Raw genomic sequence first — 41,569 nt, 5'->3', positions numbered from 1 at the left:
AGCAGATCACCGAATCTCTTCGGATCTTCCGTTGGGCAACTGTTCCAGCCTAACCATGCTCCCAGGCGATGTCAATCGTTACCCTGGTCACTTGATCTTGGCTTGCCAGGCGCTCTCCGGCTCTTGCGTCCGTGTCGCTCTGACTTCCACTAAGTTACGCGCCGGATAACGCAACGTCAAATCGCCTGGATACCAGCGGATCCCCGCAGGTCAGTGCCTCGCCGGGCGCTGCGGAACCGGCCTGAATCACACGAATGTGATTCAGGCCTCCGCGTGCGGATCAGGCTATCCGACGCACGCCTGCCATGTTCTTCTTTCCGCGACGCAGCACCAGCCACTGACCGTGCAGGTAGTCGGAGTCCGACGGGGTCCAGTCGATATCGGCTACGCGCTCGTTGTTCACCGACGCGCCGCCCTCGTTCACCGCGCGCCGAGCCGCTCCCCTGCTCTCGCACAGCCCGGAGGCCACCAGCAGGTCGACGATTGTGTTGGGCTCGCCCGGGGCGACCTCGGCGACCTTGCCGTCGATCGCGGTCTCACGCAGCGCCGCACCGAGGGTCGACTCGGGCAGCTCGCGCAGGTCACCGCGACCGAAGAGGGCCTGACTCGCCAGTTCGACCGCGCGGGTCTCGGCTTCGCCGTGCACCAGATTCGTCATCTCGGCGGCCAGCCGCTTCTGGGCTTCGCGGGCGAAGGGACGTTCGGCGGTGGCCAGTTCCAGTTCGTCGAGTTCTTCGCGGCTCAGGAAGGTGAACCAGCGCAGGTACCGGACGACATCGGCGTCGGCGGTGTTCACGAAGTACTGGTACCAGGCGTAGGGGCTGGTGAGTTCGGGGTCGAGCCAGAGGCTGCCGCCGCCGGTCGACTTGCCGAACTTCTTGCCGTCGGCCGAGGTCACCAGGGGGACGGTGAGCGCGTGCACGTGCGCGCCGTCGACGCGCCGGTTCAGTTCGACGCCCGCGATGATGTTGCCCCACTGATCGGACCCACCGACCTGCAGTGTGCAGCCGTATTCGCGCCGCAGCTGCAGGTAGTCGTTGGCCTGCAGCAGCATGTAGCTGAACTCGGTGTAGGAGATGCCGTCGCCTTCGAGCCGCCGCTTGACGGTGTCGCGGGCGAGCATGACGTTCACCGAGAAGTGTTTGCCGATATCGCGCAGGAAGTCGACGGTCGACAGCGGTCCGGTCCAGTCCATGTTGTTCGCGATCACCGCGCCGGTCGGCGAATCGTCGAGATCGACGAAACGCTCGAGCTGGCCGCGGATGCGCTGCGCCCATTCGGCGACGGTGTCGGTGGAGTTCATGGTGCGCTCGCCGACGTCGCGCGGGTCACCGATGAGGCCGGTCGCGCCGCCCGCCAGCACGACCGGGCGGTGGCCCGCGCGCTGGAAGCGCTTGAGCGCGAGCAACGGGACCAGGTGGCCCGCGTGCAGGCTGGCGGCGGTGGGGTCGAAGCCGGCATACAGCGTCAACGGCTGCGCGGCAGCGGCTGCGCGCAACTCGTCGAGGTCGGTGGACTGCGCGATCAGGCCGCGCCAGGTCAGTTCGTCGAAGATGTCGCCGGTCACGAGGATCTATCTTTGCGCATCCGGTCTGCCGGGCGCACCCCGGTTATGTCCTCATGCCCGGGCGCGGGCGATCCATGCGGCGAGCTCCGCTTCGACCTCGTCGCGCTCGAGTTCGTTGAGGACCTCGTGGCGGGCGCCGGGGTAGACGCGGTAGGTGATGTCGGTCAGGCCCGCGTCGCGGTAGCGCTGGACCAGCAAGTCACTCAGCCGCAGGCCCGCGTTGAGCGGGTCCTGGTCGCCGACCATCACGTAGACGGGCAGATCGGTGCGCACCTCCGGCTTCGCGAGCCGCGTGGTCGCGACGGCGGCCAGTTCGCCCAGGTTCGCCGCGTCGATCGCGAAACCGCACCAGGGATCGGCGACGTAGGCGTCGACCTGGGCTTCGTCGCGGCTGATCCAGTCGGCGTCGGTGCGGGTGGGTTGGAATCGTGCGTTGAAGAAGCCGGTCAGGTCACCGTTGGCGGCGGCGATCTCGGCGAACAATCCGTCGACGGCGGTCGACCCGGACAGCACGATGTCGTCGACGAGGTCGGCGTGGTCGAGGATGTACTGCTGCACGGCGAAGGATCCGAGGCTGTGGCCGAAGAGGGTCACCGGCAGGCCGGGGTGGCGCTCGCGCAGGATCTGGGTGAGCGCGACCAAGTCGGCGACGAGCAGGTTCCAGCCGTCGGGGCCGAGCTCGCCGGGAACCTCACCCATGCTCAGGCCGTGGCCTCGATGGTCGTCGGCGTAGACGGCGTAACCGAGCGCGGACAACCGCTCGGCGAGATGGCCGTAGCGCTCGGAGTGCTCACCCATGCCGTGCGCGATCTGCACGATGCCCTGCGGTTCGGTGTCCGACGGCAGCCAGCTGCGCACATGGATCTCGGTACCGTCGGTGCTGGAAAAACTGAACACGGGCGCTCCTGGGGTGCGATCTCGAACCGGTCCCTGATCGTCGCACTTGCGTGGCGCGCGCCACAGTGGCTTCACAGACGAGATCGGCGCCGACACTTTGTCTCCCGCGACCGAACCCACCGTTCGGTCGCGGGAGACATGCCACGAACACGCCGAGATCACCGGACTCGATGTCCGGTGATCGTCAGCGTGCCGGGCCTTGGCTCATCGCGTCGCAGCGGTGCGGGTGGCGCGGCGCTCGTAGGCGATCCAGGCGAAGATCGCGGCGAGCGCCAGCGGGAAGATCGCCATGTTGGGCAGGTCGGCGAGGAAGGCCTGGGTGGCGGCGGCGAGCACGGTGAGCACCGACAGACCGGCCGCGGCCGACGCGGCGACCCGCGGCACCATCAGACCGATTCCGCCCGCGACCTCCGCGACGCCGATGAAGATCAGCAACCCCATCGGGATGGTCAGGTTCTCCGGCGGGTTCTGCATGAGGATGTGCGGGATCACCAGCTTCGGGCCGCCCGAGGCGATGATGAAGAACAGGCCGAGCACGATCTGCAGGGTCCACAGGACGCGGTTGCGGATCTTGCCGGGGCGGGTGGCGGGGACGGTGGCGTTCGGGGAAAGCGTGGCGGTGGTCATCTTCTCGTCCTTCTGGTCGGTCGCGCTCGGTGGGTAGCGCGTTCAACTGATAGGACGGACTGTCGACACAGAACTCATCGCTGTCGGCGAAAAGATTTCGAAATCCCTGCTAGATCGCGGGTTTGGTGGCGCGTGGACTGCGCCGGTAGGTCGACACGGCCGACGAGCCGGGCAACCAGAAGCGCCAGGGCACCTCTGCGGCCAGGCTCACCCCCACGCGCGGACCCGAGGCGATCTCGTCGACCGGCACCGGGGGCTTCAGCTCGAGCCGCACCTGCGAGAACGGGTCGAACAGCTCGGTTCCGTAGTCGGACAGGCTGATTCCCAGCGAACTGCCAACATTGCCCGGTCCTCGCGCGAGGTCGGCGTCGGTGCGGGCGGCGGGCCTGCGTTCCCGGGCGGTCTCGGCCCCCTCGACCACTTCCCCGGCCCGGACGAGCACCGCGCACGCGACACCGTCGAAGCCCGCGGTCACGTTGACGCACAGGTGAATTCCGTACGAGCGGTACACGTAGAGCCGCCCGGCGGGGCCGAACATCACCGCGTTGCGGGCGGTCGGTCCCGGCCAGGAGTGCGCCGCCGGATCCGGCCACGGGCCGGTCGCGTCGCTCCCGTAGGCCTCGACTTCCACGATGCGCATCGCCACCGGCCCCGACCTCAACACCGATCCGAGTACCCGGCACGCCGCGGCGGCCGGGTCGACAGCGAGTTCCTGAGCAGACACAACGCCCATTCTCACCCGCAACGATCCGCGCGGGCGCCACACCCCGTCAGCCGAGCAGGTCGCGGCCCTGGTTCAGGCCCGCCAGTTTGGTCGGGTTGACCTGGAAGCGCAGGTTCTGGATCCGGCCGTCGACCAGATCGAAGGTGAAGGCGGCGCCCGGCGTTCCCGCGAAGGTGATCAGTGCGCCGAGTTCACCGTTGATGTCGGTGGCGGCGAGTTCGGCGCCGGTCGACGACGGTTTGGCGAGCACGCCGAGGATCCAGCGCGCGACATGATCGGGGCCGTGCAGGGGGCGGCGAGCGGCGGTGACGATGCCGCCACCGTCGGACCAGCAGGTCACATCGGGGGCGAGCAGGTTCATCAAGGCGTTGAGGTCGCCCCCGGAACAGGCGGCCATGAACTGTTCGGTGACGCGGGTGCGAGCGGCCTTGTCGGCGTCGAAGCGGGGACGTCGTGCTCGGACGTGGCTCTTCGCGCGGTGCGCGATCTGGCGGATGCCCGCCTCGGAGCGGTCGAGTGTTTCGGCGATCTCGGCGTGGGAGTAGCCGAACACCTCGCGCAGCAGGAAGACCGCCCGTTCCACCGGGGTCAGTGTTTCCAGCACGACGAGCATGGCGGTGGAGACGGTGTCGGCCAATGCGGTGTCCTCGGCGATATCGGGTCTGGTGAGCACCGGCTCGGGCAGCCACGGGCCGACGTACTTCTCGCGGACGGCGCGAGCGCTGGTGAGCCGGTTGAGTGCGAGATTGGTGACGGTGCGGACCAGGTAGGCGCGGGGGTTGGCCACCGCCGACCGGTCGGTCTCGTGCCACTTCAGCCAGGCGTCCTGCAGGACGTCCTCGGCATCGGTGACAGTGCCGAGCATGCGGTAGGCGGTGGCGAACAGCAGCCTGCGATGGTCGGCGAAGGGGTCGTGCTCCTGCATGTGCTCAACCTTGACGGATGAGAGCGCGGGTCGCCGCGCCGCCCTTGGACAGTTGCACATCGACCGGCACCCGCTTGGTCGCCTTCATCGCGGGCACCGGGCTGCTGCTGACCAATTCCTTGTAGGTCCGGGCGGCCCAGCCGGTGAGGTGGAACCGGCCCGGTGTGTCGTCGGCGCGGGTGAATTGGATGACGGCGGCGCGGCGGCCGAGGCTGACGGGCTGATGGAAGTAGCCGAAACGGAAGGGGCGCACAGTCTTTCCACGCAGTTCGGTGGCGAGCGCGTCGGCCGCATAGGTGGCAGACGGCAGGCCGCTCTGGCAGGTGCCGTGGATTCGGCCCCACGGCTGACGGATCGCGGCGGCGTCACCGATGGCACGAATCGTGGGGTGCGACAACGACTTCAGCGTGGGTCCGACGACAATCAGACCGCGTTCGTCGGTCTCGATCCCGGACTCGGCGGCCAGGGGTGACACGCGTACGCCGCTGGTCCACAGGGTCAGATCGGTGGCGATCCGTCGGCCGTCGGCGAGGACGACGGAATCGGCGGTCACCTCGGTCACCCGCTGACCGATCTCCCGCACGATACCGAGGCGGTCGAGCACGGTGTTCAGATAGGCGCGGGCGCTGGTGCCCATCATCGCGCCGAGTTCGCCGGAGCTGACGAGGGTGACGCGCACGCCCGGGTGGCTTTCGGCGATCTCGGCGGCTGCCTCGATCCCGGTGAGACCACCGCCGCACACCGTGACGGTGCGGCAGGCGGCCACCCGGCGCGCGAAGTCGTGCGCGCGCCGGGGGTCGTTCAGGGTCCAGGCGTGGTCGGCGACGCCGGGGACCACGGAGGTGTCGGTGCTGCTGCCGAGTGCGTAGATCATGTCGTCGTAGGTGATGTCGCCGAATCCGTCGACGTACACGTGGCGCGCGGCCGGATCGATGGCGGTGGCGAACCCCTGGACGAAGCGGATTCCGGTGCCGTCGAGGATCGTCGGGATGTCGTGGTGCGCCAACTTCTGACCGGCCGCGATCTGGTGCATCCGGAGCCGTTCGGTGAACCGGGCCGACGGATTCACCAGAGTGATGTGCACGTTCGTCTTCCTGGTGCGGCGGGCCAAGCGGACGGCCGCGAGCAAGCCGGTGTAACCGGCGCCGAGGACGACGATGCGGTGCGTGGTGGTGGTCATGTCCTGCTCCTTCTCGGTGAGGTCGTGCATGGGACAAGACAGGGCCGTCGAACGTGACAACCCGCTGAAGTGATCTGCATCACAGGGTGTGAAGTCAGGGTCCGAATGGGTGACGCTCCCGATGTGACGGCGGGTTGGGCAGACCTGGCGTCGTGGCATGCGAACTCTCCGTCGGATCGTCCTCGGCATCTGCGCACTCGCGGTCGCTTTCGTCACAGTGATCGCGAGCGTGGTGACGTGGACGTGGTCGTCGGCCGACGTATCGACGGTCGGCACAACAGAGTTCACGCGTCCGTTGCACATTCCGCCCCTGGCCGACAGCAGCATCGACGCCGACGGGACCAGGGTCTTCTCACTCGATATGCGCGCGGGGACAACCGAATTCGAAGCCGGTCGAGCCACCGAGACATGGGGATTCAACGGCAGCTATCTCGGGCCGACATTGCGCGCGAACCGGGGCGAGAAGGTCCGGGTGCGGGTCCGCAACGCGTTGCCCGAGGCGTCGACCGTGCACTGGCACGGAATGCACCTGCCCGCCGAGATGGACGGTGGGCCGCATCAGATGGTCGAACCGGGCGACATCTGGTCGCCGGAATGGACAGTGGCACAACCGGCTTCGACCCTCTGGTACCACCCACATCCGCACGGTGAGACCGAAGACCACGTGCGACGCGGACTCGCGGGCATGTTCCTCGTCGACGACGGACCCGCACCCGCCCTGCCGAGCACCTACGGCGTCGACGACCTGCCGGTGATCGTGCAGGACGTGCGGTTACGCGACAACCGGCTCGACGGCGCGCACGAGATCTTCCGCAATTCCGGCTTCCTCGGCGATCGGACGATGGTCAACGGCACCCTGAACCCGTATCACGAGGTGGGCGACGAGCTCGTCCGGTTGCGACTGCTCAACGCCTCGACCGCGCGGGTCTACACCTTCGCCTTCGACGACATCCGCCCGTTCGCGCTGGTCGGCACCGACGGCGGGCTACTCGAACGGCCCGCGACTCTGGATCGGGTGCGGCTGTCGCCTGGCGAACGCGCCGAGATCGTGGTGCGGATGCGGCCGGGTGAGCGCACAGTACTGCGCAGTGGTCGGCTGGATGTGGGCATGGACTTCTGGGGAAACCGCTTCTCCGGTGGTGACGACAGTTTCGACGTGCTCGAGTTGCGGGCGGCCGAGACCCTGAGGACCTCGGAGGGCGTACCGGAATACCTTGCCGCGCAAACTCTTCCGAACCCCGAGGATTCGGTGGCCGAACGGCGGTTCGAGCTCGCCGGTATGGCGATCAACGGGAACGCGATGGCCATGGACCGGATCGACACCGTCGTCACCCGGGGTGCTACGGAGACGTGGGTGGTGGTCAATGTCGACGGTCAACCTCACAACTTCCACGTTCACGACGTGCGATTTCGGATCACCGCGTACAACGGCGGCCTGCCACCGCCCGAACTGAGCGGCGCCAAGGACACGGTGTTCCTGCCGCCGAACACGACGGCGCGGTTGGTACTGCGTTTCGACGGGCCCGCCGATCCGGACACGCCGTACATGTACCACTGCCACCTGCTGTGGCACGAGGACCAGGGAATGATGGGCCAGTTCGTGGTTGTCGAGCCCGGTCAGGCCGCCGCGACACTCCCGGGTCACGAGCACTGACCCTTGCCGTGCCGCCGGTGCGGAGTTAAATTCATCAGGTAGTGAATTCAACGCTTGATGAATTGAGGCGACCATGTCGCGCACCGCATCATCACCCGCCGTGGAAGTGGTAGGACTGACCGTCCGCCGAGGGAAACGCACCGTGCTCCACGGACTGGATCTCCGGATCGAGCCGGGAACCATCACCGGGCTGCTCGGGCCGTCCGGATGCGGCAAGACCACCCTGATGCGCAGCATCGTCGGCACCCAGCTGGTGGAATCGGGCACAGTCACCGTCCTGGGCGAAGCCGCGGGGAGCGGCGGATTGCGACACCGGGTCGGGTATGTCACCCAGGCGCCGAGCATCTACGCCGATATCAGCGTCCGCGACAACGTCGCCTATTACGCCGCGCTCTACGGGAGCGGCCGGGACGACACCGAATCCGCCCTCGCCGCAGTCGGTTTGACCGATCACGCCGACCAGCTGGGTGACCAACTCTCCGGTGGGCAGAAGACGCGGGCCTCCTTGGCGTGCGCGCTCGTCGGTAGGCCCGAGCTGCTGATCCTCGACGAACCGACCGTCGGCCTCGATCCGGTGCTGCGGGTGGAGCTGTGGCAGCGCTTCCGCGAACTGGCCGCGGCGGGAACGACCTTGCTCGTCTCGAGTCACGTGATGGACGAGGCCGAACACTGCGACCGGTTGTTGCTGATGCGCGACGGCGAGCTGGTCGCCCAGCTCAGCCCGGCCGAACTGCGTGCACGCACCGGCGAGCAGAACCTGGAAGCCGCCTTCCTCACCCTGATCACGAAGGAGGCGCGGGCATGAGCACTCCCTACACCGCGACCACCGGCCGAATTCTGCGTCAGCTGCGCAACGACCACCGCACCGTCGCCATGATCCTCGTCGTACCAGCCGTGCTGATGACGTTGCTGTACTTCATCTACCAGGACGCACCTCGAGCACCACCCGCCCCGCTGACCCTGTTCGACCGGGTCGGGATCACCATGCTCGGCATCCTGCCGTTTATCGTGATGTTCCTGATCACCGCCATCGCCATGCAGCGCGAACGCACCTCGGGCACCCTCGAACGACTGCTCACCACTCCCCTGCGCAAACTGGATCTGCTCGCCGGATACGGCACCGCGTTCTCGCTGGCCGCCGCCGCGCAGGCCGCCGTGGCATGCGTCGTCGCGTTCTGGTTGCTCGGTCTGGAGGCAGCGGGCAACCCAGGGTGGGTGATGCTGATCGCCGTGGTCGACGCGGTCTGCGGCGTGGCGCTCGGCCTGCTCGCCAGCGCGTTCGCCCGCACCGAGTTCCAGGCGGTGCAGTTCATGCCGGTGATCGTCGCGCCGCAGATCTTCCTGTGCGGCTTGCTCGTTCCGCGCGATCGGCTGCCCGGCTGGTTGGCGGCGATCAGCGATGTGCTGCCGTTGAGCTACGCGGTCGACGCGCTCCAGGAGGTGTCGGCCAATGCCGAACCCACCGCGGCGATGTGGCGTGACATCGCCGTCGTCGCCGGGTTCGCGGTTGTGGCACTGTGTCTCGGGGCGGCGACTTTGCGTAGACGCACGCCGTGAGGAGCGCGGCGCGGAGCGGGTCCGCGCGTCAGCGGGCGGAGGAGTCAGGGATGAGCGCGAAGAGATCGCCCGGCACACGATCGGGACGCCGCCCGGGCAACGTCGACACCCGGGCGGCGATTCTGGACGCCGCCAGGGCACGCTTCGCCGAAGCGGGGTTCGACAAGACCTCGATTCGCGCGGTGGCTGCCGACGCGCAGGTCGACCCCGCCTTGGTGCACCATTATTTCGGCACCAAGCAGCAGCTGTTCGCGGCGGTCGTCGAATTCCCGGTCGACCCTGAACCCGTACTGTCCATCATCGATTCGGCGCCGCTGGACGAGCTCGGTTCGGCCATCGTGCGCGCGGTGATCGGGGTGTGGGACTCGCCTGCCGGTCCGGGCATTGTCGCCATGGGGCGCAGCGTGCTCACCGGCGACGCGGACCTGGCCCGCACCTTCTTCCTGAAGGTGGTGCTGGAGCGGGTGCGGGCCCGGATCGCACGCCCCGACGACGACGGTCACGCCCGGGTGTCACTGGCCGTGGCCCAGATGCTTGGCGTCTTCGTCGCGCGCAAGGTGATCTGTGTGGAGCCGCTCGCGTCGATGCCACTAGACGCCGTCGTCGCGGCGGTCGGGCCGAGTATGCAGCGGTACCTGACCGGGCAGATCGATGCGAGTCCGACGACCTGAGCAATCGATCTCGGGCAGACTGCTCAGGATTCGGCGACGAAGAATTCGTGCTCGGCGTCGGTGACGTCGCGGGCCTCGTCGATCAGCAGCACCGGGATGCCGTTGTCGATCGGGTAAGCACGGCGCAGGCGAGGGTTGTAGAGCACGCTGGCACCGGCTTCGGTGCGCACCAGCTGCAGCGGGCCCTTGTCCTGGGGGCAGGCCAGCAGGCCGAGCAGGGTTGCGTCGATGGTGGATTCGTGCGCCATGGTGCCTAACCTACCGCGCCCGCCGGAACGAGATGTAGCGGTGTCCGAAGAAACTGAGCACCGCGACCAGACCCATCACCAACACCGCCGCCGGTTCGGCCGGAAACCCGAACGCCTTCACCGCGAGTTCGGCGAACACCACGTTCAGTACGAGCCCACCCGCGTTCACGCCACAGAAGGCGACGAAGTCACGCAGGAGCCTGCCGCTGACCCGGAACACCAGGGTCCGGTGCAGGACGAACGCCACCACCGTGCTCACCGCGTACGCGGCGACGACGGACAGGCCTGGGCGGTCGTCGCCGAGTACCCGCAACCAGCACACGACGAGCACCATGCCCAGCAGGGTGTTGAACCCGCCGACGATCGCGAAGGCCAGCTCCTGCCGTTTGACGATCCGCAGCAGCGGACCGGGCGTGGCGAGCACGCCGTCGGCGGGGACCGCCTCGGTGGTCATCGCAGTGCGTCCGCGAGCTCGGCGTCGCCGTCGGGGATGGACTCCTCAGCGGGTGCGTCCTGTTCGGGTTCACGCCCCCGCACGTACAGCCACTGGAAGAACGCGAGCCCGAGCAGGCCGAGGGCGATCGCCGCGCCGCCGATCTTCCAGCCCGGCGGACGCCAGGTCAGTTCGAGTTCGGCATCGGTGCTTCCGGCGGGGATGTCGACGGCGACGAAGCTCTTGGCGACCACTTTGAACGGGATGTCCTTGCCGTCGAGACTCACCCGGTAGCCCGGCCAGCCGAGCCGCGCGAACACCACGCGGCCACCGTTGTCCGAACTCACCCGCACCTTGCTGGTGGTGTCGCTCTCGGAGGTGGAGACGGCGGTCGCGTTCTCGACGGCGGAGATGCGGCCGTTGCGGGTGGAGATCAGCCCGTCCTCGCGTTCGAGCACCGCGATGTACTTCTCGTGACCGGGGTAGTCGACCCACTTCCAGCCCGTCGGGGCCGGTTGGGTGGCGGCGTCCGGGTAAAGGGCGCGGTGCAGGACGACCCGGTCGACGTTCATCAGGTCGACCACGGTCTTGCCGGTCGACGGCTCGACGGCGAACGCGCGCCGGTAGGCGTCGGGGCAGACGCTGGTGTCCCAGCGCATGCAGAGCATGTCGCCGAACCAGTAGTGCCCGTTCGGGGTGTAGCCGCTGACGTAGGTGCGTTCGATGTCCTTGGCGTAGTTGCCGAACACCAGCGAACCGTAGGCGCCGTCGAGGGTGCGCTCCCCCGGCGGGATCAACGCGCGGTCACCGAGTTGCAAGGTGGTTCCCGCGAACTCAGGGAACGCGGCGCGGGCGGCCGCCCGGTCGCTCGGCAGATTCCAGCTCATGGGTGTCGGCTGGGCGCGTTCGACCTGGATATAGGCGATGGGGAACACCGCGATGATCCCGAGGGCAACCGCGGCGGTCGTGCTCTTCCGCACCGCCAGCCACACCACGGCCGCACCGAGCGCCGCGAGCGCGAGCGCGGCGATCACGTGGGCGATCCAGTTGTGCGGGTCGGCCGAGAACGACCGAATCCACAGCAGTCCGATCAGCACAGCCGCCGCGATGCCTCGCGCCCGCCAGTCCTTGAAGGTCGCGAACCGGCCGAGCAGCACACAGACCAGCAGCAACAGACCGAGCGCGACCATCGGCAGCACCCGGGCGGGCCAGCGCAGCGGACCGATCGTGCCGGGACCGGCGGTCCACATCAGGGCGGCGAGGGCGAACACCGCGATGCCGGTGAGCTCGCGCCAGGCGCCGCGCGCCCGATTCCAGTCGACGAACGCCAGTGCCGGGATCAGGAACCAGGCGATGTAGACCACCGGCATCGGCTGCACGTAACCCCACCACGAGGTGAACGCGGGCAGCGTCGATGGCAGGCTCGCGTTCAGCGACTCCGACCACGGCACGGTGAGGAACTGGTCGTTGTTGATCTGGGCGGTGCCGCGCCAGGTGACCTTCGCCGACAGCATGCTCGGCAGGTAGGTGGCCAGCCCGGCCAGCGCGGCGAGGCCAGAGACGAACAGCAGCCGCAGCGTCGGTCGCCAGGTCCGCTGGTAGACGAGTTCACCGATGGCGACCGCGCCGATCATCAGCCCGGCCTCGACCGCCGGGAAGATGTACTGCACCGAAATCGCCAGGTACAGATACACGAAAACGGGAATCGGGCCGCCGTTTCCGCGCGCGTAGCGCACACCGGACGCCCACGCGTGCACCATCCACGCGGTGCCGGTGAACGCCGTCATCCAGCTGGCCTCGTCGAAGAACAGCAGCCAGCCCGTGAACGGGATCGACACACCGGCCAGCGCCGCCCACTGCACGCGGGAGCCGTAGACCAGGCAGATACGGTAGACACCGAGCCCGAGGATGATCGCGAAGATCAGCTTCACCACGGTCGCGTAGAGCACAAGGTTGTCCACCGAGGGCGCGATCAGATCGATCAGCAGCTGCGGCGGATTCAGCAGGCCCGCTTCCTCGATGGCGTAATTTCCCGCCATCCAGTGCTCGGGAACCATCACCGGCAGATCGCCGTCGCGCAGCCGGTTTCCGAGCATCACCCACAGCGGCACGTACTGCGATTCGGTGTCGTCGGTGTAGAAGTGCCGGACGTTGGCGAGTAGCACCGCGCCATAGCCCGCGATCACGCCGAGGGCGGTGATCAAGCCCCAGATGTAGACCGAACGTCGGGACGGGTTTCTACTTTCCACCACGAGCACCAGACCCTACAGGCATCCCCGCGTGACAGCGCCTCGCACAGCCCGATCCGGCACCGCCGACCCGTCACCGTGCGGTGTTAGAGTGCCCACACCCCTCGCCTGCCAAGACACCGAAAGTCGACCCATGCCGCTTCCCACCGCACATTCGTCCCGGTCCGGCGCTGTGCCACGCGCGGGCGCCGCCGAGCGCAACGGCTCGCATCCGGTGCATTCGGTGTCGGTGGTCGTCCCCGTCTACCGGGGTGAGGACACGATTGCCGCGCTGGTCGCCGAGCTGGACGGGCTCACCGGGCCGAGCACGACCCCGTCGGGTGCGCGGTTCGCGGTGGAGGAGATCATCCTCGTCCACGACAACGGGCCGGATCGCTCCGATGTGGTGCTGCAGGAACTGGAAGGCTCCTACCCGCAGGTGCGTGCGGTGTGGTTGAGCCGCAACTTCGGCCAGGACGCGGCGACCATCGCTGGCATGGCGGCCGCGCGCGGCGACTGGATCGTCACGATGGACGAGGACGGCCAGCACGACCCGGCCTTCATCGCCGACTTCCTCGACGCGGCCCTGGCCTCGCGCGCGGATCTCGTCTACTCCAAACCGTCCAACACCCGCCCACACGGATTCCTGCGCAATCTCACCTCGCGCGGCGCAAAGATCGTCCTGGCCACGGTGTTCGCCTTCCCCGATTCCACCCGGTTCGAGAGCTTCCGGCTGATCCGAGGTGACATCGGCCGTCAGCTCGCCGAGGTCGCCGCCAACGGCGTATACCTGGACGTGGCGCTCACCTGGGTGGTCGGCAACACGGTCTCGGTGCCGGTGGTGTTGCGCGCCGAAGGTCGCGAAGAGTCCGGCTACAACTACCGTCGGCTGTTCTCGCTGTTCTGGAAGATGGTGTTGTGCAGCGGAACTCGCGGTCTGCGACTGGTGAGCATGCTGGGCGTGAGCCTGGCGCTCGCCGGTGTCGCGATGGCCGCGTTCATCGTGGTCCAGGCGCTCACCCAGGACAATCACGACCCCGAGGGGTGGGCATCGATCATCGTGGTGCTGCTGCTGTGCTCGGGCGCCACCCTGTTCTCGCTCGGCCTGATCGCGGAGTATCTCGGTGTGGCCCTGCACATCCTGGTCGGTAAGCCGCTGTACCTGACCGTACAGACCCCGACACCGCGCCCGGATACGATGCATGCGCCGGTCTCCAACCATCGAGTCGACGTCGCGGTACCGGCAGCCGTGACGGACAAGGACCTCCGCGAGTGAACGACCGCATCATCTTCAGCAGGCCGTTCCGTGCCGCCGCCGAGCGCGCCAACCTGTCGGCCGTCCTCGATTCCGATCACAGCCACGGCGACGGCCAGTTCACCCGGTCGGCCACCGCCAAGATCAAGGCGATCACCGGCGCCGACCACGCGCTGCTCACCACGTCGTGCACCCACGCGCTCGAGCTCGGGGCGCTGCTGCTCGAACTCGGTCCCGACGACGAAGTGATCGTGCCGAGTTTCGCGTTCACCTCGGCCGCCACCGCGATGGCGCTGCGCGGGTCGACCTGCGTGTTCGTCGACATCGACGACGCGACCGGCAATATCGACCCGGCCGCGGCCGCCGAGGCGATCACCGAGCGAACCAAGGCGATCGTGGTGATGCACTACGGCGGTGTCGCCGCCGACATGGAACCGCTGCTGGCGCTCGCCGCCCAGCACGGTGTCGCGATCATCGAGGACAACGCGCACGGACTCGGCGGCACCTGGCGCGGTCGGCAGCTCGGCACCATCGGGACCCTGGGCACGCAGAGTTTCCACGACACCAAGAACGTGCACTGCGGTGAGGGCGGCGCGCTGCTGCTCTCGGACGAGATCCTGATGGGTCGCGCCGAGATCATGCGCGAGAAGGGCACCGACCGGGCACGGTTCCTGCGCGGCCAGGTCGACAAGTACTCCTGGCAGGACATCGGTTCCAGCTACCTGCCGAGCGAACTCAACGCGGCGGTCCTCGACGCGCAGCTGGCCGAGTTCGACACCATCCAGGCCAACCGTCACCGGGTGTGGGACACCTACGCGGCCGCGCTGCCCGACTGGGCCACCGCCAACGGCGTGCGCCCGATGACGGTCCCCGCCGACCGGGGCCACACCGCGCACCTGTTCTACCTGCGGATGCCGACCGAGGACAGCCGCGACGGGATCATCACCCACCTCGCCGAGCGCGGGATCGTCGCCCCGTTCCACTACATTCCGCTCGATTCGAGTCCGGCCGGTCTCAAGTACGGGCGGACCCCGGTGCCGTGCACGCGGTCGGCGCGATTCTCGGCGACCATCGTGCGCTTGCCGCTGTGGCCGATGCTCAGCGAGGCGCAACTCGGTCGCGTGATCGACGCCGTGACGGAGTACCGCGTCTAGGTTCGTAGCGCGACGAAGGCCACCCGGTGTCGCCGGGCGGCCTTCGTCGTCTCAGTTGCCGCCGAACAGCGCCGCCGCGCCCGCGTCGGTCAGTACTTCGTAGGCGTCGGTCTCCCGGTTGTAGATCCAGGTTCCCGGACCGGCCTTCGGGTACCCGGCGGCCTGGATCGCCGACGCCGACGGCCGGAAGCTCGCGCTGCGCGGGATCTCGTCGACCAGGTAGACCAGGTCGGGCCGCTGACCGCGGTCGAGTGCGCGCATCGCCTCGGTGACATCGCTCGGTTCGATGCGGAACCCGTCACGCACGCTCAGCGCGGCGGCCGCCAGCGTTCCCGACGGCGTCGGCAGGCCGAAGGCCACCTCGAGGTCCACCGGAGTGATGTCGTTGAGCACGTCCACGATCGGCTGCGTGAACACCGGTCCCCTGACGGTGCGGATCACGGTGTCGCGGCGGTCGACGAGCCAGTAGTCGCCGTCGCCGTCGCGGCGGAACAGATTCTCCGTCGGCCACCAGGCGTCGCCCGCGCGGAACACCCCGCGCAGTCCACCGTCGGAGATGTCGCCGCCGTCGACGGCCTTGCCGAGCAGCAGGCCGGGCTCGTTGTCGGCGCAGCGCCGGGCGAAACCGTCGTCGCCGACCAGGATCTGCTCGCTGACCGGGTCGTAGGCCACCAGTTCCACCGTCGCGGTACCGGGCACCGGCCTGCCCTTGGCGCCGATCTTGGCGCCGGTGACATTGGCGAGCACCACGTCACCGTCGATGGAGGCGTAGAACTCGAGCACCCGCGCCGGAGCGAACTGCTCGGTGGTCCTGCGCCACAGGCCCTTGGGCATGCCGGAGCCGATGAACAATCGAATCGGGTGGTTGTACCCGGCCGGGAAGACCTGCGCGTCGAGCAGATCGCGCAGCATGGTCCAGGTGTAGGTGACCACGGTGACGCCGTAACGGTGCACCTCCTCGGCGAACCGGCCCGGGTCCATGTCCACCGGCCTGGCCAGCGCGATGCGGCTGCCACCGGCGATGGCGCCGCCGAGGCTCACCAGCAGCCCGGACGAATGGTGCAGCGGCGCGAGGCAGTACACGGTGTCGCGGCGGTCGAGGTCGGCCGCGCTCGCGGTGCCGAATGCCGACAACGCCCAGCGGTGGTTGGTGATGTACTTCGCCTCGAGCCGGTCGCCGGTGCCGAGGACGAGCACGAAGGCCAGTTCGCGGGCGAGGCCGGGGTTGGGTCGGTACCACGCGGGCACGCGCACCGCGTCGGGGTCGATCTGTTCGAGGTCGATCACCCGATCGCTCGTCGGTACGGCCAGCCGCCGCTGGTCCCCGCCACCGAGCACCAGCACCCGAGCATGGGTCTCGGCGGCGGCGCGCAGGTTCTCCGGATCGGTGACGAGCGTCTTGACGCCGGTGAGTTCGATGGCCCGATCGAGTTCGGCGCCCGGGGCGAGCAGCACCGCGACGGCACCGAGGCGCGACAGCGCGGCCACCGAGGCGAGCGCGCTCGGACGGGTCTCCATCACGACGCCCACCCGCATGGCGGGCCGGATGCCGACCGAGATCAGGCCGCGCACCACATTGTCGACCCGCTGTTCGACCGCCGCGTTGGTGTGCACGCGGTCGTCGAACAGGACAAGGTCCTTCTGCGGGGCGCGCCTGGCGTGTTCGCTGAGCAGCTTGCCGAGGGAGATGCGGGTGTGCGGCTGGATCATGCCGAGGCGGGTCAGGCGCGGCAGGGCGCGCGCCGCCTCGCCCGCCATCTCGATGGAACCGCGAATCGTGTTGCCCGCGATGCCTTCGAGCACTTTGCCGACCCCGGCGCCCGCCTCGGCCAGACTGGCGGCGGTGTGGACCATCCGGGTGGCGGCCGTGCGCGGCGCGTTGCCCGGCACGTGTTCCCGCATCGGGACGATGGTTTCGGGCAGCGGGCCGTGACCGTCCATCCAGGAGATCCAGTCGCGCACCATCGGCCAGGTGTGATTGGTCGCGGTCGATCCGGCGACCAGGCCGAAGTGACCCGCGACGAGGCTGGCCTCGTACACCTCGGCATGCGGCGCGGCCCGCACGATGCCGCGCACGGCGGCCGGTTGGCCGATGTCGTCGACCTCGCCGACGAAGGCGAGGATGGGGCACTTCAGTTCGGCGAGCGACACGGGATGATCGCGGATGACGAAGCCGCCGAGCATCATCCGGTTGTGCGCGACGAACTGCTTGAGCAGGTCGGCCACCGCGGGCCCCGAGTAGCCGACCCAGCCCTCGCTGTTGAGGAAGCGGCGCTGGCGTTCCTTGGGCAGCAACGCTTCCCGGTCGTGCAGTTGCAGCAGGAAGTCGATGCGCGACTTCGCCGTCTTCACCGGGTCGAGCATCTGGAAACCGACGCGCACCATCGACTCGGTGATCGGCAGGCGATGCATCACGTGGTCGGCCAGGAAGTCGGCGACCTCGGAGACCAGGCCGTAGGGCAGCCCGAACGGCATGCCGGCCACGATGTCGACGGGACTGCCGAAGGTGACGATGGAGGCCACGCCCTTGCCGTAGCGGTACGCGGTGGTCTGGTAGGCGAACATGCCGCCCTGGGAGTAGCCCATCAGGTGCACCTGCGCGCCGGTCGCCTCGCACACGGTGTCGATGGCGGAGTTCACGGCGAGCACGTGGTCGGCCAGGTCACGTTCCCAGCCGCCCTCCTCGGTGGCGGGCGAGCCGAAATCGATGACCCAGCAGTCGATTCCGCCCGCGTTCAGGATTCCGACCGCACCCCCGGCCGCGTTCACGTCCCAGATGTCGGCGTTCACCATGAGCGGGGGAACCAGCAGCGCCACCGGGCGGCCCGGCGTCGTGTCGTCGGGGAAGTAGTGCCGCAGGCGGTACATACGCCGCCGTTCGACCACCTCGAAGGGCGAGGACTCGACATCGTGCGCCAATCCGCCGAAGCGGATCACCTCCAGCCCGTTCTGCGCGGTAGCCAGCAACCGCTGCACCGAACCGACCACACCTTTTGGACTGATATTCACCGTTCCCACCTGACCTGCCGACTGTGACGCATCTCACACACCCCAATGTGCTCATATGAGCTAACCACACCGGACCTCCATTATGTGTCGGCTGTGACAGGGCGCATGTTGCGGCGTTTCGCGTCACACCCCGGCCGGTCGGCGATGCCTTTCACCTCCGCCGGATTCCGGTCTGAAACGAGCATGCTGCGGATCGGGAAGTCCAGGCGCGCGGTCGACGGTTCCCGGACATCACAGTGTCCGCAATCGCCTACCGCACAAGGGATCCCGGTCACGATGCCATTTTCCGCGATCCGCGCGCAGGTTCGGCTCCGAACATATAACATCGGTGTCGGCCGGAACGCTCTGCCGCACATCGGTTTTCGTGCAACACGTTTCACACGCGCGGTTCACCCGCGCAGGACCATTCGCATTCGCTTCACCCACGCCCCAACCCGTCGTCTCGCGTCGTCGCGCGCCGCCGGGTCGATCGGCCGTACCCGAATCCACTCGAGGTGAGGATGCTATGACCATCGAAATGCCGCTGCCCACAGACAACTCCGTACGTAAGAGCCTGTCCACCACCGCAGCCCAGAAGCTCACCCACACCACCAAATCCGAGCCGCAGATGCAGGGCATCAGTTCGCGCTGGCTCTCGCGCGCACTGCCATGGGTGCAGGTGGCGGGCGGTATCTACCGGGTCAACCGCAGGCTCACCCACACCGTCGGCAACGGGGAGGTCGAATTCGTCGTCGACGGCGCCCGGGCCAGGGTGATCCCGCAGGAATTGCGCGAACTGCCGCCGCTGCGCGATATCGACGACGACGAGTTGTTGCGCCCCCTCGCCGACAGTTTCGTCCAATACGATCTCGATCCGGGAACCGTGCTCGCGGAATTCGGTAATCCGATGGATCAGGTCATTCTCGTGGTCCACGGAAAACTCGCCAGGATCGGTTCCGGCGAATACGGCGAGGCGACCAAACTCGGCCTGCTCTCCGGCGGTGACTACTACGGCGAGGAAATGCTCACCGACCCGTCCGCGATCTGGCCGGACACCGTGAAAACGGTCACCAAGACCACCGTCCTCTGCCTGCCGAAGCAGGAATTCGAGCAGTTCCTCGAATCGACTCCCGGCCTGGCCCGAATCCGGGCGGATACGGGGTCCGCGGCGGCGAGGAACCAGAATTCCAAAGGCGAGGCCGATATCGAGATCGCCTCGGGACATTCCGGGGAGCCCTTGCTCGAGGGCACCTTCGTCGACTACGACGCCAGTCCGCGGGAGTACGAACTGAGCCTGGCCCAGAGCGTGCTGCGGATCCACACCAGGGTCGCCGACCTGTTCAACGACCCGATGAACCAGGTCGACCAGCAGCTGCGACTCACCGTCGAGGCGCTCTACGAGCGTCGCGAACACGACCTGGTGAACAATCCCGACTTCGGTCTGCTGCACAACTGCGACCTCAAACAGCGCATCACCACCGAGGCGGGCGCGCCGAGCCCCGACGACATGGACGAATTGCTGAGCATGCGTCGCGGGACCAAATTCTTCCTCGCCCACCCGAAGGCGATCGCCGCGTTCGGTCGCGAATGTTCGCGCCGCGGCCTGTACCCCGACCCGGTCGAATTCCAGGGGCATCGAGTTCCGGGCTGGCGGGGTGTGCCGATCCTGCCGTGCGGCAAGATCCCGATCAGCGAAACCCAGACCACCTCGATCATGGCGATGCGTATCGGCGAGAAGGACCAGGGTGTGGTGGGTCTGCACCAGACCGGCATCCCCGACGAGTACGAGCCGAGCCTCAACGTGCGGTTCAAGCAGATCGACGACCAGTCGATCATGTCGTACCTGGTGAGCTGCTACTACTCGGCGGCTGTGCTCGTGCCCGACGCGCTCGGTGTGCTCGACGACGTCCTCGTCGCGCGCCGGGCCGACTGAACGGTCGAGCCATGTCGCTGCTCAGCAGAGCCGCCGCCCCACCGACGGGCGGCGACCTCGCCGCGACGGTCGTCGCCCTCTTACACGGCGCGACCGCACCGGCCGATGTCTTCGCCGACGCGGCGATCTCCCGGTCAGCTGTCCACCGGCCGGGTCACGGTGCGGCGCTCGTCGGCTCGGTCCCCCGACTCGGAACGCCCGCCTCGGCGGCGCGGACCAGTTCGCCCGGGACTCCGACCGCTGTCGCACACCGTCTGCGCGGCCCCAGCGGGCTCGGCACGTCGGGCCTGCGGGTGTCGCTGCTCGCGGACCGAGGTACCGATCAGCCCGCGAGCACGGGCCGTCAGGACATCCCGGTGCTCTACTGTCCCCCACCGGTCCGCGACGATCCCGCCCTCGCCGACGCCGTCAACGTCGGCCTGCTCGCCTGGGCCGCCGAGATCGGCCTGTACGAGGGCCGCCTCGACGAACTCGGCAAAGCCGACTTCGGCAGGCTCATCATGCTGGCCCACCCCGACTGCGACGACCCCGACCTGCTCCTCGCCGCGGCGCAATGCGCCGTCTCCGAATGGTCGGTCGACGACTACTACTGCGAGGAGGACGCCCCTGGCGACACCGCACCCGACGGCACTCCATCCAGCGCGGCCGCCGAACTCGGGCCACGGCTCGAACTCGCGGCAGCCGCCATGGACCCGGTGCACCTGCCCGCGCGCTACGCACCACGGCTCGAAGAGGCCATGCAGGCCGACCCCATCCTGCGTGCCTTCCGCACGTCGTTCGCGCACCTGGCGGGGTACGCGAGCGACGCCCAGCTGGCCAGGCTCCGCACCGAGATCGCGGGTTGGTTCATCGCGCTCGGCGCGGAAGCAGGCTGGCGGGCGGCGGGGCGGATGCCGCCGGTGTGGGAGTACCTGACCAACCGGCAACCGCACAGTTTCCTGCCGTGTATGGCGCCGATCGACGCGGTCGGGCGCTACGAGCTCGGCGCACCCGAGTACACCGACCCGGCCGTCCGGCGGGTCGTCACCACCGCGGCGCTGGCCGCCCAGATGGTCAACGACCTGTATTCCATGGCGCGCGAGGACCTTTCGAACGGTCGAGAGTTCAACCTGCCGACCGTCCTCGCCGCCGAGGAGGGGTGCAGCCGGGCCGATGCCGTGCTGCGCACCGCCGAGGTCCACGACGAGCTCATGCACCGCTTCGAACGCGAAGCCGCACCACTGGCCGCCGCGGGCTCACCGCAACTGCGCCGCTTCCTGACGGGCCTGTGGGCCTGGATGGGCGGCAACCGCGCCTGGCACGCCGACAGCCGCCGCTACCACGACACCGCACCACGAGAGGACGACCGATGACCATCGCGAACGCCCACACCGACACCACCGTCCTGCGCACCACCTATCAGCGGTCGGTCGCCGCGTACTGGAACAACAACCCCAACGACGACCGCGTCAACACCAAGCTCGGTGAGGTGGACGGCCTCTACCACCACCACTACGGCATCGGTGCGCCCGACTTGTCGGTGCTCGAGGGTCCCGAGGAGACCCGCCAGGAGCGCATCGTGCGCGAACTGCACCGCCTCGAGACCGCCCAGGCCGATCTGCTCCTCGACAACCTCGGCGCCATCGCCCCCACCGACCGCCTCCTCGACGGCGGTTCCGGTCGCGGCGGAACCAGCTTCATGGCGGCCGAACGCTTCGGTTGCTCGGTCGACGGTGTGAGCATCTCCGAGTACCAGGTCGGGTTCGCCAACGACCAGGCCGTGGAACGCGGCGTCACCGACCGCGTGCGCTTCCACTTCCGCAACATGCTCGACACCGGATTCGACGACGAGTCGATCCGCGCGATCTGGACCAACGAGACGACCATGTACGTCGACCTGTTCCCACTGTTCGCGGAGTTCTCCCGACTGTTGGCTCCGGGCGGCCGCTATGTCTGCATCACCGGCTGCTCCAACGACGTCATCGGCGGTCGGTCCGCGTCGGTGAGCTGGATCGACGCCCACTACGGCTGCATGATCCATCCGCGCAGCGAGTACTTCCGCGCGCTGTCGGAGAACGGCTTGGTGCCGACCACGGTCATCGATCTGACCCCGGACACGATCCCGTACTGGGACCTGCGGACGCACTCCGAGCTCGCGACCGGGGTGGAGCAGCCGTTCCTCACGGCATACCGGGAGGGAAGCTTCCAGTACCTGCTGATCGTGGCGGACAAGGTCGCCTCCTGATCTGCGCTCCCTGACCTGAGGTGTTCGCAGGATGCCCGGCAGTGGCCATCGGCCGCCGGGCATCCCTCTCTTCCCTGCGCTCTTGTCCTTCCTCTCCCAGCTCAGCCACATACCAGATAGATGCGTATATCTACATTTGACGATGTAGGTTACTTCCTTGGCTAACTCACAGGCTCACCACAGTCACAGACCAGGCCGCCGGAGCATTCTCGACAGGGACGTTTCCGCAGATGGTGAGTGAGGTAGTGATGGTCGAGCTCGAAGTCGACGACGACACGGTGACGGTCCACGTACTCGGTGGGCATCGGCTGCTCGCCCTGCGTCAGCAGGTCGTCATCGACCGTGCCGCCATCACCGAGATCGCCACCGCCGAGGTGGACCTGCGCCCACCGTGGGTGCGCGCACCCGGCACCTTCATTCCCGGCGTGATCGCCGCGGGTGTCTACCGAGGCAAGGGCCGAAAAGAGTTCTGGGACACCACCTTCAGTGGGAACGCGGTCCGCATCGACCTGAACGGTCCCGACTTCACCCGCTTGGTCGTCGACGTCGACGACCTCGGCGCGGTGCTCGACACCCTGACCGGCCAGCTGGTCGACGCCTGACCTATCCCGACCCGAACGATGCCAACAGCCCCGCATAGGGCTTTGCCGGTGGTCGCGCGAACTCGCCCCGCCCCGACTTCCGCAACCCGAGCGTGACGAGAGATTGCACGGTCAGGGTCGCCGCGGCGACACCGTCGATCACCGGCACGCCGATCTCGGCACGGATGTCCGCACACAGATCCGCCATTCCGGCACATCCGAGTACGACGGCGTCCGAACCGTCGGCCCGCACCGCCGCCCGGCACGCCTCGGTGACGACCCTGCGCGCCTCCGGGTCGGCGCCGAGGGCGAGCACAGGCACCCGGCACGCATGGATGCCGAGGCAGAAGCGTTGCAGCCCATAACGTTCCGTCAGGTCCACCGCCCGACCGATGGTGCGTTCGAGGGTGGTCACGACGCTGAATCCACGTCCGAGATGACTCGCCGTTCGCATACCCGCTTCCGCGATCCCGATCACCGGGCCCGTGGCGAGTTCACGGGCGGCGTCCAGGCCCGGGTCACCGAAGCAGGCGATGACATAACCGTCCACGCCATCGGCCTCACCCTCCCTGATCGCGGCCAACAGCCCGGGAATACTCATCGCCTCGTCGTAATGACTTTCGATCGAGGCCGGGCCCGTCGCGGAGGTGACCGCGTCGAGCAGTGTGCCCGCGCCGACGACAGCCCGGGCACACTGCTCGATCGTGTCGGTCATCGCCCGGGTGGTGTTCGGATTGACGACCCGGATACGCATCAGGCGAGGACCTCCGATGCCTCCGCCCGCCTGGCCGCGGTGAGCAGATAGTAGGTGGCGAAGCCGAGGCCGCAGCCGATGAACCAGCTGTATTTGGCCGCGGTGTGCATGCCGGGCAGCCCGTTGGCCAGCACCGGGAACACCGCGACTCCCGCGCCAACGGCCGTGGCGACGATCGCGGCGGGGTGGTAGCCCTTGCGGTAGTAGTAGGTTCCCTTTTCCGACAGGGTGAAGAGGTCGTCGACGATCACCTTCTGCTTCCGCACGAGGTAGTAATCGCAGATCAGCACACCGAACAGCGGTCCGATGAAGGCGCCGAGCACTTCGAGCGTGTAGTGGATGACCTCGGGGTTGTTGTACAGATTCCACGGCGTGATCAGGATCGAGCCGACAGCGGCGATCATGCCGCCCGCTCGCCAACTGATCCGTTGCGGGCTCACGTTGGAGAAGTCGAACGCCGGGGAGATGAAGTTCGCGACGATATTGATACCGATGGTGGCGATCGTGAAGGTGAGCGCACCGAGCACGATCGCGAAGGTGGAGTCGATCCGGGCGACGGTGGCGACGGGGTCGGTGATGAGCTCGCCGTACACGGGCACCGTCAGCGAGGCCGTGACCACGACGAGCAGGGAGAAGAGCAGAAAGTTCACCGGCAGACCGAGCAGATTGCCGGTCTTCACGGCCGGAAAGCTCTTGCCGTAGCGGGAGAAATCACCGAAATTGAGCATCGGGCCCGAGAAGTAGGAGACGACGAGGGCGATCGCCCCGAGCATCACCGGGATCGACGCCCAGCCGGTGTAGGTCACCGCACCCAGGTTCAGGTCGATAGCGCTCCAACCGGCGCGGGCGATCAGATAACCGCAGAGCACGAACATCACCACGTACACGGCGGGTCCGCAGAAATCGATGAATCGGCGAATGGACTCCATGCCGCGCCAGAACACACACGCCTGCACCACCCACAGCAGCAGAAAGCTGCCCCAGCCGAGCGCCGACAAGCCGAGAAAGCCGTAGTCGGCCGTGATCGCGTACGGCGCCAGCCCCGGAAACAGTTTCACCAGAACGACGTCCAGCGCGGCGGAGGCGAGGAAGGTCTGGATCCCGTACCACGCCACCGCGATCAGACCACGGATGATCGCCGGGATGTTCGCACCGAGCACACCGAACGCACTGCGGCAGATCACCGGGTACGGAACGCCGGTCACCTGACTCGGTTTGGCGACCAGATTGCAGAAGAAATAGACGATGACGATACCGATGAGCAGGGCCAGCAGAACCTGCCAGCTGGCCAGTCCCAACGCGAAAAGACTTCCCGCGGTGACGTATCCGCCGACGCTGTGCACATCGGACATCCAGAACGCGAAGATGTTGTAGGTGCCCCACGTCTGCTTGCGCAGCGGTGCGAGATCGGCGTTGGTCAGTCGTGGATCGTAGGCGGGCGGTGCGTCGACGGGCGCGCCGGTCGGCGCGGAGACGGTATCGGTCATGGTCGTTCCCATCCGAAGGGTTCAGCTGCTGCGATGACCGTAGGTTTGCGCAGTTGCCCTGCGGTTTCCCGAGAATTTCGCCGCTATTGCGCCGAAGATATATTCTCCGGCGCCAGCAGGCCGGTGTCGGTGGGCAGGGTCGCGATCACCGCTTCCAGCCGTCGGTGGTGCTCCTCGGCGGCGGTGAGCAGTCGATCGACGTCGCGGGCGAGGAAGGCGTCGAGCATCGCGACATGGTCGGTGTGCAGCAGTTCCCGGTCGGCGCGGTCGATGTGCACCATGGATCGCACGGGTTCGGTGACGTTCCAGGCGGATTCGAGCATCTGCAACAGTCGGAACATGCGGGACGGGCGGGTCAGTGCGACGTGGAAACAGCGGGATTGGCGCTGGTAGGTCTCGGGGTCGTCGTCGAGGATGGCCCGCTCGAGCAGATCGTTCACGGCCAGCAGTTCGGCACGTTCGGCGTCGTCGGCCGCGCGGGCCGCCGCGGCGAGCGACGCCGATTCCAGGGTGTCGCGCACGATGTACATCTCGCGCAGCTCCCGCGCCGTGAGCTGGGCGACCTGATATCCGTGCTGCGGGCGATGGGTCACCAGCCCTTCCCCGATCAGCGTTTTCAGGGCTTCGCGCACCGGGATGTGACTCACGCCGAAGAGCACGGCCACCTCGCGCAGCGGGATCACGGTGCACGGCGGGACGGCGCCGTCGAGGATCACCCGGCGCAATTCACCCAGGATCACCTGGGGCCGACCGGGTTCGTCCACCACCAACCTCGCGAGCAGCGCCGATCGTCGTCTGGAGGACATGCGTGCACGCTATGACCCTTGTATTGCGCCCGCACTGCGGGATGTGACAGTCAGGAAACGATCACCGTACCGACCGGTCCCGTGGGTGATTTGGCATGCTCGGGTGATGGGAGTTTCGACAACGCAGTCGGTGGATCGCCGTTTCGTCCGTCTGGTCACCGTGTTCGACCAGTTGTTCCGCAAGCCTGCGCACGGCGGTGGTGCGCTGTGCGTGTATTTGCACGGCGAACCGGTGGTCGATGTGTGGGCCGGGTACGCGCGCCCTGGCGTGCCGTGGACGGCGGATTCGGTGGCGCTGGCCTTCTCCACCGGAAAAGGTGTGGCGTCCACGGTGATTCACCAGCTCGCGGAGCGGGGTGAGCTCGACTACGACACACCGGTGGCCGAGTACTGGCCCGAGTTCGCGGCGGCGGGCAAGGAGCGGATCACGGTCCGCGATGTGTTGACTCATCGGGCCGGACTGCACCGCCTGCGCGGTCTGCTCGACGGCCCGATCGAGACCTTCCTCGATGACAAGGCGGTCACCTCCGCTCTCGCCGCGGCCACCCCTGACCCGCGCCATCTCGTCACCAGCGGATACCACGGGATCAGCTACGGGCACTTGGCCGCCGAGTTGGTGCACCGTGTCACCGGCCGCGAATTCGTCGACGTCGTTCGCACCGAACTCGCGGAACCCCTTGACGCGGAGGAACTCTGGTTCCGTGTGCCCGCCGGGGAACGCCACCGCATCGCCACCACCTTCCCCCGGCTCACCGCGGCGGGCATGGACTGGGAACGCGGCTCGGACTTGCTCACCCGCACCCGGTTCGCGGCGGCGGCCGAAACCACCCCGCGTGGTTTCGCGGACCTCATCGTCGATCCCCGCGTGCACGACGCGGTGATGCCGGGCGTGAACGGCGTCTTCTCCGCCCGTGCGCTGGCGCGGGTCTACGGCGCTCTCGCCAACGGTGGCGAACTCGGTGGTGTCCGTGTCCTGTCCCCCGACACGATCCGCCGCGCCGCCACCCGGCAGGTCTTCACTCCCGACTATGTCCTCGCCTTCCGCATCCCGTGGGCGCTCGGCTATCACGGCGTCCCTATGAAACCGTCCCGCGCCGAACCCATCTCGGCCTTCGGCCACTTCGGCCTCGGCGGCTCCGGCGCCTTCGCCGACCCCGAGACCGGCCTGTCGCTCGCCTTCGTCACCAACCGCCTGGGCGGCAAACTCACTCCCCTCGGCGACGCCCGCCTGACCCGCCTGGGCACCATCGCCCACAACATTGCCAAGGCCGCGCTCCACACCTGATCTGGTCATTCGATCACCACTCTCTGGTGGCACGATGGGGCGATGGAGAGCGTTGAGTTCGGGCAGGTGGCGGCCGCGGCGCGCGTGGTGGGGGCGGTGGTGCGGCGGACGCCGGTGGTCGGGTCGCGGGTGCTGTCGGAGCGGGCGGGGGTGCCGGTGTGGCTGAAATGTGAGAACTTGCAGCGGACGGGGTCGTTCAAGCCACGCGGTGCCTACTACCGGATCGCGAATCTGTCGGAAGCGGAGCGGGCGCGCGGGGTCGTGGCGGCGAGCGCGGGCAACCACGCGCAGGGGGTGGCATGGTCGGCGGCCGAATTGGGGATCACCTCGACCGTGTTCATGCCGATCGGGGCGTCGTTGCCGAAGCTCGTCGCCACCCGGGCCTACGGTGCCGAAGTGCATCAGGTCGGTGAGACGATCGACGAGGTGTTGGTGGCGGCGAAGCAATTCGCGGAACGGACCGGGGCGACGCTGATCCATCCGTTCGATCACCCCGACATCGTCGCCGGGCAGGCGAGCGTCGCACTGGAGATTCTCGAGCAGGTGCCGGATGTGCGGACCGTGGTGGTACCGACCGGTGGTGGCGGGCTGCTCGCCGGAGTGGCGATCGCGCTGAATCACCGTACGCCGCAGGTCGGGGTGGTCGGTGTGCAGGCCGCGGACGCGGCGGCGTGGCCGGATTCGCTGCGGGCGGGCACACCGGTCCGGGCGTCCCGGATGTCGACGATGGCGGACGGTATCGCGGTGGGGATGCCGGGTGCGGTGCCGTTCGATCACGTGTCGAAGCTGGTGTCGCGGATCGTGACCGTCGACGAGGAATCGCTGTCCAAGGCCTTGCTGCTGTGTCTGGAACGGGCCAAGCTCATCGTCGAACCGGCGGGCGCGGCGGGGGTCGCCGCGCTGCTCGGCACCGAATTACGTGACCTGCCAGGACCGATCGTGGTGATCCTGTCCGGCGGGAACATCGACCCGCTGCTGCTCACCCGCGTGATAAACCACGGACTGAGCGCGGCCGGGCGTTATCTGGCGATGCGGGTGACGATCTCGGACCGCCCGGGAGCGTTGTCGGCCCTGCTCGGGGTCGTCGGACGGGCCGGGGCCAGCGTGGTCGACGTCGTTCACTCGCGCACCGGGACGTGGCTGGCGGTCGACGAGGTCGAGGTGTCGCTCACCGTGGAGATGCGAGGGCCCGCACATCGCGACGATGTGCTGGACGCGCTGCGCGAGGCGGGGTTTCGGGTCCGCGCCGAGTTGTGAGGCGAGATCCTCCCCCATCATCCGGCGCACTCAGTGTGCGCCACCGAGTTCCAACGCGAGCACACCGAGGATGACCAACCCGATCCCACCGACCTGTACCAGCGTGAGCCGCTCCCCCAGGAACAGCACACCGATCAGCGCGATGGCGGCCACCCCTACGGCGGACCAGATCCCGTAGGCGACGCCGATACCCATCCCACGCTTCAACACCTGGGCCAGGAAAAAGAAGGCCGCACCGTATCCGATCACGACCACGGCCGACGGCACCGGTTTGGTGAACCCCTCCGACAGTTTCAGCGAAACGGTCGCCGTGACTTCGGAGGCGATGGCCAGCGCCAGCAAGAGCAGGGTCATGGCCGCAGAATAACGAGGTTCAGCGCAACCAGGTGCGGGCTTCGTCGGCGTTCGCCCGGACCTCGTCGAGTTGTTCGGCGACGCGCACACCCGAGGTGCCACCGCGCGCGTTGCGGGAGGCGATCGAGCCCGGAACCGTGAGTACTTCACGAACCCCGGCGGTCAGCGAGGGGTCGACGGCCGCGAATTCCTCGTCGGTGAGCTCGTCGAGCCCGACACCGCGCGCCTCGGCGGCGCGCACGCACGCACCGGCCGCTTCGTGCGCGACCCGGAACGGAACCCCTTGGCGCACCATCCATTCGGCGATGTCGGTGGCCAGGGTGAACCCGGCGGGAGCGAGTTCGGCCATGCGGTCGGTGTGGAAGGTGAGGGTGCCGACGAGGCCAGCGATGGCGGGCAGCAGAAGTTCGAGCTGGGCGACCGAGTCGAACAGCGGTTCCTTGTCTTCCTGCAGATCCCGGTTGTACGCCAGCGGTTGGGCTTTCAGGGTGGCGAGCAGACCGGTCAGGTTGCCGATCAGGCGGCCCGCCTTGCCCCGGGTCAGTTCCGAGACGTCGGGGTTCTTCTTCTGCGGCATGATCGACGACCCCGTCGACCACGCGTCGGCGAGGGTGACGTAACCGAATTCCGGTGTGCTCCAGAGGATGATCTCCTCGGCCATGCGGCTCAGGTCGACACCGATCATGGCGAGCACGAACGCGGCTTCCGCGGCGAAGTCACGCGAGGAGGTGGCGTCGATCGAGTTGGCGGCCGAGGCGGTGAAATTCAGTTCGGCGGCGATCTGCTCGGGATCGAGGCCGAGCGAGGAACCGGCGAGCGCGCCCGAACCGTAGGGCGAGATCGCGGCGCGCTTGTCGAAATCGCGCAGACGTTCCAGATCACGCAGCAGCGGGTGGGCGTGCGCGAGCAGGTGGTGGGCGAGCAGCACCGGCTGGGCGGCCTGCAGGTGGGTCTTGCCCGGCATCACGGCGTCCGGGTGCGCGGCGGCCTGGGCGACCAGGGCATCGACCACGTCGAGCACACCGGCCGCGACGCGACGCACACCGTCACGCAGCCACATCCGGAACAGGGTGGCGACCTGATCGTTGCGCGAGCGGCCCGCCCGCAGGCGACCGCCGAGCTCGGTACCGACCCGTTCGATGAGGCCGCGCTCGAGCGCGCCGTGCACGTCCTCGTCGGACTCGGCGGGACCGAACGCGCCCGAGGCCACGTCGGCGGCGAGGGCGTCGAGCCCGACGAGCATGCCGGACAGGTCGGTCTCCGACAGCAGACCCGCCTTGTGCAACACGCGGGCGTGCGCCTTCGACGCGCGGATGTCATAGGGAGCCAGCGCCCAGTCGAAGTGGGTCGACTTGCTCAGCGCCGCCATCGCCTCTGCCGGGCCGGACGCGAATCGCCCACCCCAGAGGGCACCTTCGTTGGTTCCGACGTGGGTCATCCTGGGCCCTCCTGCAGAGTCGGTAGCGATTGCGGTGACGGGGTCGAGCCTAGGTCGCCACCTGATTTCGCGAGAACATGGGTAACTCGCCGGGTACGCCCGGAACAGGTGTGACACCTCAGGCGAGTCCGGTATGAATGCCGACCGCCTCCCCACGACCGGCAGAAGTCGCGGGGAGGCGGAGGAGCCTGCTACTTCTGGTTGAGGTCGCGACGTGCGGCGACCTTCGAGGACAGGCCGTGGATCTGCACGAAACCCTTGGCCAGCGACTGGTCGAAGGTGTCGCCCTCGTCGTAGGTGGCCAGGTTGAAGTCGTAGAGCGACTGCTCGGAGCGGCGGCCGTTGACCACGGCGGAGCCACCGTGCAGCACCATCCGGATGTCGCCGGTGACGTGCTGCTGGGTGTCCTGCACGAAAGCGTCCAGGGCGCGCTTGAGCGGGGAGAACCACAGGCCGTCGTAGGCCAGCTCGCCCCAGCGCTGCTCGACCTGGCGCTTGTAGCGGCCCAGCTCGCGCTCGATGGTGACGTTTTCGAGGGCCTGGTGCGCGGTGATCAGCGCGATGGCGCCCGGTGCCTCGTAGATCTCGCGGCTCTTGATGCCGACGAGCCGGTCCTCGACCATGTCGAGGCGGCCGACACCCTGGCGGCCCGCGCGGGTGTTCATCTCCTCGATGGCCTGCAGCACGGTGACCTGGCGGCCGTCGATGGCGACCGGCACACCCTTGTCGAAGGTGATGATGACCTCGTCGGGCGCCTCGAAGTTCACCGTCGGGTCGGCGGTGTAGTCGTAGACGTCCTTGGTCGGGGCGTTCCACAAGTCCTCGAGGAAGCCGGTCTCGACCGCGCGACCCCACACGTTCTGGTCGATGGAGAACGGCGACTTCTTGGTGACATTGATCGGGAGGTTGTTCTCCTCGGCGAAGGCGATGGCCTTCTCGCGGGTCCAGGCGTAGTCGCGGACCGGGGCGATGACGTCCAGGTCGGGCGCGAGCGCGCCGATGCCGACCTCGAAGCGGACCTGGTCGTTGCCCTTACCGGTGCAGCCGTGCGAGACGGTGGTGGCGTTGTGGAACTTCGCGGCCTCGACCAGGTGCTTGACGATCAGCGGGCGGCTGATGGCCGACACCAGGGGGTACTGGCCCATGTACATGGCGTTGGCCTGGATGGTGGGCAGGCAGTACTCGTCGGCGAACTCGTCGCGCGCGTCGACCACGATGGCCTCCACGGCGCCGCAGTCCAGGGCGCGCTGGCGCACCACGTTCATGTCCTCGCCGCCCTGGCCCAGGTCGATGGCCACGGCCACGACCTCGGAACCGGTCTCCTTCGCGATCCAGCTGATGGCGACGGAGGTGTCAAGCCCACCGGAGTAGGCGAGTACGACGCGATCGGACATGTCTGTTGCGCTCCTTGAACTGGTGTCTGTGGACGGCTCGCGCCGTTGCTGCAAATGATTATGCACGATGATGCAAGCTCATTCATCACCGGGGTGCGCCTCCTCGACGGCCGACACCATCTGTGAGACGCTGGTCACAGTAGCTACTCATCCAGTCGGGGTCGAGGAGTAAACATGCAGCAACTACGTGATTTCGCTCAGGCCAACTACGACCTCATCGGACTCGTCGTCATCGGCGTCGGCAACTTCGCCCTGACCGTCGGCAAGACCCTGTTCGACCTGAGCACGCCCATTCTCCAGGATTTCTTCGCCTGACCCCGGCACCGGAGGACACCATGGAAGACGCCATCCTGCAATTCCTCGTCGAGAACTACGAGCCGGGCGCGGCGGTCGGCCTGCACGTGGGTCGGGTGCTGTTCGACCTCAGCTCGCCGCTGATTCTCGCCGTCCTGAATTTCCTCGCGTCCTAAACGCGGTCGTCATCGCGGCCCGCGCACGCGGTGCGCGAGCCGGGCACGCACATCCGGCCAGTCCTCGGCCGTGACAGCGAACAGCACGCTGTCGCGAACGGTGCCGTCCGAACGGCGGAACTGCCGCCGCAGCGTGCCCTCGTAGACCGCGCCGAGCCGGGCGATGGCCTGCTGCGAGCGGTGGTTTCGCACGTCGGTCTTCAGCTGTACCCGACCGGCACCGAGCACGTCGAACGCGTGCTCGAGCAGCAGCAGCTTGGCTTCCGGATTCACCGCGCTCCCCCAGACCGACGGTGCGTACGCGGTGAACCCGATCTCGAGCGTCGCGTCGCGAGGGCGGGCGTCGAGGAACGACGTCAGGCCGAGCACGGCCCCGGCGGGCCGATCCCCGATCTCGGTGCGCGAGCGAACGATCCACACGTGCCAGTCGGGAAGCGCGCTCAGTTCGCGCAACCTCCGCGCGAAGTCGGCCACCCCCTGGGGGCGCCACGGCAGGTGCGCCCACACCGCGTCCGTGTCGAGAGCGTGGAACAGTTCCGTGGCGTCGGCAGCCGGGTCGGCTGGCGTCAGCGACACCGTCGCACCGTCGAGGCGGGTACCCGCCCGGACGGGCCAGACCATCTCGGGCCAGGCGGTATCGTCCGGCCTCGGGTCGGGTCGCGGTTTGAAGGGCACCAGATCGGGAAGCACTCTCGCAGGGTAGTGCGCCGTACACGGTGTACGGCACTCTGGGACAGCACTATTCGACTCGCCAGCAGTGAGGACGAACAAGATGCTCCATTACATCGCGCAGGAATTCTCGACCCTCGGCAACGGTGTGCTCGACGTCGGTCGCGCCGTGGTCGAACTGGTGCAAGACATCATCGATGTCGCCACGCCGGGCCACAACGGCGGTGCGGGTGGCGGCGACTATCCCTTCAACTGATGTCGATCGGCGCGGGCTGCACCGGATGACGGGCCCGCGCCGATAGTCTCCCCGGCATGAGCGACGACGTGCGGCTCAGCTCCGGGACCGCGACACTCACCCTCGCCCCCCACGACGGGGGTGCGATCCACAGCCTCACCGTGGCGGGTACGGAACTGTTGCGCCAGGACCCCGGCACCGGGTGCTTCGTCATGGCACCGTGGGCAGGGCGGCTCGGCTACGGCAAGGTCACCGTGGGGGATCGCACCTACCAGCTGCCGATCAACAATCCGCCGCACAGCATTCACGGCACCGCGCGCGACGGCGCATGGGAGGTCGTGTCGAGGACGGCGAACGAGGCGATCCTGCGACACCGGCTCACCGATCCGTGGCCGTTCGCGGGCACGGTCGTGCAGACGTTCACCCTCACCGACACGGGCCTGGCACTGGCCATGCGCATCACCACCGACCACGACCCCTTCCCCGCCCAGGGCGGCTGGCACCCGTGGTTCCTGCGCGAGGTCGCCCCCGCCACCGGCCCGCTCGAACTCGACTTCCACCCGGCGTGGATGTACGAACGCGGCCCCGACTACCTCCCGACCGGCCGCCACGTCCCGCCGACTCCCCCGCCCTGGGACGACTGCTTCGCCATGCCCGACGGCGTCGACGTCCGCCTCACCTGGCCGGGCTTCCTCGAATTCACGATCACCAGCCCCGTCACCGACGTGGTGGTGTGGACACTGCCGGAGGAATCGCTGTCGGTCGAAGCCCAATCAGGCCCACCGAACGGGCTGAACACCGACCCTCGGATGGTCACCCCCGATACGCCGCTCGACATTCGCGTCAGCTGGACCTGGCAGCGGTTGTCGCGGAGTTGAACCGCAGCGCCTTGTTCACGCCCGGGCGCGACCGATTCCTGCTGCGAAATCATCGAGGGCCGTGAGCATTGCGTCGGCCTGCCAGACTCGGTTTCTGGCACGCTGCGACACCTCGCGCAGCACGCCCGACTGGACGAGTCGGTCGATTGCCCGCTGCGCCGCGACCGCGCTGATGCCGAAGGTTTCGGCGACGTAAGCGCTGTTCACCACCGGCTGCGCGAGGAGACTGTCGATCACCTTCCATACGACGGAATCCGCGCGAGCGGTCGTCTGTTCCCGGTAGCCGGTGCGCACAGCACGAAGGTCTTCGACCAATCGGCGTCCGGCACCGACCGCGTAGAACGTCGCCGCCACGAACCGGCGGACGATCGGCTCAGGATCCCCTGTGCGATATCCGGTCAGCGCATCGAAATAGGTACCCGTGTTCACCAGCAGCCCTGCCGAGATCGGTACGGTGATGTGTCCGGTCAGCTGCCGGGCGCTCAACATCGCGTGCACCAGCGCGCGGCCCGTTCTCCCGTTGCCGTCGGCGAACGGGTGGATCGTCTCGAACTGCGCATGAGCGAGCGCGAGATGAACCAGGGCGGGTAAGTCGTCGCGACGGGTGAAGCGGATCAGGTCGACAATCGCCGCCGGTACCCGATCATGATGTGGCGGAACGAAATCCGCCCATACCTGTTCGTCGCGCCATCGCCCGGCATGTGCGGGATCGGACTCGCCGAGTAGTGCGCGGTGCATGGCCAGAATCGAGGCGGTATCGATGTCCCTGCCCAGGCTTGTCGCCGCCTCCATCGCGTGCACATTGGCGGTCACGATGCGTGCGTTGCGATTGCTGTGCTCGCCGAGCACAGCAAGGGCGAGCTACCTGGCCCCCACCGTGAGGTTCTCGATCTGTGACGATGCGGAACTCTCCGTCCGCGGCAGGACTGAACTCACGGGGCCGAGCTCGCAGTCGGCCCCCAGTCGAGCGGAAAGGTGCGCGTCGAACCGCGCCAGTTCCTGCGCGGCCTCTTCTGCCTCGGTGAGCAGTGAGACCGGCAATTCCACCGGCTGTTCGGCGATGTCGGTGAGCACCGCGGCCGAGTAGTCTCCCGACGGTCAGGCCAGGCTTTCGATCTTGGCGGCGAGTTCGGCGCCGGTGAGGGGTTCGCGGGCGATGACGGCGATGGTGTCGTCGCCCGCGATGGTGCCCACGACGTAGGGCAGGGCGGCGCGGTCGAGGGCGCTGGCCAGGAAGTGGGCGGCGCCGGGTGGGGTGCGCAGGACGGCGAGGTTGCCGCTGGCGTCGGTGGAGACGAGCAGGTCGGCCAGCAGTTTCGACAGGCGGCCGGTGCCGCCGGTGACGCCTCGGACGGGACTGCCGTCCTCGGGGACGATGTAGACCCCGGCGCCGCCGTCGGCGGCCCGCAGCTTCACCGCGCCGAGTTCGTCCAGGTCACGCGACAGGGTGGCCTGGGTGGTCTCGATGCCCTCGGCGGCCAGCAGTGCGGCCAGTTCGGTCTGGCTGCGCACCGAATGCGCCGAGAGCAATTCGACGATGCGTGATTGGCGACCGGCGCGGGTGCGGGCGATCGCGGGCGTGCCCTTTTCCGGCGCGCTCATCGTCGCACCACCGCGCCGGTCCCGGTTCGCGGTCTCACGCGGCGGCTTTCGCGAGCAGCCACACCAGCAGCGCCTTCTGGGCGTGCAGCCGGTTCTCGGCTTCGTCCCAGACGACACTGTGCGAACCGTCGAGCACCTCGTCGGTGATCTCCTCGCCACGGTGCGCCGGAAGGCAATGCAGCACAATCGCTTCCGGGTTGGCGGCGGCCAGCAGTTCGCCGTTGAGCTGGAACGGGCGGAACGGCCCGACGCGATCGAGGCCGTCGTTCTCCTGGCCCATGGAGGTCCAGGTGTCGGTGACGAGCACGTCGGCGCCGGTGGCTCCGACGACGGGATCACCCGTGACCGCCACTGTCGCACCGGTTTCGGCGGCACGTTTGGCGGCGGCCTCCATGATCCAGGGCAGCGGCTCGAAACCGGCGGGCGCGGCGACGGTCACGTTCATCCCCGCCGTCACACCACCGAGCAGCAGCGAGTGCGCCATGTTGTTGGCGCCGTCACCGAAGAAGGTGAGGTTGAGCCCGGCCAGTGAACCCTTGCGCTCGGCGATCGTCTGCAGGTCGGCGAGTACCTGGCACGGGTGGAACTCGTTGGACAGCGCGTTGACCACGGGAACTGTTGCGGTGGCGGTCATCTCGTCCAGGCGCGACTGTTCGAAGGTGCGCCATACGATGGCGTCGACATAACGCGAGAGCACGCTGCCGGTGTCACCGAGGGTTTCCTCACGGCCGAGCTGGGTGTCACGACCGTCGACGACCACGGCGTGTCCGCCGAGCTGGGCGATACCGAGCTCGAAGGAGAATCGCGTACGGGTGGAGTTCTTCTCGAAGATCACCCCGACCCCGCGCGGGCCGTCCAGCGGGCGGTGCGCGAAGGGATTCTTCTTGAGTTCGGCGGCGAGAGCGAGGATTTCGGCCTGTTCGGCCTGGGTCACGTCGTCGTCGCGTAGGAAATGGCGCAGGGTCACTTGGTCGCTCCCTTGGCATCGGCGGCGGCCTTGTCGAGAATCTCGGGCAGGTCGGCGACGAAATTGTCGGCCTGGGTTTCGGTGAGCACCAGGGGCGGTGCCAACCGGATCACGTCGGGCTTGGCGGGGTTCAGCAGATACCCCGCCTCACGCGCCCGTTCGTCCACGTGGGCGGAGATGTCGTTGCGCAGCACGATGCCGATCAGCAGACCCGCACCGCGCACGTGGTCGATCTCGGGGTGCTCGAGCAGGGCGATGCCGTCGCTGAGCTTCTTGCCGACCCACTCCACATGGCTCAGCAGGTCCTCGGAGTCGATGGTGCGCAGCACGGCCAGCGCCGCCGCCGCGCAGACCGGGTTGCCGCCGAAAGTGGTGCCGTGCAGACCGGGGGTGAGCAGTTCGGCGGCGCGTCCCTGTGCCAGCACGGCGCCGATCGGCAGGCCGCCACCGAGACCCTTGGCCAGGGTGATGGCGTCGGGCACGATCCCCGCGGCCTGGTGCGCGAAGAACGTTCCGGTGCGGCCGATTCCGGTCTGCACCTCGTCCAGGATCAGCAGAGCCCCTGCCCGCGAGGTGATTTCGCGCGCCTTGGCGAGGTAGTCGAACGGCGGGACGACCACACCGCTCTCCCCCATCATCGGCTCGAGGAACACCGCGGCGGTGTCGGAGTCGACGACGGCTTCCAGGGCGGCGGCGTCACCGTAGGGCACGTGCACCACACCCGGAGGCATCGGCTCGAACGGTGCCCGCTTCGACGGCTGACCCGTCAGCGCGAGCGCGCCCATGGTCCGCCCGTGGAACGCCTCCTCGGCCGCGACGATCTTGGATCGCCCGGTGAGCCGGGCGATCTTGAAGGCGGCCTCGTTGGCCTCGGTGCCCGAGTTGCAGAAGAACGCCTTGCCCTCGCCGTCACCGAAGTGGGCCAGCAGCTTCTCGGCCAGTTCGATCACGGGTTCGCTGGCATACAGGTTCGACACGTGGCCGAGGGTGCCGAGCTGCTGGGTGACCGCCTCGAGGATGGCGGGATGCCCGTGGCCGAGGCTGTTGACCGCGATACCACCGAGGAAATCGACGTAGCGCTTGCCGTCGGCGTCGTAGAGCACCGCCCCGGCGCCACGCACCAGCGCCACCTTCGGGGTGCCGTAGTTGTTCATCATCGCGGCCGACCACCGCTGCTGCAGTTTCGCCACTTCACTCATCTTCGGCCTCCCCCGGGGTCACCATGGTTCCGATTCCTTCTCCGGTGAACAGTTCAAGTAGTACCGAATGCGGGACGCGCCCGTCGATCACGTGCGCGCTCGGCACACCGCCGCGCACCGCGCGCAGACAGGCCTCCATCTTCGGCACCATGCCCGCGTCCAGGCTCGGCAGCAACTCGGCGAGGGCGTCCGCGTCGATCCGGCTGGTGAGGGAGGACCGGTCCGGCCAGTCGGTGTAGAGACCCTCGACATCGGTGAGGACGACGAGCTTCTCCGCGCCGATACCCTCGGCCAGCGCGGCCGCGGCGGTGTCGGCATTGATGTTGTGCACCACGCCGTCCGCGTCGGGGGCGATGGTGGAGACCACCGGGATGCGGCCCGCGTCGATGAGGTCGAGCACGGCGCCGGGATTGACCTCGGTGACATCGCCGACCAGGCCGATGTCGGTGGCCACCCCGTCGACCGCGACCGTGCGCCGGGTGGCGGTGAACAGGTGCGCGTCCTCGCCGGAGATACCGACGGCGTACGGGCCGTGCGCGTTGATCAGCCCGACGAGCTCGCGCCCGACCTGACCGAACAGCACCATCCGCACCACGTCCATCACCTCGGGGGTGGTGACGCGGAAACCGCCACGGAACTCGCCTTCCATACCCAGCTTCTTCAGCATGGCGTTGATCTGTGGGCCGCCGCCGTGCACGACAACGGGGTGCACGCCGACGGTGCGAAGGAAGGCCATGTCGGCGGCGAAGGCGGACTTGAGGTCGTCGTCGATCATGGCGTTGCCGCCGTACTTCACCACGACGATCTTGTCGCGGAACTTCTGCAGCCACGGCAGCGCATCGGCCAGCACGTGCGCCTTGTCCAGGGCCGAAAGGCTGTGCAGCACACCGGCGGTCATGAGCTGTACGCCGAATTCTCTTCGACGTAGCCGTGCGAGAGGTCGGTGGTGCGCACCATGGCGGTGCCCTCGCCGACATTGAGCTCGATCAGCACATCGATATCGGCGCCGGACAGGTCGACCTCACGGGCACCGGGCGCGCCGACGCTGTCGACACAGACCGGATTTCCGTTGAACGACACCGCGATTCGATGCGGATCGAGGGTCACCGGGGCGATACCGACGGCGGCGAGCACCCGGCCCCAGTTCGGGTCGGAGCCGAAAAGCGCTGTCTTGACCAGGTTGTCGCGGGCGACGGCCCGGGCGACGGTGAGGGCCTCGTCCTCGGTGGCCGCGCCGGTGACGGTGATCGTCACCCGCTTGGTGACGCCCTCGGCGTCGGCCATGAGCTGGGCGGCGAGGTCGTCGCAGACGGTGAACACGGCCGCGTCGAGGTCGTCCTGGGACGGAGCGACGCCGCTGGCACCGTTGGCCAGCAGCAGCACGGTGTCGTTGGTGGAGCAGGAGCCGTCGACGTCGAGCCGGTCGAAGGTGTATTTCGTGGCTTTGCGCAGCGCCTCGTCGAGCTGTTCGGGGGTGGCCACCGCGTCGGTGGTGAGCACGACGAGCATGGTGGCCAACGAGGGGGCGAGCATGCCCGCGCCCTTGGCCATGCCGCCGACGTTCCACTTGTCCTCGTGGTGGAAGGCCGACTCCTTGGGAACGGTGTCGGTGGTCATGATGGCGTGGGCCGCGTCGGAGCCACCGGTGAGACCGCCGCCCATCTCGTGCACGATCTCGGTGATCGCGGGCAGCAGTTTGTCCATGGGCAGCCGGTCACCGATCAGGCCGGTGGAACAGACCGCGATCTCGCCCGCGCCGGTCTCGGTGCCCCAATTGCTCAGCGCCGCGGCGAGTTCCTCGGCGGTCTTGTGGGTGTCCTGGAAGCCGCCGTGGCCGGTGCAGGCGTTCGCGCCACCGGAGTTGAGGACGACCGCGCGCACGCGACCGGACTTCAATACCTGCTGCGACCACAGCACGGGTGCGGCCTTCACCTGGTTGCGGGTGAACACTCCCGCCGCCGCGTATTCGGGGCCCTCGTTGAGCACCAGCGCCAGGTCGGGCTTGCCGCTGGCCTTGATGCCCGCCGCGATGCCCGCCGCGCGGAAGCCCAGCGGGGCCGTGACGCCCTGGGTGTGGATGAGTTTGCCGTGGTCCGGCGCGTGCGGATCAGGGGTTGTCACGGTGCCACTCCTACGGTGGAAAGTCCTGCGGTCTCGTCGAAACCGACGGCCAGATTCATCGATTGCACCGCGGCGCCCGCGGTGCCCTTGGTCAGATTGTCGATCGCGCCGATCACCACGAGCAGACCCGCGTCGGCGTCGACGGCGACCTGCAGGGTGATGGCGTTGGAGCCGAGCACCGAACCGGTCTGCGGCAGCATTCCCTCCGGCAACAGATGGATGAAAGGCTCATCGGCGTAGGCCTTTTCGTAGACGGCGCGGGCCTCGGCGGCGTCGACCTTCACCGGGGCGGTGCAGGTGGCCAGGATGCCGCGCGGCATCGGCGCGAGCACCGGGGTGAACGACACCGCGACGTCGACACCGCCCACGGCGGCGAGGTTCTGCGCGATCTCGGGGGTGTGCCGGTGCGCGCCCGCGATCCCATAGGCGCGGACGCTGCCCATCACCTCGGAACCGAGCAGGCTGACGTCGAGTTTGCGGCCCGCGCCCGAGGTACCGCTCACCGCGACGACGTTCACGGTCGGCTCGATGATGCCCGCGGCCATGGCCGGGGCCAACGCGACACTGGACACCGTCGGGTAGCAGCCGGGCACCGCGATGCGGCGGGCCCCGGTGAGTCGGGCCCGGGCGCCGGGTAGTTCCGGCAGACCGTAGGGCCAGCTGCCCGCGTGGGGGCTGCCGTAGTACTTCTCCCAGGCGGCGGCGTCGGTGAGCCGGAAGTCGGCACCACAGTCGATGACGACCGTCGACTCGGGCAGCGCCCGGGCGATCGCGCCGGACTGACCGTGCGGCAGGCCGAGGAACACGATGTCGTGCCCGGCCAGGGTCTCGGGGGTGGTTTCCTGCAGGATCCGGTCGGCCAGCGGCAGCAGCTGCGGTTGCAGCGCGCCGAGGGCGGTGCCCGCGTTGGATCCGGCGGTCAGCGCCCCGATCTCGAGGCGCCCGGTTCGGTATTCGGGATGGCCGAGCAGCAGACGCAACACTTCGCCGCCCGCGTACCCACTCGCACCGGCAACCGCCACCCGTAGGACGGGTCCTCCCGACGTTTCAACCATGTGATGATTATGCACGAGTATGCAAGCTCATTCATGCGCGGGTGTGACCGGCTCCGCGTCGCGCGCGCCGATCAGGCGCGCGACCAGCGGAAACACCAGCACCGTCGTGGCGCCCGCGGCCACCAATATCGAGGCTACCTCGCTGCTCAGCAGTCCGGTCCTGGTCGCGACCTGCGTCACGGCGACGATGATCGGCAGGCCCGTCGCCGCGTACAGGGCCAGCTGCACGCGCTGACGGCCGGTGACCAGGTTGCGCCCGTGCGGCACGAACCGCTCACTCAGCCATACCGGCCCGCCACGCGCGATCATGATGGTGACCACGAACCAGACCCACAGCGCGGGATCCCCGGCGATGGCGGACACGTCGATGCCCATGCCGGAGACCACGAAGAACACCGGGATCAACAGGCCGTAGCCGATGGCCTCGAGCGAGGCGTCCACGTCGGGATGGCCCGCGGCGATGAGTCGTCGCAGGATCATGCCCGCGGCGAAGGCACCGAGCACCACATCGAGGTCGAATTCCTCGGCGATCACCATGAGGACCAGCAACAACAGCACGACACCACGTACCGGCAGCTGTGAGGTACCGCCGTCGAGCCGCCCCAGCGCCGCCCCGAGATCCGGCGTCCGGTCGAGCATGCGCACCGGGATCAGGCCGACGAGCAGCGCCGCGACCACGAACATCAGCACGGTGACGAGTGCCGACATGGCGTCGCGGCTGCTCAGCAGGACCGACATCGCGACGATGGGCC

Annotated in this window: 42 protein-coding genes (1 of these 42 running past the window's edge); 16 read left to right on the top strand and 26 right to left on the bottom strand. The window is 68.2% G+C overall.

The window, feature by feature from the left end:
* Positions 1-280: 280 nt before the first annotated feature.
* The 6 genes from tyrS to NC7_RS25975 form a co-directional block, all read right to left on the bottom strand.
* Positions 281-1,567, bottom strand: coding sequence for a tyrosine--tRNA ligase (gene tyrS / locus NC7_RS26000; RefSeq protein ID WP_067987851.1), 1,287 nt, complete (start codon positions 1,565-1,567; stop codon positions 281-283).
* Between the two features lie 51 nt (positions 1,568-1,618).
* Positions 1,619-2,464, bottom strand: coding sequence for an alpha/beta hydrolase (locus NC7_RS25995; RefSeq protein WP_067987848.1), 846 nt, complete (start codon positions 2,462-2,464; stop codon positions 1,619-1,621).
* Positions 2,465-2,668: 204 nt separating this feature from the next.
* Positions 2,669-3,091, bottom strand: coding sequence for a DoxX family protein (locus NC7_RS25990; RefSeq protein ID WP_067987845.1), 423 nt, complete (start codon positions 3,089-3,091; stop codon positions 2,669-2,671).
* Between the two features lie 109 nt (positions 3,092-3,200).
* Complete coding sequence (locus tag NC7_RS25985) at positions 3,201-3,824, bottom strand: DNA-3-methyladenine glycosylase (RefSeq protein WP_084458790.1); 624 nt, start codon at positions 3,822-3,824, stop codon at positions 3,201-3,203.
* A gap of 37 nt (positions 3,825-3,861) precedes the next feature.
* Positions 3,862-4,740 carry an RNA polymerase sigma-70 factor gene (locus NC7_RS25980; protein ID WP_067987839.1) on the bottom strand — a complete coding sequence of 293 codons (879 nt, stop codon included), beginning with the start codon at positions 4,738-4,740 and terminating at the stop codon, positions 3,862-3,864.
* A gap of 4 nt (positions 4,741-4,744) precedes the next feature.
* Positions 4,745-5,920: an NAD(P)/FAD-dependent oxidoreductase gene (locus tag NC7_RS25975; protein ID WP_067987880.1), complete on the bottom strand. Its 1,176-nt coding sequence runs from the start codon at positions 5,918-5,920 to the stop codon at positions 4,745-4,747.
* A 157-nt stretch (positions 5,921-6,077) separates the two neighbouring features.
* Here NC7_RS25975 and NC7_RS25970 point away from each other — a divergent pair, with 157 nt between their 5' ends.
* From NC7_RS25970 to NC7_RS25955, 4 genes are all read left to right on the top strand, one after another.
* Positions 6,078-7,574 carry a multicopper oxidase family protein gene (locus tag NC7_RS25970; RefSeq protein ID WP_067987837.1) on the top strand — a complete coding sequence of 499 codons (1,497 nt, stop codon included), beginning with the start codon at positions 6,078-6,080 and terminating at the stop codon, positions 7,572-7,574.
* 73 nt (positions 7,575-7,647) lie between these two features.
* On the top strand, positions 7,648-8,379 hold the full coding sequence (locus NC7_RS25965) for an ABC transporter ATP-binding protein (RefSeq protein WP_067987835.1): 732 nt from the start codon (positions 7,648-7,650) through the stop codon (positions 8,377-8,379).
* Positions 8,376-9,131: an ABC transporter permease gene (locus tag NC7_RS25960; protein ID WP_067987832.1), complete on the top strand. Its 756-nt coding sequence runs from the start codon at positions 8,376-8,378 to the stop codon at positions 9,129-9,131. The genes NC7_RS25965 and NC7_RS25960 overlap by 4 nt, the downstream gene beginning before the upstream one ends.
* A 50-nt stretch (positions 9,132-9,181) precedes the next feature.
* Entirely contained in the window at positions 9,182-9,802 is a 621-nt protein-coding gene (locus tag NC7_RS25955; protein ID WP_067987829.1) for a TetR/AcrR family transcriptional regulator, read from the top strand.
* A 23-nt stretch (positions 9,803-9,825) separates the two neighbouring features.
* Here the strand turns inward: NC7_RS25955 and NC7_RS25950 are convergent, their stop codons facing one another.
* Genes NC7_RS25950 through NC7_RS25940 form a run of 3 tightly spaced genes read right to left on the bottom strand, consistent with a single transcriptional unit; the run spans position 9,826 to position 12,732 of the window.
* Positions 9,826-10,050, bottom strand: a complete 225-nt coding sequence (locus tag NC7_RS25950) for a Trm112 family protein (protein ID WP_067987826.1) — start codon at positions 10,048-10,050, stop codon at positions 9,826-9,828.
* 10 nt (positions 10,051-10,060) lie between these two features.
* A complete protein-coding gene (locus NC7_RS25945) occupies positions 10,061-10,504 on the bottom strand; it encodes a GtrA family protein (RefSeq protein ID WP_067987823.1) in 444 nt (147 codons plus the stop codon).
* On the bottom strand, positions 10,501-12,732 hold the full coding sequence (locus NC7_RS25940; RefSeq protein WP_067987878.1) for a hypothetical protein: 2,232 nt from the start codon (positions 12,730-12,732) through the stop codon (positions 10,501-10,503). The genes NC7_RS25945 and NC7_RS25940 overlap by 4 nt, the downstream gene beginning before the upstream one ends.
* A 214-nt stretch (positions 12,733-12,946) precedes the next feature.
* Between NC7_RS25940 and NC7_RS25935 the strand changes: the two genes are divergently transcribed.
* Both NC7_RS25935 and rffA read left to right on the top strand, forming a co-directional pair.
* Positions 12,947-13,987: a glycosyltransferase gene (locus NC7_RS25935; protein ID WP_236573657.1), complete on the top strand. Its 1,041-nt coding sequence runs from the start codon at positions 12,947-12,949 to the stop codon at positions 13,985-13,987.
* On the top strand, positions 13,984-15,120 hold the full coding sequence (gene rffA, locus NC7_RS25930) for a dTDP-4-amino-4,6-dideoxygalactose transaminase (RefSeq protein WP_067987817.1): 1,137 nt from the start codon (positions 13,984-13,986) through the stop codon (positions 15,118-15,120). The genes NC7_RS25935 and rffA overlap by 4 nt, the downstream gene beginning before the upstream one ends.
* 51 nt (positions 15,121-15,171) lie before the next feature.
* On the opposite strand, the gene NC7_RS25925 is transcribed toward rffA, so the two are convergent.
* Positions 15,172-18,129: an AMP-binding protein gene (locus NC7_RS25925; RefSeq protein WP_067987875.1), complete on the bottom strand. Its 2,958-nt coding sequence runs from the start codon at positions 18,127-18,129 to the stop codon at positions 15,172-15,174.
* A 505-nt stretch (positions 18,130-18,634) separates the two neighbouring features.
* On the opposite strand from NC7_RS25925, the gene NC7_RS25920 reads away from it, so the two are divergent.
* The 4 genes from NC7_RS25920 to NC7_RS25905 all read left to right on the top strand — a co-directional run bounded on the left by NC7_RS25920 (position 18,635) and on the right by NC7_RS25905 (position 22,867).
* Positions 18,635-20,041 carry a family 2B encapsulin nanocompartment shell protein gene (locus NC7_RS25920; protein WP_067987814.1) on the top strand — a complete coding sequence of 469 codons (1,407 nt, stop codon included), beginning with the start codon at positions 18,635-18,637 and terminating at the stop codon, positions 20,039-20,041.
* Between the two features lie 11 nt (positions 20,042-20,052).
* Complete coding sequence (locus tag NC7_RS25915) at positions 20,053-21,393, top strand: family 2 encapsulin nanocompartment cargo protein terpene cyclase (protein ID WP_067987813.1); 1,341 nt, start codon at positions 20,053-20,055, stop codon at positions 21,391-21,393.
* On the top strand, positions 21,390-22,265 hold the full coding sequence (locus NC7_RS25910) for a geranyl diphosphate 2-C-methyltransferase (protein ID WP_067987810.1): 876 nt from the start codon (positions 21,390-21,392) through the stop codon (positions 22,263-22,265). Before NC7_RS25915 ends, NC7_RS25910 begins: the two co-directional genes overlap by 4 nt.
* Before the next feature lie 230 nt (positions 22,266-22,495).
* The gene (locus tag NC7_RS25905; RefSeq protein WP_236573652.1) at positions 22,496-22,867 is read left to right on the top strand and encodes a hypothetical protein; all 372 of its coding nucleotides are present in this window, start codon (positions 22,496-22,498) and stop codon (positions 22,865-22,867) included.
* A 1-nt stretch (position 22,868) separates the two neighbouring features.
* Here NC7_RS25905 and NC7_RS25900 read toward each other — a convergent pair whose 3' ends face one another.
* From NC7_RS25900 to NC7_RS25890, 3 genes are all read right to left on the bottom strand, one after another.
* Positions 22,869-23,600, bottom strand: a complete 732-nt coding sequence (locus NC7_RS25900) for an aspartate/glutamate racemase family protein (protein ID WP_067987808.1) — start codon at positions 23,598-23,600, stop codon at positions 22,869-22,871.
* Positions 23,600-25,087 (bottom strand): NCS1 family nucleobase:cation symporter-1, encoded by a 1,488-nt coding sequence (locus tag NC7_RS25895; protein ID WP_067987869.1) that lies wholly within the window; start codon positions 25,085-25,087, stop codon positions 23,600-23,602. The genes NC7_RS25900 and NC7_RS25895 overlap by 1 nt, the downstream gene beginning before the upstream one ends.
* An 83-nt stretch (positions 25,088-25,170) precedes the next feature.
* The gene (locus NC7_RS25890) at positions 25,171-25,893 is read right to left on the bottom strand and encodes a GntR family transcriptional regulator (RefSeq protein WP_067987805.1); all 723 of its coding nucleotides are present in this window, start codon (positions 25,891-25,893) and stop codon (positions 25,171-25,173) included.
* A 106-nt stretch (positions 25,894-25,999) separates the two neighbouring features.
* Between NC7_RS25890 and NC7_RS25885 the strand changes: the two genes are divergently transcribed.
* Both NC7_RS25885 and ilvA read left to right on the top strand, forming a co-directional pair.
* Entirely contained in the window at positions 26,000-27,178 is a 1,179-nt protein-coding gene (locus NC7_RS25885) for a serine hydrolase domain-containing protein (RefSeq protein ID WP_067987802.1), read from the top strand.
* A gap of 42 nt (positions 27,179-27,220) precedes the next feature.
* Positions 27,221-28,435 (top strand): threonine ammonia-lyase, encoded by a 1,215-nt coding sequence (ilvA, locus tag NC7_RS25880; protein ID WP_067987800.1) that lies wholly within the window; start codon positions 27,221-27,223, stop codon positions 28,433-28,435.
* Between the two features lie 30 nt (positions 28,436-28,465).
* Here the strand turns inward: ilvA and NC7_RS25875 are convergent, their stop codons facing one another.
* The 3 genes from NC7_RS25875 to NC7_RS25865 form a co-directional block, all read right to left on the bottom strand.
* Positions 28,466-28,789, bottom strand: a complete 324-nt coding sequence (locus tag NC7_RS25875) for a DMT family transporter (RefSeq protein ID WP_067987798.1) — start codon at positions 28,787-28,789, stop codon at positions 28,466-28,468.
* Positions 28,790-28,808: 19 nt separating this feature from the next.
* On the bottom strand, positions 28,809-30,227 hold the full coding sequence (argH, locus tag NC7_RS25870; RefSeq protein WP_067987796.1) for an argininosuccinate lyase: 1,419 nt from the start codon (positions 30,225-30,227) through the stop codon (positions 28,809-28,811).
* Positions 30,228-30,418: 191 nt separating this feature from the next.
* A complete protein-coding gene (locus tag NC7_RS25865) occupies positions 30,419-31,621 on the bottom strand; it encodes an argininosuccinate synthase (RefSeq protein WP_067987794.1) in 1,203 nt (400 codons plus the stop codon).
* 174 nt (positions 31,622-31,795) lie between these two features.
* Between NC7_RS25865 and NC7_RS29660 the strand changes: the two genes are divergently transcribed.
* Together NC7_RS29660 and NC7_RS30315 are read left to right on the top strand one after the other, a co-directional pair.
* Positions 31,796-31,936: a hypothetical protein gene (locus tag NC7_RS29660; RefSeq protein WP_166655845.1), complete on the top strand. Its 141-nt coding sequence runs from the start codon at positions 31,796-31,798 to the stop codon at positions 31,934-31,936.
* Positions 31,937-31,956: 20 nt separating this feature from the next.
* Positions 31,957-32,091, top strand: coding sequence for a hypothetical protein (locus NC7_RS30315; protein WP_255285068.1), 135 nt, complete (start codon positions 31,957-31,959; stop codon positions 32,089-32,091).
* A 9-nt stretch (positions 32,092-32,100) separates the two neighbouring features.
* On the opposite strand, the gene NC7_RS25860 is transcribed toward NC7_RS30315, so the two are convergent.
* The gene (locus NC7_RS25860; protein WP_067987792.1) at positions 32,101-32,781 is read right to left on the bottom strand and encodes a GNAT family N-acetyltransferase; all 681 of its coding nucleotides are present in this window, start codon (positions 32,779-32,781) and stop codon (positions 32,101-32,103) included.
* 82 nt (positions 32,782-32,863) lie between these two features.
* Between NC7_RS25860 and NC7_RS29380 the strand changes: the two genes are divergently transcribed.
* Positions 32,864-33,016, top strand: coding sequence for a hypothetical protein (locus NC7_RS29380; protein WP_157102182.1), 153 nt, complete (start codon positions 32,864-32,866; stop codon positions 33,014-33,016).
* Positions 33,017-33,072: 56 nt separating this feature from the next.
* Complete coding sequence (locus NC7_RS25855; RefSeq protein WP_067987788.1) at positions 33,073-33,873, top strand: aldose epimerase family protein; 801 nt, start codon at positions 33,073-33,075, stop codon at positions 33,871-33,873.
* Between the two features lie 15 nt (positions 33,874-33,888).
* Here the strand turns inward: NC7_RS25855 and NC7_RS25850 are convergent, their stop codons facing one another.
* The 9 genes in view from NC7_RS25850 to NC7_RS25810 are tightly spaced (at most 48 nt apart) and all read right to left on the bottom strand, a layout consistent with a single transcriptional unit that may run on beyond the window.
* Complete coding sequence (locus NC7_RS25850; RefSeq protein ID WP_157102181.1) at positions 33,889-34,686, bottom strand: Fic family protein; 798 nt, start codon at positions 34,684-34,686, stop codon at positions 33,889-33,891.
* A gap of 48 nt (positions 34,687-34,734) precedes the next feature.
* Positions 34,735-34,947 carry a hypothetical protein gene (locus NC7_RS30310; RefSeq protein ID WP_067987780.1) on the bottom strand — a complete coding sequence of 71 codons (213 nt, stop codon included), beginning with the start codon at positions 34,945-34,947 and terminating at the stop codon, positions 34,735-34,737.
* Between the two features lie 24 nt (positions 34,948-34,971).
* Positions 34,972-35,475, bottom strand: a complete 504-nt coding sequence (locus NC7_RS25840; RefSeq protein WP_067987778.1) for an arginine repressor — start codon at positions 35,473-35,475, stop codon at positions 34,972-34,974.
* Positions 35,476-35,509: 34 nt separating this feature from the next.
* The gene (gene argF, locus NC7_RS25835; protein ID WP_067987775.1) at positions 35,510-36,442 is read right to left on the bottom strand and encodes an ornithine carbamoyltransferase; all 933 of its coding nucleotides are present in this window, start codon (positions 36,440-36,442) and stop codon (positions 35,510-35,512) included.
* The gene (locus NC7_RS25830) at positions 36,439-37,641 is read right to left on the bottom strand and encodes an acetylornithine transaminase (protein ID WP_067987772.1); all 1,203 of its coding nucleotides are present in this window, start codon (positions 37,639-37,641) and stop codon (positions 36,439-36,441) included. Before NC7_RS25830 ends, argF begins: the two co-directional genes overlap by 4 nt.
* Positions 37,634-38,539, bottom strand: coding sequence for an acetylglutamate kinase (gene argB / locus NC7_RS25825; RefSeq protein WP_067987769.1), 906 nt, complete (start codon positions 38,537-38,539; stop codon positions 37,634-37,636). The genes NC7_RS25830 and argB overlap by 8 nt, the downstream gene beginning before the upstream one ends.
* The gene (argJ, locus tag NC7_RS25820) at positions 38,536-39,762 is read right to left on the bottom strand and encodes a bifunctional glutamate N-acetyltransferase/amino-acid acetyltransferase ArgJ (RefSeq protein WP_067987766.1); all 1,227 of its coding nucleotides are present in this window, start codon (positions 39,760-39,762) and stop codon (positions 38,536-38,538) included. Before argJ ends, argB begins: the two co-directional genes overlap by 4 nt.
* Positions 39,759-40,817, bottom strand: a complete 1,059-nt coding sequence (gene argC / locus NC7_RS25815; protein WP_067987763.1) for an N-acetyl-gamma-glutamyl-phosphate reductase — start codon at positions 40,815-40,817, stop codon at positions 39,759-39,761. Before argC ends, argJ begins: the two co-directional genes overlap by 4 nt.
* Before the next feature lie 27 nt (positions 40,818-40,844).
* Positions 40,845-41,569: the 3' portion of a cation:proton antiporter gene (locus NC7_RS25810; RefSeq protein ID WP_067987759.1), read on the bottom strand. It continues 496 nt past the right edge of the window; only the last 725 of its 1,221 coding nucleotides appear in the window; the start codon falls outside the window, past its right edge — the gene reads right to left on this strand; the stop codon is at positions 40,845-40,847.

Source organism: Nocardia caishijiensis NBRC 108228 (assembly GCF_001612825.1).
Taxonomy (GTDB): domain Bacteria; phylum Actinomycetota; class Actinomycetes; order Mycobacteriales; family Mycobacteriaceae; genus Nocardia; species Nocardia caishijiensis.
This window is presented reverse-complemented; position numbering and strand designations above follow the sequence as displayed.

Excerpts from the sequence above, each read along its gene's own strand:
- NC7_RS25865 (WP_067987794.1), bottom strand. The coding sequence starts at position 31,621 with ATGTCCGATCGCGTCGTACTCGCCTACTCCGGTGGGCTTGACACCTCC.
- NC7_RS25895 (WP_067987869.1), bottom strand. The coding sequence starts at position 25,087 with ATGACCGATACCGTCTCCGCGCCGACCGGCGCGCCCGTCGACGCACCG.
- NC7_RS25960 (WP_067987832.1), top strand. The coding sequence starts at position 8,376 with ATGAGCACTCCCTACACCGCGACCACCGGCCGAATTCTGCGTCAGCTG.
- NC7_RS25830 (WP_067987772.1), bottom strand. The coding sequence starts at position 37,641 with ATGAGTGAAGTGGCGAAACTGCAGCAGCGGTGGTCGGCCGCGATGATG.
- NC7_RS25985 (WP_084458790.1), bottom strand. The coding sequence starts at position 3,824 with ATGGGCGTTGTGTCTGCTCAGGAACTCGCTGTCGACCCGGCCGCCGCG.
- ilvA (WP_067987800.1), top strand. The coding sequence starts at position 27,221 with ATGGAGAGCGTTGAGTTCGGGCAGGTGGCGGCCGCGGCGCGCGTGGTG.
- NC7_RS25885 (WP_067987802.1), top strand. The coding sequence starts at position 26,000 with ATGGGAGTTTCGACAACGCAGTCGGTGGATCGCCGTTTCGTCCGTCTG.
- NC7_RS25950 (WP_067987826.1), bottom strand. The coding sequence starts at position 10,050 with ATGGCGCACGAATCCACCATCGACGCAACCCTGCTCGGCCTGCTGGCC.
- NC7_RS25975 (WP_067987880.1), bottom strand. The coding sequence starts at position 5,920 with ATGACCACCACCACGCACCGCATCGTCGTCCTCGGCGCCGGTTACACC.
- argH (WP_067987796.1), bottom strand. The coding sequence starts at position 30,227 with ATGACCCACGTCGGAACCAACGAAGGTGCCCTCTGGGGTGGGCGATTC.
- NC7_RS25910 (WP_067987810.1), top strand. The coding sequence starts at position 21,390 with ATGACCATCGCGAACGCCCACACCGACACCACCGTCCTGCGCACCACC.
- NC7_RS25905 (WP_236573652.1), top strand. The coding sequence starts at position 22,496 with ATGGTGAGTGAGGTAGTGATGGTCGAGCTCGAAGTCGACGACGACACG.
- NC7_RS25990 (WP_067987845.1), bottom strand. The coding sequence starts at position 3,091 with ATGACCACCGCCACGCTTTCCCCGAACGCCACCGTCCCCGCCACCCGC.
- NC7_RS29380 (WP_157102182.1), top strand. The coding sequence starts at position 32,864 with ATGCTCCATTACATCGCGCAGGAATTCTCGACCCTCGGCAACGGTGTG.
- NC7_RS25965 (WP_067987835.1), top strand. The coding sequence starts at position 7,648 with ATGTCGCGCACCGCATCATCACCCGCCGTGGAAGTGGTAGGACTGACC.
- NC7_RS25970 (WP_067987837.1), top strand. The coding sequence starts at position 6,078 with ATGCGAACTCTCCGTCGGATCGTCCTCGGCATCTGCGCACTCGCGGTC.
- NC7_RS25855 (WP_067987788.1), top strand. The coding sequence starts at position 33,073 with ATGAGCGACGACGTGCGGCTCAGCTCCGGGACCGCGACACTCACCCTC.
- NC7_RS25890 (WP_067987805.1), bottom strand. The coding sequence starts at position 25,893 with ATGTCCTCCAGACGACGATCGGCGCTGCTCGCGAGGTTGGTGGTGGAC.
- NC7_RS25920 (WP_067987814.1), top strand. The coding sequence starts at position 18,635 with ATGACCATCGAAATGCCGCTGCCCACAGACAACTCCGTACGTAAGAGC.
- argB (WP_067987769.1), bottom strand. The coding sequence starts at position 38,539 with ATGACCGCCGGTGTGCTGCACAGCCTTTCGGCCCTGGACAAGGCGCAC.
- NC7_RS25980 (WP_067987839.1), bottom strand. The coding sequence starts at position 4,740 with ATGCAGGAGCACGACCCCTTCGCCGACCATCGCAGGCTGCTGTTCGCC.
- NC7_RS25915 (WP_067987813.1), top strand. The coding sequence starts at position 20,053 with ATGTCGCTGCTCAGCAGAGCCGCCGCCCCACCGACGGGCGGCGACCTC.
- NC7_RS29660 (WP_166655845.1), top strand. The coding sequence starts at position 31,796 with ATGCAGCAACTACGTGATTTCGCTCAGGCCAACTACGACCTCATCGGA.
- NC7_RS30315 (WP_255285068.1), top strand. The coding sequence starts at position 31,957 with ATGGAAGACGCCATCCTGCAATTCCTCGTCGAGAACTACGAGCCGGGC.
- argC (WP_067987763.1), bottom strand. The coding sequence starts at position 40,817 with ATGGTTGAAACGTCGGGAGGACCCGTCCTACGGGTGGCGGTTGCCGGT.
- NC7_RS25945 (WP_067987823.1), bottom strand. The coding sequence starts at position 10,504 with ATGACCACCGAGGCGGTCCCCGCCGACGGCGTGCTCGCCACGCCCGGT.
- NC7_RS25840 (WP_067987778.1), bottom strand. The coding sequence starts at position 35,475 with ATGAGCGCGCCGGAAAAGGGCACGCCCGCGATCGCCCGCACCCGCGCC.
- NC7_RS25900 (WP_067987808.1), bottom strand. The coding sequence starts at position 23,600 with ATGCGTATCCGGGTCGTCAATCCGAACACCACCCGGGCGATGACCGAC.
- NC7_RS25955 (WP_067987829.1), top strand. The coding sequence starts at position 9,182 with ATGAGCGCGAAGAGATCGCCCGGCACACGATCGGGACGCCGCCCGGGC.
- NC7_RS25875 (WP_067987798.1), bottom strand. The coding sequence starts at position 28,789 with ATGACCCTGCTCTTGCTGGCGCTGGCCATCGCCTCCGAAGTCACGGCG.